Annotated in this window: 39 protein-coding genes and 3 pseudogenes; 24 read left to right on the forward strand and 18 right to left on the reverse strand. The window is 36.1% G+C overall.

The genetic code is table 11. From position 1 onward, the window contains the following. The first annotated feature begins 961 nt into the window (after window positions 1–961). The 6 genes from ACFIKD_RS06805 to ACFIKD_RS06830 all read left to right on the forward strand — a co-directional run bounded on the left by ACFIKD_RS06805 (window position 962) and on the right by ACFIKD_RS06830 (window position 5444). Window positions 962–1171 (forward strand): ATP-binding cassette domain-containing protein, encoded by a 210-nt coding sequence (locus ACFIKD_RS06805; RefSeq protein ID WP_375635853.1) that lies wholly within the window; start codon window positions 962–964, stop codon window positions 1169–1171. Continuing rightward, window positions 1134–1982, forward strand: coding sequence for an ATP-binding cassette domain-containing protein (locus ACFIKD_RS06810; protein WP_375635854.1), 849 nt, complete (start codon window positions 1134–1136; stop codon window positions 1980–1982). The genes ACFIKD_RS06805 and ACFIKD_RS06810 overlap by 38 nt, the downstream gene beginning before the upstream one ends. Beyond that, window positions 1957–2781, forward strand: a complete 825-nt coding sequence (locus ACFIKD_RS06815; RefSeq protein WP_375635855.1) for an ABC-2 family transporter protein — start codon at window positions 1957–1959, stop codon at window positions 2779–2781. The genes ACFIKD_RS06810 and ACFIKD_RS06815 overlap by 26 nt, the downstream gene beginning before the upstream one ends. Further along, window positions 2765–3553, forward strand: coding sequence for an ABC-2 family transporter protein (locus ACFIKD_RS06820; protein WP_375635856.1), 789 nt, complete (start codon window positions 2765–2767; stop codon window positions 3551–3553). Before ACFIKD_RS06815 ends, ACFIKD_RS06820 begins: the two co-directional genes overlap by 17 nt. A gap of 733 nt (window positions 3554–4286) precedes the next feature. Next, window positions 4287–4646, forward strand: coding sequence for a hypothetical protein (locus ACFIKD_RS06825; protein ID WP_375635927.1), 360 nt, complete (start codon window positions 4287–4289; stop codon window positions 4644–4646). 432 nt (window positions 4647–5078) lie between these two features. Next, complete coding sequence (locus ACFIKD_RS06830) at window positions 5079–5444, forward strand: response regulator (protein ID WP_015856546.1); 366 nt, start codon at window positions 5079–5081, stop codon at window positions 5442–5444. A 303-nt stretch (window positions 5445–5747) separates the two neighbouring features. Here the strand turns inward: ACFIKD_RS06830 and rpsI are convergent, their stop codons facing one another. Both rpsI and rplM read right to left on the reverse strand, forming a co-directional pair. Next, a complete protein-coding gene (rpsI, locus tag ACFIKD_RS06835) occupies window positions 5748–6233 on the reverse strand; it encodes a 30S ribosomal protein S9 (protein WP_015856545.1) in 486 nt (161 codons plus the stop codon). 2 nt (window positions 6234–6235) lie between these two features. After that, entirely contained in the window at window positions 6236–6700 is a 465-nt protein-coding gene (gene rplM / locus ACFIKD_RS06840; protein ID WP_375635857.1) for a 50S ribosomal protein L13, read from the reverse strand. Between the two features lie 296 nt (window positions 6701–6996). Between rplM and recJ the strand changes: the two genes are divergently transcribed. Beyond that, complete coding sequence (recJ, locus tag ACFIKD_RS06845) at window positions 6997–8781, forward strand: single-stranded-DNA-specific exonuclease RecJ (protein ID WP_375629549.1); 1785 nt, start codon at window positions 6997–6999, stop codon at window positions 8779–8781. Between the two features lie 17 nt (window positions 8782–8798). Here the strand turns inward: recJ and parE are convergent, their stop codons facing one another. The 4 genes from parE to ACFIKD_RS06865 form a co-directional block, all read right to left on the reverse strand. Then, window positions 8799–10865, reverse strand: a complete 2067-nt coding sequence (parE, locus tag ACFIKD_RS06850) for a DNA topoisomerase IV subunit B (protein WP_015856542.1) — start codon at window positions 10863–10865, stop codon at window positions 8799–8801. Between the two features lie 81 nt (window positions 10866–10946). Then, window positions 10947–11684: a lipoyl(octanoyl) transferase LipB gene (lipB, locus tag ACFIKD_RS06855; RefSeq protein ID WP_375647571.1), complete on the reverse strand. Its 738-nt coding sequence runs from the start codon at window positions 11682–11684 to the stop codon at window positions 10947–10949. 122 nt (window positions 11685–11806) lie between these two features. Continuing rightward, window positions 11807–12658 (reverse strand): TPM domain-containing protein, encoded by an 852-nt coding sequence (locus tag ACFIKD_RS06860; RefSeq protein WP_375647573.1) that lies wholly within the window; start codon window positions 12656–12658, stop codon window positions 11807–11809. Next, window positions 12658–13284, reverse strand: a complete 627-nt coding sequence (locus ACFIKD_RS06865) for a LemA family protein (protein WP_015856539.1) — start codon at window positions 13282–13284, stop codon at window positions 12658–12660. Before ACFIKD_RS06865 ends, ACFIKD_RS06860 begins: the two co-directional genes overlap by 1 nt. Before the next feature lie 385 nt (window positions 13285–13669). On the opposite strand from ACFIKD_RS06865, the gene ACFIKD_RS06870 reads away from it, so the two are divergent. From ACFIKD_RS06870 to ACFIKD_RS06910, 9 genes and pseudogenes are all read left to right on the forward strand, one after another. Beyond that, window positions 13670–14482 carry a class I SAM-dependent methyltransferase gene (locus ACFIKD_RS06870; RefSeq protein ID WP_375635862.1) on the forward strand — a complete coding sequence of 271 codons (813 nt, stop codon included), beginning with the start codon at window positions 13670–13672 and terminating at the stop codon, window positions 14480–14482. A gap of 910 nt (window positions 14483–15392) precedes the next feature. Continuing rightward, window positions 15393–16931: a histidine ammonia-lyase gene (hutH, locus tag ACFIKD_RS06875; protein WP_375647574.1), complete on the forward strand. Its 1539-nt coding sequence runs from the start codon at window positions 15393–15395 to the stop codon at window positions 16929–16931. A 317-nt stretch (window positions 16932–17248) separates the two neighbouring features. Next, on the forward strand, window positions 17249–17611 hold the full coding sequence (locus tag ACFIKD_RS06880; protein ID WP_375647576.1) for a hypothetical protein: 363 nt from the start codon (window positions 17249–17251) through the stop codon (window positions 17609–17611). Window positions 17612–18542: 931 nt separating this feature from the next. Beyond that, a complete protein-coding gene (locus tag ACFIKD_RS06885) occupies window positions 18543–19919 on the forward strand; it encodes an amino acid permease (protein ID WP_375647577.1) in 1377 nt (458 codons plus the stop codon). An 840-nt stretch (window positions 19920–20759) separates the two neighbouring features. Next, window positions 20760–21705, forward strand: a pseudogene (locus ACFIKD_RS06890) (hemagglutinin repeat-containing protein); the annotation flags it as partial. Between the two features lie 19 nt (window positions 21706–21724). Next, on the forward strand, window positions 21725–22048 hold the full coding sequence (locus ACFIKD_RS06895) for a hypothetical protein (RefSeq protein ID WP_375635866.1): 324 nt from the start codon (window positions 21725–21727) through the stop codon (window positions 22046–22048). Window positions 22049–22200: 152 nt separating this feature from the next. Then, window positions 22201–22569 (forward strand): annotated as a pseudogene (locus ACFIKD_RS06900) (hypothetical protein). A gap of 366 nt (window positions 22570–22935) precedes the next feature. Next, a complete protein-coding gene (locus ACFIKD_RS06905; protein WP_015856534.1) occupies window positions 22936–23337 on the forward strand; it encodes a hypothetical protein in 402 nt (133 codons plus the stop codon). A 1319-nt stretch (window positions 23338–24656) separates the two neighbouring features. Further along, a complete protein-coding gene (locus tag ACFIKD_RS06910) occupies window positions 24657–27410 on the forward strand; it encodes an autotransporter outer membrane beta-barrel domain-containing protein (RefSeq protein WP_375644749.1) in 2754 nt (917 codons plus the stop codon). A 970-nt stretch (window positions 27411–28380) separates the two neighbouring features. On the opposite strand, the gene ACFIKD_RS06915 is transcribed toward ACFIKD_RS06910, so the two are convergent. Genes ACFIKD_RS06915 through ACFIKD_RS06930 form a run of 4 tightly spaced genes read right to left on the reverse strand, consistent with a single transcriptional unit; the run spans window position 28381 to window position 32092 of the window. Next, window positions 28381–29646: an acetyl-CoA carboxylase biotin carboxylase subunit family protein gene (locus ACFIKD_RS06915; protein ID WP_375647578.1), complete on the reverse strand. Its 1266-nt coding sequence runs from the start codon at window positions 29644–29646 to the stop codon at window positions 28381–28383. A 19-nt stretch (window positions 29647–29665) separates the two neighbouring features. Then, on the reverse strand, window positions 29666–30592 hold the full coding sequence (locus ACFIKD_RS06920) for a DMT family transporter (RefSeq protein ID WP_375635869.1): 927 nt from the start codon (window positions 30590–30592) through the stop codon (window positions 29666–29668). After that, window positions 30589–31794 carry a DUF6421 family protein gene (locus ACFIKD_RS06925; RefSeq protein ID WP_375647580.1) on the reverse strand — a complete coding sequence of 402 codons (1206 nt, stop codon included), beginning with the start codon at window positions 31792–31794 and terminating at the stop codon, window positions 30589–30591. Before ACFIKD_RS06925 ends, ACFIKD_RS06920 begins: the two co-directional genes overlap by 4 nt. Continuing rightward, the gene (locus ACFIKD_RS06930; protein ID WP_375644746.1) at window positions 31781–32092 is read right to left on the reverse strand and encodes a prephenate dehydratase domain-containing protein; all 312 of its coding nucleotides are present in this window, start codon (window positions 32090–32092) and stop codon (window positions 31781–31783) included. The genes ACFIKD_RS06925 and ACFIKD_RS06930 overlap by 14 nt, the downstream gene beginning before the upstream one ends. Window positions 32093–33004: 912 nt before the next feature. Between ACFIKD_RS06930 and ACFIKD_RS06935 the strand changes: the two genes are divergently transcribed. Continuing rightward, window positions 33005–33793, forward strand: a complete 789-nt coding sequence (locus ACFIKD_RS06935; protein WP_375635872.1) for an ATP12 family chaperone protein — start codon at window positions 33005–33007, stop codon at window positions 33791–33793. Window positions 33794–33827: 34 nt separating this feature from the next. Here ACFIKD_RS06935 and ACFIKD_RS06940 read toward each other — a convergent pair whose 3' ends face one another. From ACFIKD_RS06940 to uvrA, 4 genes are all read right to left on the reverse strand, one after another. Further along, window positions 33828–34373: a hypothetical protein gene (locus ACFIKD_RS06940; protein ID WP_375647581.1), complete on the reverse strand. Its 546-nt coding sequence runs from the start codon at window positions 34371–34373 to the stop codon at window positions 33828–33830. A 155-nt stretch (window positions 34374–34528) separates the two neighbouring features. Next, on the reverse strand, window positions 34529–35938 hold the full coding sequence (glnA, locus tag ACFIKD_RS06945) for a type I glutamate--ammonia ligase (protein WP_375647582.1): 1410 nt from the start codon (window positions 35936–35938) through the stop codon (window positions 34529–34531). A gap of 59 nt (window positions 35939–35997) precedes the next feature. Further along, window positions 35998–36336 carry a P-II family nitrogen regulator gene (locus ACFIKD_RS06950; RefSeq protein ID WP_015856528.1) on the reverse strand — a complete coding sequence of 113 codons (339 nt, stop codon included), beginning with the start codon at window positions 36334–36336 and terminating at the stop codon, window positions 35998–36000. A 1028-nt stretch (window positions 36337–37364) separates the two neighbouring features. After that, window positions 37365–40280, reverse strand: coding sequence for an excinuclease ABC subunit UvrA (gene uvrA / locus ACFIKD_RS06955; protein ID WP_375635874.1), 2916 nt, complete (start codon window positions 40278–40280; stop codon window positions 37365–37367). 332 nt (window positions 40281–40612) lie between these two features. Here uvrA and ssb point away from each other — a divergent pair, with 332 nt between their 5' ends. From ssb to ACFIKD_RS06990, 7 genes and pseudogenes are all read left to right on the forward strand, one after another. Then, window positions 40613–41119 (forward strand): single-stranded DNA-binding protein, encoded by a 507-nt coding sequence (gene ssb / locus ACFIKD_RS06960; protein ID WP_375633841.1) that lies wholly within the window; start codon window positions 40613–40615, stop codon window positions 41117–41119. Between the two features lie 228 nt (window positions 41120–41347). Continuing rightward, window positions 41348–44131, forward strand: a complete 2784-nt coding sequence (gene gyrA / locus ACFIKD_RS06965) for a DNA gyrase subunit A (RefSeq protein WP_375635875.1) — start codon at window positions 41348–41350, stop codon at window positions 44129–44131. A 24-nt stretch (window positions 44132–44155) separates the two neighbouring features. Continuing rightward, window positions 44156–44675: pseudogene (gene coaD, locus ACFIKD_RS06970) on the forward strand (pantetheine-phosphate adenylyltransferase). Next, window positions 44665–45258: a peptidylprolyl isomerase gene (locus ACFIKD_RS06975; protein WP_375647584.1), complete on the forward strand. Its 594-nt coding sequence runs from the start codon at window positions 44665–44667 to the stop codon at window positions 45256–45258. Before coaD ends, ACFIKD_RS06975 begins: the two are co-directional and overlap by 11 nt. A gap of 18 nt (window positions 45259–45276) precedes the next feature. Next, window positions 45277–45789, forward strand: coding sequence for a peptidylprolyl isomerase (locus tag ACFIKD_RS06980; protein WP_015856522.1), 513 nt, complete (start codon window positions 45277–45279; stop codon window positions 45787–45789). A 1445-nt stretch (window positions 45790–47234) separates the two neighbouring features. Next, window positions 47235–48353, forward strand: a complete 1119-nt coding sequence (gene tgt / locus ACFIKD_RS06985; RefSeq protein WP_375635878.1) for a tRNA guanosine(34) transglycosylase Tgt — start codon at window positions 47235–47237, stop codon at window positions 48351–48353. 1297 nt (window positions 48354–49650) lie between these two features. Beyond that, entirely contained in the window at window positions 49651–50850 is a 1200-nt protein-coding gene (locus ACFIKD_RS06990) for an MFS transporter (RefSeq protein WP_375635879.1), read from the forward strand. 43 nt (window positions 50851–50893) lie between these two features. On the opposite strand, the gene ACFIKD_RS06995 is transcribed toward ACFIKD_RS06990, so the two are convergent. The 4 genes from ACFIKD_RS06995 to ACFIKD_RS07010 all read right to left on the reverse strand — a co-directional run bounded on the left by ACFIKD_RS06995 (window position 50894) and on the right by ACFIKD_RS07010 (window position 55850). Continuing rightward, complete coding sequence (locus ACFIKD_RS06995; RefSeq protein WP_375635880.1) at window positions 50894–52321, reverse strand: MFS transporter; 1428 nt, start codon at window positions 52319–52321, stop codon at window positions 50894–50896. Between the two features lie 121 nt (window positions 52322–52442). After that, window positions 52443–53657, reverse strand: a complete 1215-nt coding sequence (locus ACFIKD_RS07000; RefSeq protein WP_375635881.1) for an NADP-dependent isocitrate dehydrogenase — start codon at window positions 53655–53657, stop codon at window positions 52443–52445. A 928-nt stretch (window positions 53658–54585) separates the two neighbouring features. After that, a complete protein-coding gene (locus ACFIKD_RS07005; protein WP_208438613.1) occupies window positions 54586–55623 on the reverse strand; it encodes a tyrosine-type recombinase/integrase in 1038 nt (345 codons plus the stop codon). 8 nt (window positions 55624–55631) lie between these two features. After that, the gene (locus tag ACFIKD_RS07010; RefSeq protein ID WP_012755083.1) at window positions 55632–55850 is read right to left on the reverse strand and encodes a hypothetical protein; all 219 of its coding nucleotides are present in this window, start codon (window positions 55848–55850) and stop codon (window positions 55632–55634) included. Window positions 55851–55856 lie beyond the last annotated feature (6 nt).

A 55856-nucleotide genomic window follows, 5' to 3' on the forward strand; every position in this document is an offset into this window, starting at 1 on the left:
TCAAAGAAACATTAGAAACATTGTGCGAAGCGTGCTTTATAGAGAAATGTTAGAAAATCCTATTCCCTAACTTTTATTTACGCGTCCCTCACTGTAAAAAAGCTGTATAAATACAGTAAGTTATTAGACAAATAAGTAGTGTTGCAATGCTGAAACAGAGTAAAGAAACTTCATTTGTTCTTTTTGATTGATACAAATTTTGTCTATAAATTTGATAAGATGAATAGTGCATCATTTGGAGAAAGTTTTTGATAAGTAAATCGCTATAAGAAAATTGTGTTTTTGAGTGATGAAATTTTCGAATATTGTAAGTTTTCTTTCTACAGCTCTTTATCCATATTGATTGTATTGTTATTTTGGGATACGATGTATTGTTTAATAATCTGAGTTGATGAAGCTGCTCCTTTGAATTATCTATAGAGGTCATATATTGGGGAGGTTTGTCTGTTGAGGGAGATGGGTTAGATAGAGTCTGAAGGATATTTACTAAAATAGTGAGGGCAATTTTAATTTTTTTATGGGAGATAATTGAGGCATTTTATAGTAATGCTTAGGAAAAGCATCTTCTCAAAGAATTCCTGTGGTCAAGGAAGTTTGTTTTGTTATCAATGTGGTTTGATATGCTTATAGTATAGATTTATGCTTTGTATCTTTTCTTATACAATGAAGGCTTATTAGCAAAGTTCTCCTTTCAATGAGCAATCATTTTTCTACTTACTTAGTTTATCCAAAAGATTATCTTTCATAAAAGAAGAAATAAGTTTTTAGTATCTTAATGCTTCATTGAAGTGAACTCATCATATTGAAAAAATATCTAGACAAAAAATTGGAGATAAAACGTCAGGTGCGTTTTATTGCTCTAAGGAGGGCTTGAACACTTTTGTTTTGTCTAGTGAACAAAAACAGATATTTATTATGGGAACATTCAAAAGGGGGGATAAGTTGAAATTAGGAGTGACTGATGGGATCATTATTGATTGACGTTAATAACGTCTCAAAAATATATCGCAACATTGACAGAGGAATTGGTTTTAAAAACAAGGTGGTTTCTCTCTTCAAGCCGGTTTATACAAATCATCATGTGTTAAAAGATATGAGTTTTACCCTCTTTTCAGGGCAATCATTAGCAATTCTTGGCCCTAACGGAGCGGGTAAATCGACACTGGATTAAAATACTTTCTGGTATACAATATGCTGATGAGGGATGTATTAAAGTCCTTGGTGTTGATCCTTATAAAGCAAAAAAAGATCTGTTCAAGTCTTTGGGTGTGGTCTTTGGTCACAAGAATTGTTTGTGGTGGGATTTACCCTTACGCTACAGTCTGGATATGGTTCGACCATTATATGGTCTTGAACGCGCCTCTTTTACCCGTGATCTTAGAGAGATTACAGAGTTGCTGGGTCTTGAGCATATTATGGATAAGCCAGTGCGGATGCTTAGTCTGGGTGAGAGAGTGAAAAGTGAATTGGCATTTAATCTCTCCTTTAGACCTAAACTGTTGTTTCTCGATGAGCCAAGTATTGGTCTTGATATTACATCTAAGCATGAAATCAGGGAGCTTCTTAAAAAACTGAAAAGGGAGCGCGGCACAGGGTATATCATCACGAGTCATGATATGGGAGATATTGATGGATACGTTGATGATATTATTCTCTTGCATAAGGGAAAGAAACAGTTTCATGGCAATCTTCAAGCGCTTAAAAATGTCATTCCTTCTTTGGTGAGAATGACGCTTTTTTGTGAACACGTAGCTACATCTTCAACTGTTGTAGAAAAAATTGATGAGATTGCGTTGAAATCATCTACTTCTTTAAAGGATAAGCACTTTAACGCTGAAGAATGCTCGCTGGAGGTTTCGCTGCCCCGTGAGGATTTTGCGCGTTTTGTACGCGAAATTACAACCGAACTGAACTGTACGTTCTCTGTATCCACTCCCTCGCTTGAAGAGATGCTCCGTGTTAAATTTAAAGAATTTATCTAACCACTGCTTTGGTATGTTTCTTTTTGCCAAGAATGGATTACTCACTGTTCTAAGTGATAGAGTAATGTTTTTTACCGATATTATCATTGGGACACTTTCGCCATTTGTTATTCAACTTCTATTATGGAATGCACTTTTCTCTGATATGGGCAACACCATAAATGGCTTTAGCTTTCATGATATGATGTATTATTATGCTTTTGCTTTAGTCCTAGGACGCTTAAATAATGGTTATAATGTGATTAAGTTTTTCTCTCATCATGTTAAAGAAGGTCAATTAGAAGTATATCTTACAAAGCCCTTCAGTTATATGACACAAATGCTTTTTACTTTTTTAGGGGAGAGTGTATTATATAGCATCCCGTTATTGGCTCTTTTTGTTGTTAAGCTTGTTTCATCCTATGAAAATATTCTGGGATTGGTCATCGCTTTTCTATTCTTTTTTCTCATTGTTATTCTATCACAATTGCTTTGTTTTTTAATCTCTTTTGGAATTGCCTTATTAAGCTTTTTGGTGATTGAGTACAATATATTACTCTCTTTCAGTATTCTCAGTTCAGCGCTTCTTGGGGGTGTTCTTTTACCACCATCTTTTTGGCCGGTGTGGCTTATTCCGCTTATGCAATTTAATCCTTATCGTTTCATGATATCAGCTCCTGCCGAGTTTTTCGCGACGCAAAATTTAGCGTTGTTTCAGCAGTTTATTTTCGGAAGTTTTACTTATATTTTGTGTCTTTTATTCTTAATTTATATTGCTTGGAATAAAGGAATGAAAGCATATAATGGAGCGGGTGGTTGAGATGAAAATAATCCTTCATTTTATCAGCCTGAATATCCGCCGACAGATTGTTTATGGTAAGAATTTGGCTGGGGAGTTTATTCTTTCTCTATGCTATTATTTTATTCAATTCATATTTATTGATAGAATATCTTCTTTTTCAGGAAAGATCGGTAACTATAGCACAGATGAAATTCATTTTATCTTTGTTGTCTTTGTTTTACTTGGAATATTTTTGAATATTTTTACTAATTCTATTGAAACATTTTTTGAAAAAGTAGCGGATGGTAAAATTGAGCCATACTTGATAAAGCCTGTTTCAATCTGGTTGTTGATGTTGTTTGGTTGGTGTAAACCACTTAATCTGATCAAGCTCTTTGTTCTTTATGTTAGTGCCTATTTATTTGTATCATTACCGAATATATCCGATCTTAAGCTCAGATGGATCTCTTTTATTGTTGCAATATTTTGTGTTTTTATCGTCAATATTTGTTTTTTCATGATGTTTAATTTTATAACATTTATTATTAGCCGTAAGATGCCTGTCGAATATTTTCATGAAATGATTTACGAGCTGTCATTTGTACCAATAGGCATTTATCCTTTAAGCATCGTAAAATGGTTTTTGTTTATGCTTCCTATGGCTTTTTCTGCTTCTTTGCCCGTTTCACTGTTATTTGGTAAAGGCGAATGGAATATTGGATATCTTCTGTTGAGTACTTTTCTTTTTATTGCTATGACTTTCATAAGTTTAAAAAAAACAATTCGTAAATTTAATGGATTAGGGGGATGATATAAAAGTCAGAAAGTTATAATCGTGGAAGACAATGAACTTTATTAAAGAACTTTATTAAAATTATTCCGCGTTCTTGTAGAAACGAGAGGCTGTGAAATCGTCAAAATGTGTAATGTCCTTATGGCATTAGATTTGGCGCGTTCACTAAAAGTTATCTCTTATTGTATCTGATTTAGCTTTTTCAATCAAAGAGCTAAGCTGGAGTTTACGCTAATTTTTTTACTAGGACAGCTATTTCTTCCTAATTTATAATAATGCAAATAATTTTATCAGAATCTTTCAATAAAGTATTTTTTTGTTTTCTGTAAATTTTAAAAATATTTATCTTACTATATTATATAAAAAATAAAAAACAGTACGTGTAACTAAAAAACAACACGTTGGTATTTTTTGTACGGTAATACCATAATAATATTTATGATAATAAAACTAAAATTATAATAAAAACAATAAAATAATTCTAATTTAATACATTTTAGCATTAAATTGTATAATATAAAAACACAAATAAAATAATTGACAAACTTAAGATAAATATGTAACGGGTATATTGTAAATGTAATATAATATAAAAATAGCAATTAAAATAAAATTATTAATTAAAGTTTTGTATTATATTTTTTATTATAAGAAGATAAATATACGTTATCGATAGATGATGTAATGTTTTCTATTTAGAGGGGGTGGTAAAGAAAATTTATTTTATTAAACATTGTAATAGGTGGTTATGATGAAAATATTTAAGCATTGTATAGTATGTGTGGTTGCAGTCGCTATTTTCTTTTCACAGGTTTTAGGAGCCAATGCCGATTCTTTAAATGGTAGATTTCAAAATGCTGGTTTCATTTCTGTAATGACACAGGAAAATAGAGTTATTAAAGCTGTTGATATGATTATTAGCCAATTTGGAGGACAAGGGGCTGAGAAAAATGTCCAAAAAGTCGCAGGTTTAATGGGGATGGAGGCAGCGATTTTTGGTTTAATCGCATATCTTGTATATTTCTTTACTAGAAAGCCACCGAGTCCCGGAAGAACGACAGGTGGAAGAACATTCGATGCTTTTGCTTATAGTGCATGGGCTTTGAATTAAAAGATATTTTACTTGATGAACTTTGAATTATTCTGTTGTTGAATATTTTATATAAATAAACCGTGATATTTAATCACGGTTTATTTATATTTTACTCTTAATGATATTGATAAGTTTATCCTTAAGATATTGTTTGGGGGATGGCAGTATATGGCACATTAAATTTAACTAATCAGCTATTTTAAAGACTACTTAAATTTTTTCCTCTTTAAAATACGCATTTGAGCTAAGTTTGTGGCTGATATTTTTTTATGATGAAAACGCGAATGCATTAATTGAGATATCCATAAACTTTGCATATTAACTCAAAAAATATACGGTAATACAATCTTACAACTATTTGTGGTTTACAATTTTTTTTATCATTTTATCTTAAGCAAAGAGAATGTAGATTCATTCCTATTTTGTTTAAGAAGGGTGGAAGTTATACTAATGTCAAAAAAAGTCATGATCGTGGAAGATAATGAGCTTAATATGAAGCTATTCCGTGATCTCGTAGAAGCGAGTGGCTATGAAACCATTGAAACGCGGAATGGTCTTATGGCATTAGATTTGGCGCGTTCATCAATGCCATCCCTTATCCTTGTGGATATCCAGTTGCCAGAGGTCTCTGGAATAGATGTTATTAAACAATTAAAAGAAGATGAAGAACTAAGATCGATTCCCGTTGTTGCTGTAACAGCCTTTGCTATGAAAGGGGATGAAGAACGAATTCGTGCAAGTGGATGTGAAGAATATATGTCAAAACCTATTTCTGTTCCGCATTTTATCACAATGGTAAAGCATTTCTTGGATTGAAGCTTGTTAAGTAATGATAGAAAAAGACATTGGAAAGCTTATGAGATAACTAAAGTTATATTACAGATATTTTGTATTCTAGCACGTGGATATGTCTATTAAAAAAATACAAGTTTTTAAAAATTGAAACTGAGCTTTTGAATTTTTTGATCTATTTTTTAGCTCTTGTCTAAGGAGAATCGGTTGTTTTGCATTCTTGTTTTCTTCTAACCGGTGTAAATTTTTCTCTACTAAAAATCTGTTTTAGCAGTTAAAAAAGCCCCGTTTTTGTCCGAGGCTTTATGCATTGTACAAAAAATGAAATTAACGCTTTGAGAATTGGAAAGAACGACGTGCTTTTGCTTTACCGTATTTTTTACGTTCAACAACACGGCTATCACGGGTGAGAAAACCACCTTTTTTCAAGATTGAGCGAAGTTCTGGTTCGTAATAGGTTAAAGCTTTGGAAATGCCATGGCGCACTGCACCAGCTTGTCCGGAAAGACCACCACCTGCAACGGTTGCAATAATATCAAACTGGGTATCCCTGTTTGTTGCAACAATTGGTTGACGAAGAATCATTCTAAGAACAGGACGAGCAAAATATTTGTCAAATTCCTTATTGTTGATCGTGATTTTTCCAGAACCTGGTTTAATCCATACGCGTGCAACAGCGTCTTTACGCTTTCCTGTTGCATAAGCACGTCCTTGTGAATCAAGCTTTTGCACGTGGACAGGAACAACATTTTCATGTGTTTCTGTAATACTTGTTACTATGCTAAGCTCAGAAAGAGAATTAATTTCAGCCATAATCAAGCAATCCTTTTGTTTTTGCGGTTTAAAGCACCAACGTCAAGAGATTCAGGCTGTTGTGCTTCATGTGGATGTTGGCTTCCAGCGTAAACACGTAGATTCTTCAATTGACGGCGACCAAGGGGACCACGAGGAATCATGCGCTCTACCGCTTTTTCAATAACGCGTTCGGGAAAACGCCCCTCAAGAAGTTGACGTGCTGTACGTTGTTTGATTCCACCAATATAGCCGGTATGCCAATAATATTTTTTATCCGTATATTTTTTGCCAGTGAGAGCTATTTTATTTGCATTAATGACAATAACGTTGTCACCATCATCAACATGTGGAGTAAATGTAGCTTTATGTTTGCCACGTAAGCGGTTAGCAACAAATGTGGCAAGACGACCTAAAACAAGGTTTTCTGCGTCAATAATAACCCATTTTTTCACCACTTCAGTTGGCTTTTGTGAAAAAGTTGCCATAGAAGTATCCTTTATTAGAACCCTTTTAATATAAGGGAATTTTTACTGTTTTGCGTTGAAAATTGTTACCATAGCGAAATATTTAACGCATACACCTTGCTCTGATATAATGTCTTTTGATTGACGTCAAGAGAAAATAAAAACTTTATAAAACAATATGTTATGAGAATGGTATTATAATACCTCATTAAAAGAAGTTTGTGTACCATTTAAACTTAAAATGAATGTTGCAAAAGACTATTTTATCTTTACCGCATGATTGTATTTTATCTTTCTTCATTATAAAATAAGCAATAATGCAGTGGTCTCGTTATTTTCTCAATGTTGAATCTTCTGCTTGTGGTCAAGCTTGGTTAGATGCCCTTGATGTTCAAGGGATAAATAATGCGCGCGCTATTTCTCAAAAATTTGGTTTTCCAGATCAGTTAGCTCGCGTACTTTCAGCAAGAGATGTGGATGAAGCTGAGGCTGTTGCTTTTATTAATCCAACATTACGTACGCTTATGCCTGATCCAGAAAGTTTTAGGGATATGCAATGCGCTGCAGAGCGTATTGTTAAGGCTCTTCTCAATCAAGAACAGGTTGCTGTTTTTGGTGATTATGATGTTGATGGTGCTTGTTCTTCAGCACTCATAGCGCGTTTTTTTCGTTATTTTGGTATTGAAGTCAAAATTTATATTCCTGATCGTATTGTTGAAGGCTATGGTCCGAATGAACAAGCAATGAGGATGCTTGTGCAAGAAGGTGCTCGGTTAATTATCACTGTTGATTGTGGCGCAAACAGTCCAGATGCGGTAAAAGCAGCGAGGCTTGCTGGTGCTGATGTTGTAATTTTAGATCATCATCAAATGTCAGAGATTCATCAAGAAGCCGTTGCTCTTGTCAATCCTAATCGTCCTGATGATTTTTCTAAACAGGGGCATTTATGTGCAGCGGGCGTTGTTTTTGTTACGTTAGCTTGGGTTCATCATTTGCTGCGGAAAAAACAATTCCAAGGGCAGCTGCCTGATCTTTTAAGTATGCTTGATCTTGTTGCATTGGCAACCATATGTGATGTCGTTCCATTACAGGGGGTTAACCGTGCTTTTGTGATAAAAGGGCTTCAAGTTGCTCGTTCTATGCATAATCCAGGAATAACAGCTTTAACAAAGGTTGCACGAATAGGGGAGCCGCTTAATAGTTTTCATTTAGGTTTTTTGTTAGGTCCTAGAATTAATGCAGGAGGGCGCATTGGTGATCAAGCTTTGGGAGCACGTTTGCTTAGCTGTGAGAATAAAGATGAAGCGGACAGAATAGCAGAACAATTAGATCAGCTTAATCAAGAACGCCAAGAAATGGAGAACATTCAATTAGCACAAGCGGAATCTTACATTGCTTCTCTTTATCAAGATCAAGAAATACCCTTGTCACTTGTAATTTCTCATAAAGAATGGCATCCGGGAATTATTGGTATTCTTGCTTCCCGTCTCAAAGAGCGTTTTTTTTGTCCTGTTTTTGCTATTGCTTTAAAAGAAGATGGAAATGGCGTAGGGTCGGGACGTTCAATTAATGGTATAGATTTAGGAGCACTCGTTCGTGAAGCTGTTACATTAAATTTATTAGAAAAAGGAGGGGGACATAGTATGGCAGCAGGAATTACAATTCAATCGACAAAAATTGAAATCTTTCGAAAATGGCTAGAAGAAAAAGTTTCTTTAAGGGTTTCTGAGTTGCATGCTAAAAAGTCTCTTAGTATAGATGGTTCTCTTTCTGCTTCTGGTGTTAATGAAGCGCTGTTTGAGTTGCTTGAAAAAGCAGGGCCATTTGGGACAGGGAATGCAACACCTGTTTTTGTTCTTCCCTCTCATCGATTGGTGAATCTATCTGAAGTTGGTAAAGGACATCTTCGCCTCATTGTATCTAATGTTGAAGGAAAAAAACTGCAAGGAATAGCTTTTCGTGCTGTAGGGACATCGCTTGGTGATTTTCTTTTTGAAAATATTGGTGAGATGATTCATTTAGCTGGTCATCTTAGTTTGAATTATTGGAATGGAACGACCAATCCGCAACTGCGTGTGATTGACGCAGCCGCAGTGGTTTGAAAGGGATATTTTTTACATTAGATGTCTAGATTAGAAGCAAAAGTAGAATTTTCTTGTATGAAACGAAATCGTGCTTCTGGTTTTGTTCCCATGAGACTTTCTACAGTCTTTTTCGTTTCTTGCATTTCCACGGCATCAATAGAAACACGAAGCAATGTACGTTTTTGAGGATGCATAGTCGTTTCTTTAAGTTGTTCCGCGCGCATTTCACCCAGCCCTTTAAAACGCCCGATTTCGACTTTAGCTTTTCCAGTAAATTCAGTTTTGAGTAATTCATCCTTGTGAATGTCGTCACGAGCATAAGCAACTTTTCCTCCTTGCGATATTCTATAAAGGGGAGGGACGGCGAGATATAAATGTCCCTGATGAATAAGGTCAGGCATTTCTTGAAAGAAGAAGGTAATGAGCAGTGACGCAATATGAGCACCATCAACATCAGCATCTGTCATGATGATAATACGTTCATATCTGAGATCTTTTTCACGATACTTGGAGCGTGTTCCACATCCAAGAGCAAGGATAAGATCGCTAATTGTTTGGCTTGAGTTCATTTTTTCATGTGCAGCACTGGCGACATTTAAGATTTTACCACGAAGAGGTAAAATTGCTTGGTTTGCTCTATTTCTTGCTTGTTTAGCAGATCCTCCTGCAGAATCCCCTTCAACAATGAATAGTTCAGCACCCACAGCATGGTTCTGGCTACAATCTGCAAGTTTACCGGGCAGACGTAATTTACGGACAGCAGTTTTTCGACTTATTTCTCTATCTTGGCGTCGTTTAACACGTTCTTCAGCACGTTCAATAACCCAATCGAGAAGTTTTGTTGCTTCTTGCGGGGAATTTGCTAACCAATGATCAAAAGGATCGCGGATTGCATTCTCAACGATACGCTGTGCTTCAATGGTTGCTAATCGATCTTTTGTTTGTCCAACAAATTCAGGGTTACTGATAAAGACTGAAAGTATTGCGGCTGTTGAAATCATAATATCGTCAGACGTAATAATTGTTGCGCGCTTGTTTCCTATTAACTCAGCGTAGGATTTCAATCCACGCAAAAGAGCTTGACGTAATCCTATTTCGTGTGTTCCGCCTTCTCCTGTAGGAATCGTATTGCAGTAAGATTGCACACAAGAATCACCACCATGCCAAGCAATAGCCCATTCAACGGAGCCATGGCCATTATTTTGTTGTGTTTTGCCAGAAAAAATTTCTGATGTTACTCGATATTCATCTTTTAGTGACGAGAGTAAATAGTCTTTAAGCCCATTGGGGAAATGAAAAACAGCTTTTTCAGGAATATTTTTTGCGCCTTCAAGTATGACGGGATCACAAGTCCAGCGAATTTTTACGCCACCAAAAAGATAAGCTTTGGAGCATGCCATCTTATAGATTTTTTCTGGCTCAAAAGCTGCTTTTTCACCAAAAATTTCACGATCAGGATGAAAACGAACGCGCGTACCACGACGATTATAAACATCTCCTAGATCTTCCAATCCAGATTGAGGAATACCGCGTGAGAAACGTTGGCGGTAAAGTTTTCGTTCTCGTGCAACTTCAACTTCCATATCATCAGAAAGAGCATTGACAACAGAAATTCCTACTCCATGAAGCCCACCCGCAGTTTGATAAGCCTTTCCATCAAATTTTCCCCCTGAGTGGAGTTGTGTCATAATAACTTCAAGAGTAGATTTCTCAGGCATTTGAGGATGATTTTCGACAGGAATACCACGTCCATTATCTGTAACGGTTATATAACCATTCCTATCTAATGAGACCTCAATAAAATCTGCATAACCCGCAACAGCTTCATCCATCGCGTTATCAATAATTTCGGCAAATAAATGATGAAGCGCTTTACTGTCTGTTCCACCAATATACATTCCAGGGCGTAAACGTACGGGCTCTAAACCCTCAAGCACTCGAATAGAGAGGGCATTATAGTCATCTTCTTGCGTATCTTTTGCACTTTTTTTTGAAATCATCGCTTTTGATTTCATTGGAGACTGCAGAGTGTTTTCTTTTGTATTTACCCGAGATTGGGCTTTATTTAAAACACTAAAAAGATCCTTTTTGTTATCGCTCATAGCGTTTAACTATCTACCTCATAAAATAAAATATTTATTAAAGTAATTTTATGCCTGTTTTTTATTTAAAAATCAATGCACTTAGGAAACATCAATTGTTGGACCAAAAATTTGTTCAAAGGCGTGTTTGAGAGCAATATCAATATCATGCATTGTTACAGGGTAACCTAGATCCAGAAAGCTTGTTACACCGTGGTTTTTAATTCCACAAGGAACAATTCCTGAATAATGGGCTAAATTAGGATTAACATTGATAGAAACTCCATGAAAACTTATCCATTTGCGCACTCGAATGCCAATAGCTGCAATTTTATCTTCGGAAGAAAGATCATTTTGTTTTGATGGGCAATTAGACTGTTTAACCCAGACACCAACGCGATCTTCTCTGCGTTCGCCTTTAATATTAAAGTTTGCAAGCATCTGTATGATCCATTCTTCTAATGCACTAATGAAAGCACGAATGTCTTGTTTTCGGCGTTTAAGATCAAGCATGATATAAGCAATACGCTGTCCTGGACCGTGATATGTAAATTCACCTCCACGTCCTGCTTCATAAACAGGGAATAAATTAGGCGCCAAAAGATCTTTTTTATTTGCACTCGTCCCTGCTGTATAAAGGGAAGGGTGTTCAAGAAGCCAAACTTGTTCATGCGCGGTTTTTGCAAGAATTTTTTCTACACGTTCTTGCATATAACGCAGAGCTTCAGGATACTCAACTAGATGATTACTTATCTTCCATTCAACGGGTGGATTTCCTAGAATTGCATTAAAATGATGTGATAAGTGATTACGATCCGTATGTTTTAATTCAAATGTCATTGGTAATATTTATCTTGATGTTTGAGTTTGTATTGTAATCAGAAAAATAAAAAAAGAACAGGATTAAGAGATAGTTTATAAGAAGTGCAATGAATTTTATTAAAAAAATCATTATGCTCGTTTTACCATCTTCCTGTTGCACCGCCACCACCTGATGATCCACCACCACCTCTGAATCCTCCTCCCCCTGAAGGTCCGCCAAAGATTCTACCAGAACCTCTACCGCTCGCATTTAAGTTTAAAAAACAAGGTGTGAAGACAATACCCAGCCAAAGATACTTTCGTGGACCTATTTTTTTACCAAAAATCATAGCAAGAATGGGCAAACCAACGACTATAAAGAGAATGAGAAACGTGATTGTATTTATAATCATTTCTTCTTTTTCAGCTTGTTTGCGTTGTTCTTCAATAGCTTTAGCTTTTTGATTGATTCGAAAAGAAAAATCAGCATCACTTTGTGTGATCACTTTGATAATTGCGTGAACGGATTCGACAATTCCTTTTTGATAATTTCCTTCACGAAAATTAGGAATCATGAAGTTATTAATAATGACAGAGGAAATGGCATCTGTTAGTTCTCCTTCCAGACCGTAGCCTACCTCAATACGTGCTTTGCGTTCATTTGGTGCAATGACGATTAATATGCCGTTATTGATTTGTTTTTGACCTAATCTCCATGTACGAAAAAGAGAATTGCTGTATGTTTCTATATCATTGCCCGAAAGAGTAGGGAGCGTCACAAGAACGATTTGATCTCCTGTTTTCTCTTCGAGTGTAGCTAGCTTTTCCGTTAAATTTCTTTGTGTTGCATGATCAAGTAAATGAGCCATATCGTTGATATGGCCGGTTAAGGGAGGAAACTTAGTGTGTGCGTAAGTGACATTCCCCAATGCAATGATCAAATATAGAATACTCAAAGGAACCCATAAACGTAGAAAAGTACGACGTTGTATAGAGTGTTGAAATATTTTCATTAATTAAAATTAACCTTTGGTGTTTGTTGGCTATCAGTATCGATGGTAAAAGTAGGCATAGGTTTAGCATCACGAAACCATAGCTTTGCCCAAATCATCGTCGGCATTGTTTTGAGTGCAGTATTGTAGGCACGTACTGTTTCAATATAATCGCGGCGTGCAACGGAAATTCGGTTTTCTGTTCCTTCTAATTGTGATTGAAGAGCAAGAAAGTTCTGGTTTGCTTTAAGATCCGGATAGTTTTCGACAACAGCCATAAGCCGCGAAAGTGCACTTGATAAATTTGCTTGATTTTTGAGATATTGCTGCATAACTTCTGGATTATTCAACATATCTGCATTAATGTTGACTTGCGTTGCTTTTGCACGTGCTTCAATTACATTTGTGAAAACGCTTTGTTCATGAGCTGCGTAAGCTTTAACTGTTTCTACAAGATTGGGGATGAGATCTGTACGACGTTGATATTGATTGAGCACTTCACTCCATGCTGCGTGTGCTTTTTCTTCATTTGTTGGTATCGTATTAAATCCGCACCCACTTAAAAATGGGACTAACCATGCCAAAAAAATCACGATTGAAAATTGTTTTAATATTTTAAACATTGAAGAAGTTTGTACGTTTAACATAAAGATGCCTCCACAGATATTTTATGTAATATATAGGGTTTATCTTTTTGGTGGAAAGTATTTTAAATTTTATAAACAGGTATATTTATCAATAAACCGACATCTCTATGCATTTTAGGCACGCTTAAGTGATTTGTTGATATTAAAATAATAATGGTAATATAGAGATCATCTTATAAAAGATCAATGATATTCATATCAATTATTATTACAGAAAATTATATATTTTTGTAGTATTTTTTGTGTTTCACAACGTGCAGATAACAATTGAAAAAGGGAAAAATTTAAGCATCAATCTTATGGAAAGATAGAAGGTAGGGCAGTTCTTATTTTCCCTCCTTTAGAAGTTATGCTTAATACATCGGATAAAAAAGGGTTTTTAATTATGTATGGTAGTAATTGTGAAAGAGGGGAAAATCCTGTGATAGAAAGTGTTCAACGGCAAAGTGAAAAGTTTGATGGATTGGCTAATGATTATGATCGTTATCGTCCTCGCTATCCTCTCACTTTATTTAAAACCATGCTCCATCCTTTTAAGAACAAAAAGCATTTGTCCATTGTGGATGTGGGGGCTGGGACAGGTATCGCATTAGAGGGAATTGTTAAATTTTTAGGAAATGAGCACCAATATCATGCTATCGATGTATCGGCAGATATGATTAAGAAGGGGCGAAGAAAATTTCCTACGGTGCAGTGGTATCAGGGCCGTGCCGAAGACCTATTGCCTCAAATTGGTGAGGTCGATTTTGTCATTGCAGCGCAAGCGTTTCAGTGGACGGATCGTCCTAAGTTGCTTTGTTCTGTTTCAGATCAACTTCGAGTCAATGGTGTCATGGCTGTTATTCAAAATAATCGTGATTTCAAGCATAGTGAATTTCTAGAGGCTTATGAGACATTGTTAGAGAAAATGAGTCCGAACTATTCTCGGTATTATCGTAATTTTGATTTTTTACAGGAAATGAGTGATGGCTTTGGGGTAGATCCAGAAAAGATTTTTTTCCATACGCACAATTGGATGATGATGATCCCATCTGAAGCTTTTATTGGAATGAGCCGCTCTTCAACGCAAGCGCAACGCGCTATTGCTTGCTATGGGGAAGAATATTTGCGGCAATTGGTTGCATTGATAAAGAAATATGAAGTGCAAGGTAATTTGGAGCTTTTGTATCGAAGTGAGCTCTATATGTATGCAGGATAATCCGATATCGATGATTACTTTTGCTCTTTTAGCACATCAGAGTAGGCGGTATTCAGGAGATTAACGCATTATTAAGGCAGATTTTGAGGAGGGAGAGTTTTTTCTTCTTCAGCATTCAAATTGACATCTTATTACATCTTACATCTTATTTTTATTTTAAATAACGGGTTAGCTCGAGCCTTGTGTGGTTTTATTGAAGATGTGCTTTTCAGGTTTCAATATGGCGCTTTAAATACAATTTTAGAAGTGGCAAAGAAGTGGTAAATAAGCTTAATTTCTTCTATGTTGTGATGTGTAAATAAGTTTTTTAATTTTCTATAGAGTTTAATTTTTGCAATCATGATAGATTGTGGCAGCTATCTATCTAAGATTTTTATAAGTTTAGTAGGAATAGCTTAATGATATATCCATATGATAAATTCATTGAGTCCTCCCTTTACGCTTCATACACAAGAATAAGCCTGCACCATCACACACTTTATCATCTCCCAATGTTGCGACAGCCTTTGAGACGGTTCATAAGAGGAGTTTTTAGTTCTTTTTTGTACAGTCTTATCCATACGCCAATCTCGCTTATGACGTGCAAGCGAATGGTTTTGACTGATTCAACGTACACGGATTTAGAATGGGAGAATCTTAAGATGTTCGGCTTTCTCATTCAATATGAATAATGCTAGATTATGATTATAAATTAATGCGTTATCTATTTTTGAAATCCATGACCTTGGTTGTGCTTGTCAATATTTCATTTTCATTTATCGTCAACTATTCTACTTTTGGATAATGGCTCCATTGTAAGGAATGCCTTTAAGAAAGCATTCTTGTTTTAAAGAGTCGTTATAGTTTTTTTGTTTTATAGGAGGATCAATAATGCTAAACATTATACTTTGATTAAAAAAGAAAGTAAATTATGACTATTATACTAAAACCGAGCGAGGTGACGCTTAGTGAACTTGAAGCTATTTATTTTAATGGTGAAGTGAGTAAACTTCATAATGACACGCATTTAGCTATCGAGAAAGGGGCTCAGCGCATTGCTGAAATTGCTGCTGGAAGTGAGCCTGTGTACGGTATTAATACTGGTTTTGGGAAGTTGGCTTCTATTAAAATTGATGCGGACGATGTCGCTGTTTTACAGAGAAATCTTATTTTGTCCCATTGTTGTGGGGTAGGAGAGCCTTTAGCTGAAAATATTGTGCGTTTGATAATGAGCTTAAAGCTTATCTCTTTAGGAAGAGGGGCTTCAGGAGTTCGTCTAGAATTGGTAAATTTGCTGGAAAATATGCTTGCAAAGGGCGTCATTCCTGTCATTCCTGAAAAAGGGTCTGTTGGTGCTTCAGGTGATCTAGCTCCACTTGCTCACATGGCGGCTGTTATGATGGGAGAAGGAGAAGCATTTTTTCAAAATATTCGTATGAGTGGAGCGGTTGCATTAGAGAAAGCGGGATTGTCCCCTATTATTTTAGAGGCAAAAGAAGGTCTAGCTCTTATTAATGGGACGCAAACATCAACAGCTCTTGCACTTGCCGGTCTTTTTCGAGCTTATCGGGCATTGTGTGGTGGATTGCTGGCAGGAGCTTTGACGACAGATGCCATTATGGGATCAACGGCGCCATTTCATCCTGATATCCATATTTTACGAGGACATCATGGGCAGATTGCTGTATCGAAAACATTAGAAAAGCTTGTAGAGGATTCAGAAATTCGTGCAGCACATTTACGTGGTGATGAGCGTGTACAAGATCCTTATTGTATACGTTGCCAGCCACAGGTCATGGGGGCATGTTTTGATATTTTGCTAGCAGCAGCAAAAACACTGATTATTGAAGCAAATGCTGTTACAGATAATCCATTGATTTTAAGGAATGGTGAAGTTGTATCAGGTGGGAATTTTCATGCTGAGCCTGTAGCGTTTGCTGCTGATCAGATTGCTCTTGCTTTATGTGAAATAGGATCTATTTCTCAACGGCGTATTGCTTTGATGGTTGATCCAGCAGTTTCTTATGGACTTCCAGCTTTTTTAGCGTATAATGCAGGTCTTAATTCAGGTTTTATGATTGCTGAAGTAACAGCAGCAGCTTTAATGTCTGAAAATAAGCAAATGGCCCATCCTGCTTCCGTTGATTCAACACCAACTTCAGCTAATCAAGAAGATCATGTTTCAATGGCTTGCCATGGAGCTCGTCGGTTATTGGTAATGAGCGAAAATCTTTTTACACTTATTGGCATTGAAACGCTTGTTGCAGCACAGGGAATTGAATATCGTGCACCTTTAAAAACAAGTGCTTTTTTGCAATCTGTTATGGAATGTTTACGCAGAAATGTTGCTTCTCTTAAGGAAGATCGCTATCTGGCTCCAGATCTTCATCAAGCACATATACTTGTGCGTGAAGGGCACTTATTATCTATTTTACCAGAAACAATTTTTCCTTCACTAGAACCCAAATAATATTTATTTTTGAGTTCAAAAGAGAAGGAGAGACCTAATTATGAGATTTCTTTATACAAAAATTGGAGAGATGATGAATATATCTTTATAATAATTAATAAATATTTTTCCATTTATTGGCTGTTATGTATTGTGTTTATTCACAATTATCTCTTTAATGCGCTTATCTTTTGATATAAACTAGTTTAGATAAGTTTATGAATGAGTGTATTATATTTATTATTACTCACTAAAATTAATATTTCTATTGAGTATTTCTCTTTTTAAAAGATAGTTTGTAATTTTTGTACTTTTAAATCACGAGAAAGGGAAAATAAATGTCTAAAAATCGTCTATTATGTATTTTAATGGCAATCATTGTTTGTTTTTCGCAAATTGTGGAGGCTCACGCGAATTTTTGGAGAGGAAGATCTCAACAGGGTGGTTTTATTGCTATATGGGCACAGGAGAAAGATATTTTTGTTCAGGTAACAAGAGGAGCTATCATGAATGTTTCAGATCAAAGAAGTGGAAATAATAGTCGCTCTCTTGTTGGACCAAAGGTTGAAAAGATGATATTTGCCGCAGTTGCTCTTTTGCTTGGAAAGCTTGTATTTAAAGCGGCTGGAGTTTTTAAAAGATGGGCTGGGGCTAAAATTTCTCACGCCTTTGAGGAATGGCGAGATTCACTTTATCATTGATTAAGCTATATCAATTGGTTTTAAAGATGAGTGCACGTGGTGTTGAATGCAATTTATGATGATGTGACAAACTAAAAAGTATAGAAGGTTTATACGGTATTAATAGAAAGTTTAACGCATGTTTCTCTTGAATATGATGATATCAATTTAAGGTTTTTATTTATAGCCTTGAAAAACACATATGATGAATGGAAGCTTATGCCTCTCATGTAAAACAGTGTTGTTTTTTGCGTGCACGGGTTTGTTTTAAGAAAATATTTCCTCAATACTTAAGCTTACATGTCAGGGTTGCATCCGTGACTGGTATAATCTAAAAACTCTCGTGAAAAGTATAAGATTAATAGTGCATCATTATTTTTTATGTTACGAAGATACGAGTTGATACTATCAGATAATCTATTTTCCGAGTTGCGACAGCTTTTTGTACTTGAGACAGTTTATTAAAAGGCATTTTTATTTCTTTCTTTATGTGTTTTTTATTCACACGTCAATCTCGCTTAGAATGTGTAAACGAAAAGTTTTGATTGCTTTAATATGAACAGGTTTGGAAAAGAGAAAATCTTATGATATTGAGGAGCCAATTCAATATATAAAACAATAAATTATCCTTATGAATAAAAATGTTTACATTATCTTGCATTCAATCCCACATTTTCTGCAGAAAAATAGAAAATATAAAAATGAGTTAAATGACAATTATAAAAAATTTTATTATCACGTAATTTCAATAAAATGATACAAAACTTAGGCTATAAAAAGCTGAATCATTCGCAATAAAAGTATTTTTCATTGCCTAGGATAGAGCACCTGGAAGGCTATTGTTTAATGCTTTTAAAGTATATCTTCGAAAGAGAAACATGAGGCTTTATTTATCATAAAGCTGTTATTGTGGTGTGGATTTTCGTCAACATTTCAATAAAGAAGGAAAGTAATGGCACGAAATGAACTGAAACGAGGTATGAGTAAGCGCCAAGTTATTTTTTTAGCTCTTGGCTCTGCTATTGGAACAGGTCTTTTTTATGGGTCTGCACAGGCAATTAAGCTTGCGGGTCCAAGTGTTTTGATTGCCTATTGTATTGCTGGTTTAGCTATTTTTATGGTTATGCGGGCTTTAGGAGAGATGATTATTCATAATCCATTGCCTGGTTCTTTTGCACGTTATGCAGCAAATTACATATCGCCATTAGCAGGTTTTTTAACGGGATGGACATATGTATTTGAAATGATTCTTGTTGGTTTGGCTGATATTACAGCTTTTGCGACTTATATGGGTTTTTGGTATCCTGATGTTGCTCCTTGGGTATGGGCATTTAGTATTACGTTAATTATCACGGGTATTAATTTAGCTGCCGTAGAAGTATATGGTGAACTAGAGTTTTGGCTGTCTTCTATTAAAGTTATTGCTATCATTGCAATGATTATTTTAGGAATAGTAATTATTTTTTGTGGTTGGGGTGAAAGTGCAGTTTCTTCTACTGTTACTGTTCATAATTTATGGAAGAATGGTGGTATTTTTCCTAATGGTTGGTTTGGTTTTTTAGCTTGCTTTAGTGTTGTTGTCTTTGCTTTTGGTGGTATAGAAATCATTGGGATGGCAGTCATGGAAGTTCAAAACCCTCATCAAACAATTTCAAAGGCAATTAATTCTACTCCAGTTCGTATTTTGCTTTTTTATATCATGACGTTAGCTATTTTAATGTCACTTTATCCTTGGAATGAGATTGGTCTTATGGACAGCCCTTTTGTATCCATTTTTGAAAATCTTGGGATTTCATATGCGGCAAATATCTTAAATATTGTTGTTGTTACAGCGGCTATTTCTGCAATGAATAGTGGAATGTATGGTGCTTGTCGCATGATACATGGTTTATCGCAGGAAGGTTATGCTTTAAAGAAGTTTCAATATTTATCAAAAAATGGTATACCAATTTTTGTTATTTTGATGATCTTCGGTATTTTTCTTCTTGGTGCTGTCCTTAATTATTTTTACCATGAAAAGCTTTTTTTTCTTATTGCTGCAATGGCAACATTCGCGACAGTTTTTGTGTGGATGATGATTCTACTTTCACAAATTTTTATGCGAATTAAGATGCCTAAAGAAGCACAGAATGGTTTAAATTTTCCAATTCCATTTTGGCCAATAGGATCGATTTTTTCTATTTTATTTATGGTTTTTATTTTTATTCTCTTATGGTATTTTGATGAGACACGACCAGTTTTAATTATAGGTTTTAGTTGGATTGCTTGGCTTGTTATTTGTTTTTATGCACTTAAACTTTATAATTTTAAGCAAAAGAAACTGCAATAAAATGTGAATAGAGATTAAACTCAAAACAAATAGCTGATGTTATCAGGAGAAGAGTTGTTTGATTGTTATTCTCTAAAGATTAGTATAATCTAGATTGAAGAAAATCTGCTCGTTATTATTTTACTTTGGGAGTTTTTGTGAGCCATTGCTTATGGTAATGACCAAATCATATAAATATTAGGCGTTTTTTGATGGTGAGCTCTGCAATCAATATAAGTCTTTCATGTTAAAATGCCTAACAACGCAAATGGATTTTACTAGAGACAAGATTATAGGCAGATATCTTTTTTCAAACGCATTAATGGATTTCTGTTTTACAAGATAAGTTATTGTAAGAATTATTTTTATTGTTTTATAAGCTCTTTAAAAAATTGGTTGTTTAAATTTTGTTGTTTAAGGAACTACTATTGCTTTTAGAAGCGAAGATAAAGTTCTTGATGTATTCTCTTGAAAAAAAGGGTTGGAGTCTTCTGTGTCCTTTAAAAGGATATTTTGGTTGTTATGGGGTAAAGGGGAGAAGTTTTTTATTTCTATTATTTTTTTCTCAAAGAGGATTGGCGTTGGTAGAAAATAGTGGATAATAAAGTCATTGGAGGCATTGTATCATTGTGTTTGCAAAAACTTCAATAAAGAGCAGCAAGGTATCACAATAAAATTTCATAGAAGAGTAAATTAAAGAGAACAATGAACGTGTGATAGTTTTACGATTCTTGTTGTTATTGCGAGCAAAAGAGCAAGGATCAAACTTATTTTTTATAAAATTGATACGGGAGTAATTTTTATCACAAGTGGAGAAGGACAAAATGCACTCCGCAACTGTATTGTGGTGCAAAATTATTCAATATTATTATAAAAGGTGCTCAAGAACACTACGATCAGCAAAAAAATCATCGGAAAGTGGCTTTTTACACGAGAAATCTTCCAATAGCTCTGAAACGCATATCACAACGATTTCCTCTATCCTTGAGGCAACGGGCAAAATTGATACGGATTTACACGGAGATGCTATGATTATTGTTTCTCATCTGATTTCCGGTCAAGATATCAATGTAATGGGAGAAAGTGTGACGATTGTTGGCATGATAGACCATCATAGCAGCCATTTACAGACGCATGCAACAGGTTTTGATGTGGGTTCAGGCAAAAATTTTGTTTCGATATACGGGAGCGAAACAAAGACAAAAAATAAAGAGAGTTTTGAACATCAAGGCTCTTCTCTCAATGTTAACTGTAATATCAACATTACGCTCAAGAAAAAAGATGTGAGCGTAGTAGACTCTGATCTTGCAGGGGAGGGTATTAACCTTTCGGCAGCGCATGATGTCAATGTGTTTGTGGGTCACAATAATCATAGTTCGAGTACACAGGAAGAGCGCACAGGCTTTGGCTTTCAGTTTGAAAAGAGCAACGGTGCTTCTATTGGTGTTTGGGGTTACGAGTGTGAAAGACAATGGCGATCAATAGGAAAATACCTCCGTTCAATCCTATTTCAAAGTGCGCGGAGATGTGCGGATTACTGCTGATCATGATGTAAACATGAAAGCCGACAAATGTTTCGGCAGAGTGTGATGTCAACGTCGATGCTGGCAATAATATCACGCTTTCGGAAAACTATGATATCTCTAAGACACAAGAGATGCCTGAAAAGTCCTTTGCTGGTGTGACAGGATCTGTCAATGTGGGCATTCTTGGTACCATAAAAGATACAAGAGATGTAGCAAAACGTTTTGCTCATGGGGATGTGAAACACAAAATCGGCAATGGTTTGATTGGCGGACTAAATGGCAATAGAGCAGCGATTGTTCGTGCACATAGCTCCAGGTGCCATAACAGTAGGTAAAGGATTGCGTGACTTTAAAAAGCGTGGCATTCACAATATAGCAAAGAAAACAGATATCTATCTTTTTGGAACAGCTGATAAGGCTCTACCGATAGCGAATCCATTATATGTCGTAAATGATGGCGAAAAAGATCATGTCTACCTACAAAATCATTTACTTAACCCCATTGGTATAGGATTTGGTCACAATCCACCTACTTTTTATAAGGTACCCTCGGAGTTCCCTTATGTATTATTTCCACCAGCAATTCCCATGCGAAAGGAGGGGAGAGCGCTAGGCGGGCTATGATCCTAGAATTGTTATAGTCATGCGCCTTATACGTGTGCAAGGTAGTATGGAACGCTTCATATTATGCCAATTTATTCGATTTTAGATAATTTAGGTTTAGGTTATTTATGGAGAAAAAAATGAAATAAAACTTAAAATTATTAAGTGGTCTCATTCTGTTAAAGGTCGCTGGATATAACATCTACAAGCCCCACTAGGAGTTTTGAGTGCTTGGGAGAAGCTTGGAGCAGACTTTACTGAGGTAGGAAAAGCACTGTTAGAATGTGGCATGCCAACCTCGTATGATGTCTTTCCAGAAAATAAAAAGTTAAGCCTCAATGCAGAGGCTTCCATTGATGCTTGCATGATCCAAGCAAAATTCCACTACAAATGGGGAGGACTATATTGGTGTTATACTTAATAAAGATGAAAACCTCCCCATTTGTCGTCCTAGTGCTGTTATCCCGCAACGAAGTGTCAAGAAGCGTTTGAACAGCTCGTTTTGTAAAAAATATAAAACCGCACCTGAATGCCAGCCTTAATTTTTGCTGGTGATGATCAACAATCACTACCTTCATGTTTCTCATGCCTGTGCGGGGGGGGGGGACTTAATTCACCATTTCAATGCTATTTATTTATGGGTACTACAACTGTAGGCGCAATAATATAAAAATATCTATTTTTGTTGTAATCAAAATATTGATAATAATTATAGGTATGCTGTTGATAGAATATGATTTTAGTAATAATTTTACCGTATTTTTGATATAACAATAATGGTATAATCTTCGGAAAGGTAAAAATAATAAAGGTTGATAATATCCATCATTGTTTTGGAAATAAAAAAACAGCATGTAAAATAATTTATAGATTGTTTCGTAATATCAAAATTACTCAAGGATAGGAAAATGAAGCATATTTTAAAATTATTAAGCGGGATAACTTTATTTGTTATGGCTGGATGTTACGAAGAGCAGCCTTCTCGAACAGCCGTAGATGCATGGGAAAAGCCCGGCGCAGATCAGCTTGAGATCAAAAAAGCTCTGTTGGAATGCGGAGTGCAGCATTTTGATGGTCGTCTTGATACAGAAACAAGTATGGATGAGAAATTCAATGCTGAGGAGGCAGAGAATGCATGTATGATCCAAGCAGGTTTCCGAGATAAATTGGGAAGGGTGAAGTGGTGTGAGAAATATGAACATCTTCCAATTTGTCAGCCTGATGCAGTTATTCCTCAGCGAAGTGTAGAGAGGCGTTTGAATAGTCCTCATTGTAAAGAGCATAAAGAACAACCTGAATGTCAACCTTAGGTGTTGATGTTTCTGTAATCAATAATTCTCGTGTTCTTTTTCTCGCATGGGGGGGGCGAGGTTGCTTTTTTAATGTACTAGCCATATTGCATGCGAAAAAATACTAGCAAGCTTTTCAGCCTTTCTATCGTAAATATTGAAGGAGGGGAAATGAAAAATATTGAAATTATTGAGTGTTATAATTTTATTAAGCGCTGCTGGATGTGTTAGCAAATCTCCCCCAATCGATCTTGGCATTATGAGAAAAGTCCAATGTCAATAAATCTACGATCTCACAAGTACTGTTCAAATGTGGCAGGCAGCCGATCTACGCTTTTCCTGAAAATATGGATTCGTGTGCAAGTCAGTTTGTAGCAATTTATGAATGCATGACTAAAGCAGGTTATCGGTACAAATTACAAGATTCAAAGGGAATCTATTTTTCATCAACGCCGCGAAGTGATTCATTTTAAAGCAATAATTGAATAAAAATATTAAACGGGAGAAGAGAGAAATACGGCTCTTTTGTCTTCAATATAGTTATATTCATCAGCTACGAGATTAGCAATAGTGTTGTTGTCAGATGATGATAACGGAGGATAGAGAGTTTTTGTTTAGAAAAATTTATTCAATATAAATAATGGCAAATAATAGCTTTGCTAAAATATCTGCTTTAACGATAATAAGCAGATAGCTTTCATAAAACTTATTTTGATGAAATTTTATTTTGGTGTTTTTTAATTTTAAGATGGTGAGTGTTTTACTGTATTTTAGATTTTATCAAAAGATCTTTTTATTTTATGATAATTTTTTTGTTAGATACTAGCATTTTTAATACAGAAATTGTGTACATTAGGTTATAAATTAGTGTGCGATTTTTTATTTTTTTGTTGTAGTTGAAAAAATGATGCTGTTATAGCTTTCATATACTATATCTCATTATGTCGTGTTTTTATTAAAACGTTTTGATTGTTTAGATCTTAAAAATTATTCTCATTTTGTTATATTTTTATTTTTCGGTGGTGAGATAAATTGAATATTATATCTCTTAAAAATTTGCATTTTTTCGCGTTTTTTTGAGATTAGTTTTTTTGCATTTCGTATTGCAGTTCTCAGTGGTTCTTGGGATGTACTCTTTAAAAAGATTGTCATCCTAAATGGTATTTTTAAACTTTTTGTTCTTTCTTTACATAAAATACAAAACATATTATGAAACGCTATAATTTATCAGAAAAAAATAAAATAATTTTGTTTGTTTTATTCTTATTGTGCTTAATTCGTGGTTTTATTTTTTGCCAGCATTTTTTGTTTTGTTGAAAAAAAGAAAGTTTTGAAAAACAATGATAACCAAGGTATCTAACAATCACTTGTATTTGTGTGTTTTTACAGCAGCTATTTTTTCTTTTTTATTAAATATAAATATTGAGGCGCATTCTCATGCATTTGTATCACTGTTATGTGACGAAAACAAATTGCCTTATAAATGCAGTGATGGTGTAAAGCATACAATTAGTGATAAAGTATATAAGTTCACGGTACCTGTTAAAGAAAAGAATGGGGAGGGTAGTTCTCTCATGTTGCCTGCTGCTATAGTAGTGCAGGAGCCAAATACAGTTATTCAGGCAATGCGTGTAGAGGTTGAAGCTACTGCGGGTATAGAAGATATTTATGGTGTTTCTGTATCACAAGGGGGAAGAATTGTTTTGAGTGATTCAGCTTTTAAAAATGTGTCAATAGGTCTTAAAGCTGATAGTGGAATGATTGAGGTTAATCGTGGAACAATTGAGGCTTCTCAGATTGCAGCTTATGCAGAGAAGCGAGGAGCATCTGTTACGTTAACGAATACAAAAATTAAAGTGGAAGGTTTGGGTATCGGTCAAGAGAGTGCTCTTTTCGTTAGGGCTGATGCGGGTATTCAGATGAAAAGCGGATTTATTGATGTGAATGATGCTGCTGCGCTTTATGTGGGGAGAGGGGGGAGTGCGACTTTAGATGGTGTTACCATTACTTCAAAATATCAAAAAACAGAAGACAATGAAAATACAAATAAAAAGATTGCACATACAGTTTTCAATGTAAAACATCAGGGCTCTGTTTATTTAAAAAATACTAATATTATTTCTACGGATGTTCATGTTTTAACAGTTGGACAAGATTCTAATACACTGTCCAATAATGGCAGGGAAGGAAATATTTTAATTTCGCGGGTTAATATTGAAGATTCAACAATTAAAGCAATAGGTAACAAACATGGTATGTATTTTGAGAGGGATGGGGAAAATAATGCGTATGAACAGGGGTTTGTCTTTTTGAAAAGGACGATTTTTGAGGTTCCAGATGGGACAGCTGTTCATAGTAATAACAGTCGTAGTTATATTGGAGTAACAGAAGGTACAAAAATTTTTGGTGACTTATTATTAACAGTTGAAAAGGGGGGGGCTGTAGCGATTTTGGCTGATTCTTCTTCATTGATAGGAGGGACTCGTGTTGCCGATAATTCTATTGCTGAGCTTTATTTGACAGGGGGATCAAAATGGTTTTTGACAAAAAGAAGAGAGATAGATTCGCAAGTTGCAAACCGCACAAATTCATTTATTTCATTTGTAAAAATTTCTGATAGTTTTATTGCTTTTGAGACTCCAATGTTTCAGGAGTATCAGACACTTCATATTGGGAAGGGAGAAAAAGAAGTTTATAGTGCGCAAGATAGGGCAGATATTTATCTCAATACACATTTCAGTAGTGAGGGTTTGCTCGATAATAAAAAGACTGATCGGCTTTTGATACATGGCGATGTTTCTGGAAAAACGACAGTTTATGTGCAATTTGTTGCAGGAAATCAGGGGGAGATAGCAACCGGTGAAAATGCTCATAGTATTTCACTTATTCAGGTTTCTGGAAAAGCGGCAGAAGATTCTTTTCAGTTAAATCGTGCTTATATTGCATTAGAGGGGTTGCCTTATCAATATTATCTTCATGCTTATGGTCCAAATTCTACGCTTGGAAATGCACAAATTTCTCAAAGATTGGTTGAAGGAAATGGAGATTTTTGGGATTTTCGCCTTGAAAGTAAGTATATTCAGCCTTCTTTGGGAGTGTCTGTTATCCCTCATTCTGAGTTAAAGGTCAGAGAGGTTGTTCCACAAGTTCCAACCTATCTTTTGTTACCAAATGCTTTGTTTCATATTGGACTCATGGATATCAGTAATCAACAAAAGGAATTGCAAGTTACGCAGTCTATTCCTCGCAAATTATTAAAAGTTGAAGGGAATTTTGCTTTATCTGTCCACGGTTATGGTGGGAGTTATCGTTATGTCTCAGATCTTTCTACACTTAAATATGGGTACGATGGTAATGTTGATTATAACGCTATAAAAACAGACATTTTGCTCAAAACAATAGAGAGCGCATATAGTACGACATCTTTTGGGATTATGGGAACCTATGGAAAGCTTTCCTTACAACCTCGTAACGTGGAACAAAGCCAAAAGAGTACGTTTAATAAATGGTCATTTACGACATACGGTAGTGTGAAACACAACACTGGTTTTTATGTAGATGGTCTTTTATCTTATGGTTTGTTTAAAGGGGATGTGCTTACCCATGCTTGGGGTAAAACGGCGACATTAAAAGCAAATCCTTTGAACGTTTCGTTTTCTGCTGGTAAAGTGTTTATGACAGGATATGAAGATCTTATTTTTGATCCGCAACTCCAGCTTATTTATCAACATCTTCAATTTGATAAGTTTCGTGATATTGATGGATTTGATGTTGAGATGAAAAAAATAGGTCAATGGTTGGTGCGTATTGGGGGGCGTTTAAATAAAACATTTTCAGCATCTGAAAAGGATCGTACCATTTGTTTTTATGGTAATATTCATCTTTCTAATCGTTTTGGTAAAAAACAATTTGTTCATTTTAAAGATGTTTTCCAGTTGGGTTCTTTTGGTTCTTCTTTAGAAACAGGTTTGGGTATTAATGCGCAGTTTTCTTCTAAAGTTACACTTCACAGTGATCTTAGCTATCAGCATAGGTTAACCAAGGCTGGTTTTTCTGGAGTTCATTTTTCTGGTGGTTTGCGCTATCATTTTTAATAAATCGTTTTAAAAATAATAAATGTGATTTTTAAAGTTTTGTTTTATTGTCGGGATTAAAATCATTGATGGTGCAGAATTTTAGTCACTTCTTTTAATAATGGCATCATGTGTTTTAATAAGTATAAAAGGATCACGTTGATTTGTTTTTTATCTGGTTGATAGGGGTGCTTAAATGCTTCAAAAAAATTTACAATGAGACTGTAAATCTATTTGTGTTATTTGGGCTATAAATATTGGAGATGTATTCGTCATCAGCTTCTTAAAATATTATTATTATTATCCTATCATGCTGTAAAGTACTGTCATTTGAGGTAGCTGATATCAATCATGAAAGGCAGGGAGATATTGGTTGCTGATTAAGAGCTTTTGCTGTTAAGCAGAGGAGGGGATATGTAAAATATAGAGCTCTATCGTTTCGTGGATGATGCACATTTTTCTGCTTTAAAATTTTGTAAAAAGCGTTTTTGAAGCTGTTTGTATCAATCGCATTATTGTAGGTGGATAATGAGAAAAGTGGTAAAGCGTGAATACTTTTAAAATCAAATGCAACATCTTTAGTTCTTATAAGGATAAATCCTTAAAAAAAATGTTCTAATGACTGTATTGAATATATGAACAAGATCATGTCTTATTTGTGAAATAGATATGAAATATAACTTTTAAATTAGAGTGGAGGCGGTAAGATCTTTCTTTTCTTCTTTGAGATATGGGGAGAAGAAATTGGTCGTATCAAAAAAGTCGTTTATAAGTTTTCATTATTGTTTCAAATATAGAAATATTGAAGAGCTTTTATTAAAATGGGGTGTAAAAGTAGGTCATATCTTCCTCAATTCTTGGTTTTTGAAATATGCATCTTTAATGGGAAAATGTTTGCAAAGTTTTAGGCAATCGCATTCGCATTGTGACTTCATTTGTATCGATAAGATTTATATCAAAGTTGAGCGTCAGTAGAAATATCTTTATCGGACTATTGATAAACATGGTGTTTCCATATGATGCTTAAGGTGTCATCGAGCCATTTGTGGTAATTGCGTGCTTCTTCGTTTGAGTCATGAACAGAGAAAATAAAACCAGGATATCCACCGAATGCTGGTGGAGGTGGTGAAATATGATCGGTTTCAAAGAAAATGATAGTTCTAGCAGTTAGTGGATGCTGTGCAACCTTATCTAGACCTGAAAATCCGGAAAACCTTCCATGACCACGAAGAGGAATAATGTAATTTGCCGCCACTTTTTCAGCTGGGAGTATATCGGGAAGGTCTAAGTTTTGTTCAGCTAAAGCGGCATTCATACATAGTTTTGCAAATGAAATCCCTGTACCTTGCTCCACAATAAAATGGGAAACACCTGACCCACCTATACGAGCGCCGATCTCAATTACATAAGGTAAGTTATTAGCATCTAAGCGTAGCTCTACATGGGCAGCTCCCATGTTTATACCAAGAGCTTTAACTCCAGAGCATGCAGCCTCACATAAAGCAATAATTAAAGGATCATCTATATCATAGCGTTGACGATAAATTGTTTCTTCGAACCATGGTCCTTCAGGCTGTCCCTTGTCTCCAATAGCTAGAATATGCACACCTGCTGCATCGACAAAGCATTCCACAACAAATTCTTTTCCTGGTAAATACTGTTCTACTACTAAACCTAAAGATTTATTGTTATCGTTGAAACGTGCCATATCTTTATGCTGAACATTCCATACCGCTTTGATGAGATCAGGAAATTCTTCAGAATTTTTAGCTAACATTACGCCTATACTACCGGCTCCAGAAACGGGTTTAATGACTAGCGGCCAGCCTAAAGTATGAGCTTGTGATAGATCTTCTGGATTATCTATATAAAAAAATCTTGGTGTTCTCAGCCCTGCTTTAGCAAAAGCTTGACGCATTAGATATTTGTTTCGGGTTAATGCCGCTACTTCTGGCTCAATACTGGGAGTATTGATTTTTTTTGCAGCTAAAGCTGTCCATAGGATGGCTTTTTCGAAAAGGGTCATAACTCCACCAATATTGCGTTCTTTCACTCCGGCTGCAAAAGCGTCTAGGGCTAACTCTGGATTATCAAAAACAGGAAGTTGCCAAGTTGAGGTTACTGCCGCTGGTAGCTGAATAGGTGCACTTTCAGCAATATCATAAATCATTATTAATTCGATGTTAGCTGCTTTTGCAGCTTCAAATATAAAGGGTATTTTTGTATTACGCTGACATACTAACGCCAGTTTTTTCATTTTATTTTTTCCTTATAATTTAGAATTTTTGGAACGGTGTTTTAGTTGCTATCCAGATACTTTTGACGCGTCTATAAATTAAGAGTATTATCCCTATAACAACTACAATCATAGCAATTATTTTGAGAGCACTTAGAGAAGTGCTCGAACCGATTATCCGTTCACATGCTACGACTGCAAAAGGAGCTAATACGCCGATAGTATTGGTGTATAATACGTCTCTTTCGGCTAAAACTTTTTGGTACAATACGTAACCTAGTGATGATAAAAAAGCTCCTAAAATCAATATCCTAAGTATGTCTTCTAACTTAAGATATAAGAGTGGGGCAGGATCAAAAATAAATAATGGCATAAATGATGCTGCAGAAATTGTCGTGATCCAAGCCAGTGAGGTGAGCAAAGGTAGATTTTCAAGATAACGTTTAGACAATAAGCCATAAGCAGAGTAAGAAAGTGCTGCTGTTAAGGCAAGAGCTATTCCTATTAGGCTGTAATATCCACCCTCTGCACTGTTTATATTAAATGCTATAGCTGCTACACTGACAATTATCATACCGATAAGTTTTAACCATGAGAACGTAAGGCTATTCGTCAGTGCACCCAATATGTAGGTAATACCTGGAATAGTAGCGAGAGCCATAGTTAAATCACTGGCTTTGAGCGATTTTAATGCACCAAAGCTGCATACAAAATATAACGAGAATCCTAACACTGATAGAATTAAAAAAGAAGGTATCATGGAAAGCAATGGTAGGGATCTGAAAACAGCTTTCTCACGAAATACTGCAATCAGCCATAAGGTGGCAGCGGTGGCAAACAACCTAAGTCCAACCGCATGCATGACGGGTATATTGCTAACCAAATTCTTAGATAATAACCAACTTATGGAAAACAATGCTAGAATGGCAAAAGTAAATAATAGTAACCGTCCTTTTATAAAACTCAATGATTTAATCCCCTAATCACTCGCTGTGCATAATATGATGTTGAAAAATTAAATCGTGACTGTGAAGTTTGCGGCTTACCAAGATTATTTTGGATATAATCCTTAGCTCCTGCCAAATAAGCGTCATCATCTAATGTTTCAAGTGCTTCTATATCTGCTATCATCAATATTATTACTTTTTCAAGACGCTCCAAATCAAATTGAAGATAACCTTGATTTGTTTCAATCAATGCTTTGTTCCGCGTTAACATTTCAAAAAGCAAGATCCCTGTACCAGCATCGAATGTCATATGCTGATCAGAATCTTTTGGATAACGTAATATGCGTTCTAATAGGATAAATTCAGTTATTTCTTTCCAAAATTTTGGATGATTTTGTAGCATAATACGCACTGTAATTAAATCAACTTTAGTTTCTTCTAGAAGACCTGTGAACCAATTTAATTTTATATACAGATTTTTATCTAATGGCCGCGGTCCAGTATGATGTGCATAGTCATGGTAATAGCCCCACAAACAGCGAGCATCGTAAATGTCTTCTTTAGATAAGTTACGACTATGCAATTGACCGAACAGAAATTTACTATCTCGACCGAGTAAACGTTCAGCTTCCACAGTTGTTTGCTTGTTGTAAATATCAAAGAATTTACTGAAAAAAAACAAAGCAAATGCTTGCTTATCAATTTTCTTAGCAGTCGCTACAGATTCTGGGAATAGAACAATGCAATTGCCTTCTAAAAAACCTCTTGACGCTATTCCCATTTTTATACATTGAAATGGTGATACATAATTATTTGTATATTTTGAGGCGTCAGCAAGATAGTCCGTTTCATGACGATATCCTGTAACTAATTCCAGCCGGAATCCTTCTGGATCAGGTCCATTTGTTGCACGCATTGGAGCCAAGAAAAACAAGGGAGCATCTGGTAATGGGGCTTTGAAAGCAGCCAAAGTGTTATCAAATTTAGGAGGGGTCGTTAAACCGCTGATCATCCACTGATGAAGATCATCAGAAATGGTCGCTAAAAGTTTTGGAGATAATCCGTCAAGAATATTGGCATGGTGGTTCAGCAGAGTAATCAATTCATTGATCATATTACTATCTACCGAAGTTGGTTCCTTAATGCTCCCATCTCGTTCTTGGCGCATACGGAATTTGTCAACCAAGTTAACAATGGAAAGAAGCGCTTCAGATTTTTTCATGATTAGTTGACTTTAGTGAGTGGAGCAAAAAGGCCATTGGCACTTGTCCAAAATTTTCGACAATACTCAGCCTATAGCGATTTGCCGCAACCGATGTTGTGATACAAGCATCGGCTTTTTCAGCCTTACAAAGAACGGCTGCATCAGCATTGCTGTTGGCAAATACTTTGTCATATTGATGAGCTACCAGAGATTGCGGGGCAGGATGAGTCGCTACGGTTTTAATTTCATCAATGTTATTGCGTTTAGCTAAAACCATAGAGTGAGTAGGCATGATAAAGCTGTCAAATAATTGCATATTACTTAAACGGGTAAATATGAGTGTATGCAAATCAGGGTAAGCAGTACAGCTTAAGAGATATCCATCCTTTTTCTGAGCAAGTTCATTAAAGGCTCTTTTAAGAGTTGCGTATAAGATAATACGTGATTCTAAATCAGCGGAAGAAATATTTTTATTGTGATTGTCAAGCCACCACTGTGCTGCAGCTGCACAGATAGTATCTGTAGGGCCAAGTGTATAGATAAAAGTATTATTTTTGGATTTTATGACTTCTATACTTTAGAATTATAATAATAGATTTAAAATAGTGCAATATGTGAAGTATATCAATAAAAATAAGTTAAATAATTTAGTGATTTACAAAATATATGTATATGTGAAAGAAAATTGTGATATAATTTAGCCTTATCATTATCCTATTATGCCATAAAACATCGTCGTTTAGGATAGTAATTGAGCAGGAAAAATTCTATGCAGGGTATTTATTGGATATGTTAGAGAATTATTGGAATGGTTAAGCGAAGGTGAATGACACGTAAACCGTACTGCTCTATCATTTTTTTGATGATGAACTTTTTTGTTTTAATATTTTGCAAAAATTGTTTTTGAAGCTGTCCGTATCGATAACATTATTGTAGGTGGATAATAAGCAAAATGGTAAAGCATGATTACCTTCACCATCAAATTCAGTATATTCAGCTTTTTAATTAAGATAATATTTTAAAAATTATTCTATAGTCATGACTGTATTGAATATATGAAAAGATATTATCATTGTCTTGTTTGTAAAAGAAACATGAAATATAACTCTTAAATCAGATTGGGATTGGCAAGGTCTTTTTCCTTCTTTGAGGCATGGGAAGGTCGGATTAAATTTTATTAAAGTATATAAAACATTCGTTTTCTTGAAAAGATCAGAGGTAAACAAATATGCGTGAGATTTTGGATCATTTTGATATGCCATTGAATAAGAATAAAAAGAGTTCTGTTCAAAAGATTCAAAATCTTTCATGTCAGCCGCACCCAAAACGATTTTATAGACAAGTGAAGATTGCTTGTGAGGAAGGGAGTTTTACTATCTTATTAGATGAACGTCCCGTTAAAACGCCTGCAAGGCGTCGTTTTCATGTGCCAACAGAAGTGTTTGCTGAATACGTTGCTCAAGAATTTGAGAGCCAAAAGCACGTTGTTGATCCTGTAAAAATGCCGATGACGCGTTTGGTTAACACTGTTATTGATGGTATTGCTGATGATATGCAGGTTGTTTTTGAAGATTTATTGCGTTTCGTTGCGTGTGATATGATCTTTTATCGTGCACAGACACCTAAAGAGCTGGTGCAAAAACAATCTGAACAATGGGATCCTTTATTAGATTGGGCAGAAAAAAAACTGGGTTCAAGGTTTTATTTGACAGAAGGGCTGATGCATGTGGAACAATCACCAGAAGCACTTCAAGCTGTGAGTTATTATTTACGTAGCGTTGAGTCTCCTTATATGCTTGCTGCACTTCATATGATGACAACCTTAACGGGATCTGCTCTCATTGCTCTTGCTGTTGCTGCGGGAAATATTGATGCTGATCATGCTTGGTCTATTGCTCATTTAGATGAAGATTGGATGATGGAACAATGGGGAATAGATAAAGAAACAATGGTGCGTCGTGCTCATAAAAAAGTTGAATTTAAGGCTGCGGCTACAATTGTTACAACTTGCTTATAGGGGTAAATCTTTTATTTACGTGCATTCTTTTCGCTCAGAGTATTTTTGTGACTTTTTGAGGATTGATTTTTACTTTTTCAAGTCCAGGAAATAGTTCATTGGTTATGTTTAAGAGCGTTTCGTCATTACCGCGGATAAAATACCATTGGTTATCGTGAAGTAGGGCAATAATTTCAGTGTGAATAGAGCACTTTTTTCCAGCATTTGTTGTGGTTACAAGTTCCATGGGTATAACAAAATAAGGGGTGCCATTATCAAGTGTACCTTCACGTTTTTGTTTTTGGTCAATGTTGATCGTTTCAATCTTGTAACTTTCTGCCAACCGTTCTATTTGGCTTTTCATGATTTGTCGAAATTGTGATTGACTAAGATTTTTTTTGGCGGTTAAACGGTTGATGATTTGGGGAGGAATAGCATTTAAGATGGCATTTGCATCGGCATTTTTAAGTGCTTTACTATAAGCGGATGTCGCTTTTTCAAGGGCAGTGAGTTTTTGATTGGTTATTGTATATGCTTGAGTTGTTGATGTGATAAAGACAATGCATAAAAGAAGGGGAACGAGAAAACAAATTCGCGGCATTAGAAACCTTGTTAATTCATTTGAAGAGATTCAACACATTATAAAGGAAAAGCAGATGAGCAAAAAGCCTCTTGCGCTTTTGCATGAGAAGAATATCCACAAAAATGGAGGCTTTTGCCTCCATTTTAAAAATCAAAAGAATGCGTATTGATTGTTTAAACAGAATAGTACATGTCAAATTCAACAGGATGGGGTGTTGTTTCGTAGCGCAAGACTTCTTGCATCTTTACTTGAATGAAGGAATTAATCTGATCATCATCAAAAACGTCGCCAGCTTTAAGAAAGCCACGATCTTTGTCAAGTGCTTCAAGCGCTTCACGCAGACTTCCTGAAACAGTAGGGATTTCTTTGAGTTCTTTTAAGGGAAGATCATAAAGATCTTTATCCATAGCATGTCCGGGATGAATTTTGTTTTTGATGCCATCAAGACCAGCCATTAAAAGTGCTGCAAATGCCAAATAGGGATTTGCTGTTGGGTCTGGAAAACGAACTTCTACGCGTTTTGAATTTGGTGAGGAGCTCATTGGGATACGGCAAGATGCAGAACGATTACGTGCTGAATAGGCAAGAAGAACAGGGGCTTCATAACCAGGAACTAAACGTTTATAGGAGTTTGTGGATGGGTTGGTAAAAGCATTGATTGCTTTTGCGTGCTTAATAACACCACCGATAAAAAATAAACAGGTTTCTGATAGTCCGGCATATTCATTTCCTGCAAAAATGGGTTTGCCATCTTTCCAAATGGAGATGTGAACATGCATTCCAGAGCCGTTATCACCAAAAACTGGTTTTGGCATGAAGGTTGCTGTTTTCCCATAACTGTTTGCTATTTGATGTACAACATATTTAAAAATTTGCATCTTGTCAGCCTCGCGAACGAGTGTATCAAAACGAATACCCAATTCATGTTGGCCTGCTGCTACTTCGTGATGGTGTTTTTCGACCTGTACGCCCATATCTTTGAGTGCTGTGAGCATTTCAGAACGCATATCTTGGCAGGAATCAATCGGCGGAACAGGAAGGTAGCCCCCCTTTATTCGTGGGCGATGTCCTAGATTGCCTGTTTCATATTCCGTATCATCATTGGAGGGAAGTTCACTTGAATCGAGTTTAAACCCTGTATTGTAAGGCTCCGTTTTATAGCGCACATCATCAAAGATAAAAAACTCTGCTTCTGGACCTACATTGATTGTATCTCCAATGCCTAAAGATTTCATATAAACCTCAGCCCTTTTGGCAATAGAACGAGGATCTCTACGATAAAATTCACCAGAGACAGGATCAAGTACATTACAAAATATGACCAAAGTAGATTGAGCAAAAAAAGGATCAATATGTGCTGTTTCTGGATCTGGCATTAAAACCATGTCAGATTCATTAATTGTTTTCCAACCAGCAATTGAAGAACCATCAAACATGACACCATCACTAAAAGTATCTTCGCTGATCTCTGCGATATCCATTGTAATGTGATGCAATTTTCCTCGTGGATCAGTAAAACGTAAATCAACAAAACGGATTTCGTTGTCTGTAATCTGTTTGATAATATCTGATGCGGTTGTCATATTCAATTTCCTTAATATGGCGTTGAGATAGATAAAAAAGTGAATTTTCTCGTTATTTATTAAAGGGCATCGATACCGGTTTCGTCCGTGCCTATACGAATGGCATCATCAATGGAAAAGACAAATATCTTTCCATCTCCTATATGTTTTGTTTGAGCTGCTTTACGTATTGCATCAACAGTTTGTTCTAGTTTTTCATCGGACACAACAATTTCAATCTTTACTTTAGGTAGAAAGTCAACAACATATTTCGTGCCACGATAAAGTTCTGTATGTTCCCTTTGACGACCAAAACCTTTCGCTTCTGTTACTGTAATACCATGTAACCCAATTTTTTGAAGCGCTTCTTTCACTTCATCAAGTTTGAAAGGTTTTATAATGGCTTCAATTTTTTTCATGCTGAAATTATCTCCAACGTTATTTTGTCTTTTTAGACTGCATCACATTATATTGACAACTGTAAGATGTCCAACAGATACTTTGTGCACAAAAAGTCGAAAATAATGACACTCTATACTCTTTTAGGAGAGTTTCTTTTGTAGAATAAAGTCAAATACTGTTTTTTTGGAAAAAATCTTACAATTCTTGTACAAGAATTAAAATAATATAATAAAAAAGTTTTGTTTCTTTTTTGTTAGATAATACGTTGACTTATAATGATAATTCGACGTTTTCTACACTGAATGAGAAACTCTAATAGCGTAAGATTTTCTCATTTTAGATCTTTTTATCGTCAATCAATCAAAACGATGCCTTTGTATATCATGAATAGTACGAGTGTGTGGATAAAAATATTTGAAAAAAATAAAATGCTTTTTATGAAAGCTTTCGATAACTAAAGGTTTTACAATATTAGGGAGTAGGGGAAGACAAATATTGGAAAAGATGGTGGTGTACAATAATGGATTTCTCATTATAGCATTAGGTGCCGTCGTGAAATGGGCTTGAGAGCGTTGAGAAATATTTCTTTAAAACAGATGTGTGAATTGGCAACGCAAATATATTTTGTTTGGGGCGTTTTGTCTCTTCGTGAGGAATGTGATTCCATTAAGGAACGCGATAAACAAAAGCGTGAAGCAATGGGCACTCTTTATTATAAGATACTGCTGCGGATGCCTTTGAAAATCGTAAAGATAAATTAAAAGGAGATGTAAAGATAGGAACTTAATTTATCCCCTTAAAACTTCGTATTCTTTCCAAATTGGGCTGTTTGGCCGTTTCAGATATAAAAAAACAGAGAATAAATACGCAATTATGCGCGCGTTCCTATGGGCAATACGAAAACTGAAACAGCTTATAAAGCGCTAACTTGTTTCAGTCTTTGCTTTAAACATGTTGCACCACTGGAATTTAGGTGTTGGTGTTTACAGGTAACAATAAAAGTACAGGCTTTGTTCGTATGCTGTATTTACAATGGAAAGCGTTTTTAAGAATTGGAATTATAGAGAGAGGGGCGCAGTAAAACATCTTTTAGAAATTTTCCAGTATAGGAAGCGGGAACCTTAATGATGTCTTCAGGGCGTCCAATTGCAACAATTTCGCCACCACGATCTCCACCTTCTGGTCCTAAATCAATAATCCAGTCGGCTGTCTTTATAACATCAAGGTTATGTTCAATGACTATAACTGTGTTGCCTTGCTCGACTAGTTCATGCAGCACTTCAAGAAGTTTGGAAATATCGTGAAAATGTAAACCTGTTGTTGGTTCATCCAAAATATAGAGTGTACGTCCTGTTGTTTTACGTGAAAGTTCTTTCGCAAGTTTCACACGTTGTGCTTCCCCACCAGAAAGTGTGGTTGCTTGCTGTCCTACTTTTATGTAACCTAATCCTACTTTAATGAGAGTTTCCATTTTATTATGAATAGCGGGAATAGCTTGGAAAAATTCCTCTGCCTTTTCAATTGTCATATCCAAAATATCGGCTATAGACTGTCCTTTGAATTTTATTTCTAGTGTTTCTCGATTATAGCGTTTTCCTTTACAGACATCGCAAGTAACATAGACATCGGGTAAAAAGTGCATTTCAATTTTTATGACTCCATCACCTTGACATGCTTCGCAACGTCCTCCTTTAACATTAAATGAAAAACGCCCAGCTTTATAACCACGGGCTTTTGATTCTGGAAGATCGGCAAACCACTCACGAATCGGTGTAAAAGCGCCTGTATAGGTTGCGGGATTAGAACGTGGGGTGCGTCCAATGGGGGACTGGTTGATATCAATGACTTTATCAAGAAATTCTAATCCTTCAATTTTGTCATAGCTGGCAGGGCTGTGATGAGAGCCCATGATATGATGTGAAGCTGCTTTGAAAAGCGTTTCAATAAGAAATGTTGATTTTCCTCCTCCAGAAACACCGGTTACGCATGTGAAGGTTCCAAGAGGGATGTTCGCATTGATATTTTTGAGGTTATTTCCCTTGGCGCCGATGATTTTAAGTGTTTTCATTTTTGATATTTTGCGTCGCTCAGCGGGTATTTTAACAGCCATTTTTCCTGAAAGGTATTGCCCTGTGAGAGAGGCTGAATTTTCTATAATTTCCTGTGGTGTCCCTTGCGCTATGATTTCTCCACCATGAACGCCCGCGGCAGGGCCCATATCGACAACATAATCTGCTGTGAGAATAGCATCTTCATCATGTTCAACAACAATAACTGTATTGCCAAGATTGCGTAAATGACGCAGCATTTCCAAAAGGCGTTCATTATCGCGTTGGTGTAAACCGATAGATGGTTCATCTAAAATATAAAGAACGCCTGTAAGACCAGAACCAATTTGGGATGCTAACCGAATGCGTTGGCTTTCTCCACCTGAAAGCGTTCCTGAATTTCGAGACAAGGTAAGATATTCCAATCCTACATGATTTAAAAAAGCTAAGCGTTCGCGAATTTCTTTTAAAATACGTATGGCGATATTACGTTGTTTTTCTGTGAGATATTGATGAATATTGGCAAACCAATCATCTGCCTTTAGAATAGAAAGATCTGATATTTGCCCAATATGCATTCCGTGGATTTTTACAGCAAGTGCCTCTGGTTTTAAACGATAACCATGACAAGCTGGGCAAGGCGAAGAAGACATATAACGTTCGATTTCTTCTCGAGACCAAGCAGAATCGGTTTCTTTCCAGCGTCTCTCCATATTGGGGATGATTCCTTCAAAAGGTTGGGTCGTTTTATGCGAACCAGAATTATTTTTATAGATAAAAGAAATTTCATCTTTTTTTGTACCGTAGAGAATAGCCTGTTGTGCTTCATTAGAGAGTTCACACCATTGATCTGTGAGTTTGAAACCGTAAGCTTTTCCTAATGCTTCTAAGGTTTGTCTATAATAAAGTGAATCCGATTTAGCCCAAGGAGCAATAGCTCCATTCTTTAGGGTAAGATTTTTATTTGGCACAATTTTTAGTGGATCCACTGCCTTTTTGATACCCAATCCATCGCAGAGAGGACAGGCCCCAAAAGGATTATTGAACGAAAAAAGGCGAGGTTCAATTTCAGGAATAGAAAAACCAGATATAGGGCAGGAAAACTTTTCTGAGAAAATGAGCCGTTTGTGTGTATCATTTTTTGATTTATGAGCAGATTCTTTTGTCGTTTCTTTTTGTGTCAAAGGTTGGTCTGCCATTTCAGCTATGGCAAGTCCATTTGCTAGTTGTAAACAGGTTTCTATACTATCAGCCAAGCGAGAGGTGATATCCTTTTGTACAACAATGCGGTCTACCACGACATCTATGTCATGTTTATACTTTTTATCAAGAGGTGGAATGTCAGGGATTTCATAAAATTCGCCATCAACTTTAGCTCGTTGAAATCCTCTTTTTAAAAGTTCTATTAGCTCTTTTTTATATTCTCCCTTTCGTCCTCGCACCAAGGGTGCCATAATAAAAATTCGTGTTCCTTCTGGTAAGGACATAATTTGATCCACCATTTGGCTTACGGTCTGGCTTTCAATAGGAAGTCCTGTCGCTGGAGAATGAGGAATACCAATACGTGCAAAGAGAAGACGCATGTAGTCGTGGATTTCAGTAACGGTACCTACCGTTGAACGAGGATTGCGACTGGTTGTTTTTTGTTCAATGGAGATAGCTGGAGAGAGACCGTCTATGCGGTCTACGTCGGGTTTTTGCATGACTTCCAAAAATTGGCGTGCATAGGCTGAAAGGCTTTCGACATAGCGGCGTTGTCCTTCAGCGTAAATTGTATCAAAAGCTAAGGATGATTTTCCTGATCCGGAAAGTCCTGTTATAACAATAAGTTTGTCACGAGGCAGATCGAGATCAATATTTTTAAGGTTATGCTCACGTGCACCGCGAATGGAGATATATTTTTGATAAGTCATATTTTATCCTTGGCATATGTGACAAAAACTGAGCGCCTAAAATGGAATAAAACTGTTTTTTAGAATTACAATGTGTTTAACTGCTTTAATGTTAAAGGAAGGTATAAGTTTTGTGAAAAGAAAAATACAAATAAGCAGCTTTTTATTCTCTCGTGGTGGAATAAACTATGCGTCTTTATCATCTTTTGTTATAATTACACGGATACAATATTGGGAAAGGATAGCAATATCCATATTGAAGGTCAATTGCAGACATGTAAATTGAAGGTCGAGATGGTTATAACTGTTATAAAACAGAGTATTTTACGAATTAAAATTTTGGAGTTTATGCGATGGCTGGTAGCCTTAATAAAGTTATTTTGATTGGTAATCTTGGTGCGGATCCTGAAATCCGCCGTTTGAATTCTGGTGACCAAGTGGCAAATTTGCGTATTGCTACTTCAGAAAGTTGGCGTGATCGGAATACAAATGAGCGAAAAGAACGCACTGAGTGGCATAATATTGTTATTTTTAATGAAAACCTTGTCAAAGTTGCAGAGCAATATTTAAAAAAAGGCAGCAAAATTTACATTGAGGGGCAGTTACAGACACGAAAATGGCAAGATCAAAATGGAAATGACCGTTATACAACAGAGGTTGTTTTGCAAAAGTACCGTGGCGAATTACAAATGCTTGATGGGCGGGGAGCCGCGGGCGGGGAGCAAGGAGCAAGTCAAGGGGGGAGTTATAGTGGTGGCTTTGCCGATAGTAACTCAAATCAGAGAAATACGTTTGGTCAAAATAATAATCAATTGGGAGAAAATTTTTCACACAAATTAGATGATGACGTACCTTTTTAAGAGTCTTTATTTGTCGTATTATGATTACTTTATGATTTGTTTGTTTCAGATTTTTGAAGTTTAGCGAAGTGGAAATTGTTGATTATTATTGGTAATTTTAACATAAATTAATAACATATTGAAAAATATTGTTAAATTTCTTTTTTGTCATGGGGGAGAAATTAGCATTTTGGTGTATTTTTCGATATAAATAAAGTGAAATGATTCTTTTTTGAAAGTTTTAAAATTGTGACCGATCTTACTCCACACCCAGAACGTGATGTGCTAACCGGTATTGAACCAATCAGTATTATTGATGAAATGCAACGCTCCTATCTCGATTATGCGATGAGCGTGATTGTTTCACGTGCACTCCCTGATGTTCGTGATGGTCTTAAGCCTGTTCATCGACGTATCCTTCATGCTATGAATGAGATGGGGCTTTCTTTCAATAAGTCATATCGTAAATCTGCTGGTGTTGTTGGTGAGGTTATGGGGAAATTCCATCCCCATGGTGATGCTTCAATTTATGATGCTTTAGTGCGTATGGCGCAGGACTTTTCTTTAAGAAATCCATTGATTGATGGTCAAGGAAATTTTGGTTCCGTTGATGGTGATCCACCCGCGGCCATGCGCTATACTGAGTGTCGTTTAGAAAAAGTTTCAGAAGAACTTTTAGCTGATATCGATAAAGATACTGTTGATTTTCAGGATAATTACGATGGGCGTGAGCGTGAACCGGTTGTCTTACCAGCGCGTTTTCCCAATCTTTTGGTTAATGGGTCAGGGGGGATTGCTGTGGGAATGGCGACCAATATTCCTCCCCATAATCTTGGTGAAATCGTTGATGGTTGTATCGCTTTGATTGACAATCCCGATATCACACTCGATAAAATAATTGAAATTATTCCTGGTCCGGATTTTCCTACAGGAGGCATTATCCTCGGCCATTCTGGTGTTCGTGCAGCTTATGAAACAGGGCGTGGCTCAATCATTATGCGTGCTAAAGTTGAGATCGAAGAAATTCGCAGTGGTCGACAAGCAATTATTGTGAGTGAGATCCCTTATCAAGTTAATAAGGCAACGATGATTGAGAAAATGGCCGAATTGGTGCGCGATAAACGCATTGAGGGAATCTCTGATTTGCGTGACGAATCTGATCGTGATGGGTATCGGGTTGTTATTGAGCTAAAGAAAGATGTCGTTGCGGAAGTTGTTTTAAACCAATTATATCGGTATACGCCGCTACAAACTTCCTTTGGTTGTAATATGGTTGCTTTGAATGGGGGGAAACCCGAACAGATGACGTTGCTTGATATGCTTCGTGCATTTGTTTCATTTCGGGAAGAAGTTGTCAGTCGGCGAACAAAATATCTTTTGCGTAAAGCGCGTGAGCGAGCACATGTTTTGGTTGGTCTTGCCCTTGCTGTTGCCAATATTGATGAAATTATAGCACTTATTCGCAAAGCTCCTGATCCGCAGACAGCACGTGCACAGTTAATGGAGCGACGCTGGCCAGCAATGGATGTCGCGCCTTTGATTAAACTTATTGATGATCCTCGTCATATTATTCATGAGGATGGTACTTATAATCTCTCTGAAGAACAGGCGCGTGCTATTTTAGAATTGCGTTTGCAACGATTGACAGCCCTTGGGCGTGATGAAATCGCTGATGAATTGAATAAAATTGGCGTGGATATCGCTGACTATCTTGATATCTTGGCATCACGCGTACGCATTATGTGTATTGTTAAGAATGAGTTGAGTGCTCTTCGTGAGGAATTTGCAACGCCGCGACGTACCGTATTTGGTTTTGGTAGCGCTGAGATGGAGAGTGAAGATCTGATCGCACCAGAGGATATGGTGGTAACGGTGAGTCATAGTGGCTATATTAAACGTGTGCCTCTTAATACCTATCGTGCACAGCGACGTGGTGGTAAGGGGCGTTCTGGTATGTCCACGAAGGATGAGGATTTTGTAACGCGATTGTTTGTTGCCAATACGCATACTCCGGTTCTTTTCTTTTCATCACGTGGGATTGTTTATAAGGAAAAAGTTTGGCGATTGCCGCTGGGGACACCCCAATCGCGTGGGCGGGCTTTGATCAATATGCTTCCCTTACAACAAGGTGAGCGTATTACAACGATTATGCCTTTGCCTGAAGATGAAGCGAGCTGGAGTGCATTGGATGTTATGTTTGCGACGACACGTGGAACTGTGCGTCGTAATAAATTATCAGATTTCATTCAAGTTAATCGTAATGGTAAAATTGCAATGAAACTTGATGAAGAAGATGAAATTCTTTCTGTTGAAACCTGTACAGAACATGATGATGTTGTTCTAACAACAGCTAATGGACAATGTATCCGTTTTCCAGTTGTTGATGTTCGTGTCTTTGCTGGGCGTAATTCTGTGGGAGTTCGTGGTATCAATTTAGCTAAAGGCGATAAAGTCATTTCGATGACAATTTTGGAGCATGTCGAGGCGACGTCCATTGAGCGTTCTGCTTATATTAAACGTGTAATGAATGAACGGCGTGCTTCTGGTGCAGATGCTGATGTTGAAGATATTGTAACTCTTGATGAGGAAGATGGGGGTGCTGAAACAGAGTTAACAGATGAACGTTATACAGAACTTCATGCACGTGAACAAATGCTTTTGACGGTGAGTGAGTTTGGTTATGGTAAACGCTCTTCGTCCTATGAGTTCCGGATTTCCGGACGTGGCGGAAAAGGGATTCGTGCAACGGATCCATCTAAAACAGCTGAAATTGGTAAATTAGTAGCGGCTTTTCCGGTGAAGGCGCAAGATCAAATTATGTTGGTATCAGATGGAGGACAGCTTATTCGTGTTCCTGTTGAGGGAATTCGTACTGCTGGGCGCTCAACTAAGGGAGTCACAATTTTTAATACAGCCAAAGGTGAAAGAGTCGTATCGGTTGAACGTATTTCTGAACCTGAAGATGATACGAGTTCATTAGATGATGAAGGTGAGAAGCATTCTGATACAGTTGATATGAGCGAAGAAAAATAATTTTGAAGAGGATGGAGTAAAATCATGAAAATTGCTCTTTACGCAGGTTCTTTTGATCCTCTTACAAATGGTCATCTTGATGTTTTGAAAGGGTGTTTTGTGTTAGCTGATAAGGTGGTCGTCGCTATAGGGATACAGGCTGACAAAAAAACACTCTTTAGCTTTGAAGAGCGTGTTGATTTCATTACGCAGGTAGGGAAAGACTTTTTTGGTGCGGATTCTAATCGATTGCAGGTTCTTTCCTTTAGCAACCTTCTAATTGAGAAGGCGCGTGAAGTTGGTGCTTCATTTCTCATTCGTGGATTGCGTGATGGTACTGATCTTGATTATGAAATGCAAATGGCAGGGATGAATGGCGTTATGGCTCCTGAATTGCAAACTGTTTTTTTGCCGGCAAGCGTTTCTGGGCGTGCAATAACTTCTACATTGGTACGCCAAATTGCCTCTATGGGAGGTGATGTAACACCATTTGTACCGCCCAATATTGCACAAGCTTTGAGCTCGAAATTCCAATCTTTTAGGGGAGAATAATTGTGTCTCGTAGAATTTTTGCTGTTTTGTTATGTGTGTTTTGTTTTTTTTCATTGTCCGCTGTCGCCGGTAATTCTAGTCCAGCGAGTGATGCAAGCCTTCTTGTTTTATCTCTCAAAGATGGTGATGTCATTATTCGTCTGCGTCCTGATTTGGCGCCAAAACATGTTGTGCAAATTAAAAGATTAACAGAAGAGGGGGCCTATAATAATGTTGTATTTCATCGCGTTATTCCTAATTTCATGGCACAAACTGGTGATGTAAAGTTTGGAAAAAAAGGCAGTAGAGATTTTGATCTGAAACGCGTTGGTATGGGTGGCTCAAATTATCCCAATATACCGGCAGAGTTTTCAAAGCAGCCGTTTAAGCGTGGTACTGTTGGGATGGCACGGTCACAAGATCCGGATTCCGCGAATTCTCAATTCTTCATTTGTTTTGATGATGCTGCTTTTTTAAATGGTCAGTATACGGTTGTTGGAGAGGTTATAAAGGGGATGGCTGTTGTTGATAAAATAAAAAAAGGTACGACAAGCAATAATGGATCTGTAAAAAATCCTGATGTTATTAATGCGGCTACTTTACAAGTTGAGAAATGAATCAAAGGAGCTTTCCATATGGCTGAGAATAAAAATCCAGAGAATACTTTAATTCTTGAAACAACAAAGGGCAGAGTTGTTATTGAGCTTTTGGCTGATTTAGCGCCTTGTCATGTTGCACGTATTAAAGAACTGGTACGTGAAGGTGCTTATGATAATGTTATTTTCCATCGCGTTATTGATGGTTTTATGGCGCAAACTGGGGATGTGCAATTTGGAAAGAAGGATAGTGAAAAATTCAATTTATCACGTGCGGGTATGGGGGGGGCAGAAAAACCAAATTTAACAGCAGAGTTTTCAAATCTTTCTCATAAGCGTGGTACAGTTTCTATGGCACGTAGTCAGAATCCAAATTCTGCTAATTCTCAGTTTTTTATTTGTTTTGCAGATGCTCCGTGGCTTGATCGTCAATATTCCATATGGGGGCAGGTTGTTGAAGGTATGGAAAATGTTGATAAAATTAAACGTGGTGAACCTGTTGCAGATCCAGATTCAATTACCAAAGCCGTTATTGCTGCGGATGCAAAATAGTGTAAATTATACTGATTTCAATTGTAAGTTTCTAAGAAAAAATACTCTTTTCTGATCAATAAAGGCACACAAAACTTTTTTGTAGTATCACGCTTACCTTTTATAATTTCGAGCTAAGAATTGTCCATATATTTCCTTCAATCGGATCTTTCTGAAGAGTATAATGCAAAGGATTTGTACAAACACCTGTCAGAATAAGAAAACGCAAAGTCTGTTGTGTTATGGTTGTTGTTTGGAAAAGTGTTTTATAAAAAATTCGGCATTTCTCTTCAATTCATTGTCGGTCTATTAATGGTTTTATGATGTTACTTTCCTGAGAGAGCGTGTGCTTTTGTTGCTGCTTGTAAATCAACATCCAATCCTAATGTAGCAGCATGTTTGAAACACATATTAATACGGATAAGAGCCTTACTAGCTGCTCCAGTTTTCCTAGCAAGGTAGGAAAACAGCTTTTATATTATATATCATTGGTGTAATCTTTAAAACAAGAAAACAGTTTAATCTTAGAAGAATATAAAGGCGCAGAGGTGAAACAAATGGCTAGTCTTGCCATCTCCTTTTTAATTCAGCTTTACTTTTTTAAAAAGTATCTAAAGCAATATCATTTAAATAATGAAGGTTATGCATAGCCTTACGCTTTTATTTTTCTCGCTTTTTAATAGAGGAACGTTCCAAACGGAATATACTTATGTTGCATATTTACGTGTTTTTAAGAAGCATTTCTCAGTGCATATCAACATTCACTTCCACAATGACGTTTATGGCGTTTATAGTTTTAAAGCTATAATAGTATAAATCTATTATGCACTACCATCTTTAAAGCTTGTGAAGGAGCAAGAGCGGGTACCATCATACGCTTTTTCAGCCTCTAATGTTACGATAGAGTTTTTGGTATTTGAGAATCTTTACAAAAAGCATTTTTAGTTTTTTTAAGTGTTTTTATTACACGTTAATTTTTTTTGTGAATTATCTCAATATTGTGAGGGGATAAATGATTATGCTCATTTGCGCTTTTATTAAGCGTGAGGATCGCCGTGCCCAGTAGATGAAAAATTTTTATCTGTAAAAGTAAAGAATATTGTAAGCTGTACAATGCGTTCAGATTTTTCTTCTATGCGTACAAAGTTACTGCTTATGGAAGTATGTGAAGATGAGATTATTGTGATAATAATTTTGCAGTTCTATTAAGGATTTAGTGCGTTAAGCGTAGGTATTTTGAGGTATGATATTATAAAGATTTTACTATTTTTCTGGAGCTAGATTATCACTTTATTATGGTGATTTCTTAACAAGAAATGTTCTTTTATCTCGTTTAATTTTTTATGCTGGTTACAATATTGAGCGAATCAAAAATTAATTCATAAAGCTTATGACAATGCTCGTAAGGGGATACCTTTTTTCTTTCTATAGAGATATGCATTGATGGAATCAAAAAGACGAGAGTTATGATAAAGACATTTCATTATAGAAAAATTGCTCAAGATGGGTATGCACGTCGAGGCGAAATTATAACGGGGCGAGGATGTGTTCGTACACCCGCATTTATGCCTGTTGGAACGGCGGGAACCGTTAAGGCTATGTATATGGATCAGATACGTGATCTTGGTGCAGATATCATTTTAGGGAATACTTATCATTTAATGTTACGTCCAGGAGCTGAACGTGTTGCGCGTTTGGGAGGATTACATGAATTTTCACGCTGGAGTGGACCTATTTTAACCGATTCTGGTGGCTTTCAGGTTATGTCATTGGCGGGAATCCGTAAAATTACTGAACAAGGTGTGATTTTTCGCTCTTACATTAATGGAGCTTACTATGAAATGAGTCCAGAGCGTTCTATCGAAATTCAAGAACTTCTTGGTGCGGATATCCAGATGCAGTTAGATCAATGTATTGCATTACCTGCAACTGAAAAAGAAATGGAAGAAGCTATGGAACTTTCATTGCGGTGGGCGCAGCGTTGTAAAACAGCTTTTGGAGATCAGCCAGATAAAGCATTGTTTGGGATTGTTCAAGGTGGTGATAATATGAAACTGCGTGAACGTTCTGCTCAAGCATTAAAAGAAATGGATTTAAAAGGTTACGCTATTGGAGGGCTTGCTGTTGGTGAGCCGCAGAGTGTTATGACAGCAGTATTGGATACTACTTGTCCGATTTTACCAGAGGATAAACCACGCTATCTTATGGGAGTAGGAACACCTGATGATATTTTACAAAGTGTTGCTCGTGGTGTTGATATGTTTGATTGTGTTATGCCGACGCGTGCAGGACGTCATGGTTTAGCTTTTACCCGCTTTGGTAGAATTAATTTGCGTAATGCGCGTTATGCAGAAGATCCACATCCTCTTGATTCGCAGTCACTTTGTCCAGCAGCACATGATTATAGTTGTGCTTATTTGCATCATTTGATCAAATCTGGTGAATCTCTTGGGGGTATGTTGTTGACTTGGAATAATCTTTTTTATTATCAACAACTGATGCAGGGAATTCGTGATGCCATTGAAGAAGGCTGTTATGCTGATTTTTGCGCTGAAACTCGTGCGCTATGGGCACAAGGACGCTAAAATATTAATCGTAATATAACGTTTCATTTTTTTATTGAATTTATTCTTGCACTTACAAATTTAGCTAAAAATATGAAATTAGAAACACCTTCCAAAATTATAAATTCCACTATCCTAAGATATAGCAGTGCGGTTTTATAGGGCATATATTCTTTTTCTAATTACTATATAAAACAGAAACTGTTACTCCGGTACGCGCTACCTGATCCGGAGAAAAACAGTTTATTTCTGTTTCTGATGACTGTTTAAAGCAACAATGTTAATGAGGCGTTAGCGAACTCTTAAAGAAGTATGAAAATTGTATTTTTATGAGCTAATTTGTGTTTTTTATTACTAAAGGTAAAGAATGGGTTATATACAACCGTATAGATAAATTTTAGAAAATTAAAAGAAAACTAAGCTAAGATTATAACATTTTAAATATTATAATTGTATATTTTAAGTTTTCATTATTTTAATATCTTAATATAAGTATTACTTACAATAGATTTATATAATATTATTAATATATAAAATAAAAAAATTGTTATGTCATAAAAATTTAAACATTAATCACGATAATTACCATATTTATAAAATATCGATAAATATATTAAAATAAAACTTATTATATTTGTTTTCTGCTCTGTTTATAGAATTTATCTGAAAATAAGCATATATATTTACGTGAATATTTTAATTTAAAGATAATGAGTTAGATATCTGATGCGATTCCTCTGTTAGAGGAGGGAGGGGTAAAGCTGCCTAAAAGAGGATATTTAATAAATCTAGAAACCAAGCACTATTATCATGAGAGTTTTTAAAGGATTCTATAATAATTTATAAGAATGGCGTAAAGTTGAAATTATAGCTTATCAATTTGGATGATTTGCATTTAGATAACAAAAATAATGCAACAATAATTTTGTGAGAAGTTTTATTTTTGTATCAAGATAATGATGAGATGTGGTTCACTTGTTTGAAGTGCATTATTCGACAAATTTTAGAATTATTTATAGGGTATAGGATATCGTTGCAAAATAAAGGTTTTACTGTAAAATCGGAACTGCTGAAAAGAGGAGACAAATTTTATTATCTGGCAGATTCGATAAAAATAGGTGAATACATCTATAACTTTGAGGTTTTCAAAGATTTTCCGTTAAAGAACTTACTTAAAACTCCATAAAATGCTTTATATATCAAAATATTTCTAAAACTTTATTGGGGACTATTGGGCATGCGTATAACAATGTTTTGAATTTTTGTTTGTGTATATTACAGATATCTACAGTTAAAACTCTTATCCAGAAGTGATGATATGAGGGATTCTTATAAACAAAAAGTTCTTGCATTGGGAATTGATTCGAGAATACGGCGTTTAATAATTTTAGCTCTTGCCGTGGGGAGTTTTGCTATTGGTACTGCAGAGTTTGTTGCAATGGGGCTACTGCCAGAGATGGCACGAAGTTCATATGTTGATATTCCTACCGCTGGTCAATATATTTCTGCTTATGCATTAGGGGTTGTGATTGGAGCACCTCTTTTAGCTGTGGCAACAGCTCAGGTATCACGCAAAACTGTTTTGATAGGATTGATGCTTTTTTATGCTTTAGCAAATATTGCTAGTGCCTTTGTTTCTGATTTTAGCATATTAGTAGTATTACGCTTTCTCAGTGGACTTCCCCATGGAATCTATTTTGGACTTGCGGCTATGGTTGCCTCTTCAATGGTAGAAATGAAAGAACGTTCTAAAGCTGTTGGATATGTTATGCTTGGCTTAACAATTGCAACCGTTTTGGGAGCACCCAGTGCTACTTGGATTGGTCAACTTATTGGTTGGCAGATTGCTTTTGTCCTTGTTGGTATGATTGCTTTATTATGTTGTTTGCTTATTTGGAATTTTTTGCCTTGTGATTTAAGTTTTCCAAAAACGAATCCTTTGCACGAAATGGGTGCATTAAAGCAAAAGCAGGTATGGCTTCTTTTGTTTATGGTTTCGGTGGGAGCGTCAGGATTATTTTCTGTTTTCACTTATATCAAGTCAACATTAATGCATATTTCTGGTGTTTCACTTGAGTGGGTACCATTTATCATGCCGCTAGTTGGATTGGGAATGGTGGTAGGAAATCTCTTGGGGCCTAAATTAGCTGTTAAAATTGGTATTTCGCCGATGATATTTTTTTCTATGCTTTGGAGCGTATTTGTTTTTTTTCTTTTTTTCTTTTTATCCTATGCTCCGTTAACAGCGGCAGTAGGATGCTTTTTTGTTGGGACTTCTTTTGCTGCTATGCCTTCTATACAAACAAAAATTATGGATGTTGCACTACAGGGACAGATTTTGGCAGGAGCATTAATGCAGTCTGCTTTTAATATTGCCAACGCTCTTGGTGCAGAATCTGGAGCATTAGTTTTAAAATTGGGCTATAGTTATGAATATACAGCTATTTTAGGAAGTGTTCTGACTTTGTGTGGATTAATGATTTTTTGCGTCTCATGGTATATGGAGAAGCATACTTAACATTTCTTTTAACTATTAAGAGAAAAAATATTTTTTTATTTATTTAGTTATTTGATTGTCCTGTTGGGTTTTTTAATATGCGATAGGAAACGCGTAGAGCAAATGGAATACCAAGACAAAATAAAAGACCGATGAGTACGACAAGAAGAGTCTTGGCGGCTGAAATCATTCCTACTATTCCTCCAGGATTAAAGAGACCAGCAAAATTGGTGATTGTTCCTGCAAGTGTTGCACTTAACGCGGCTGAAAATAGCTGTACAGAGGTAAGGGATTCGCTAGCACGTAGAGTATCTTCATTGTTTGCACATTGTAAGATCCGTGTTAACAAATGCGGCCACGCTATGCCTGCGCTAATCCCGATAGAAAACAATGCTAAGCAAATGATAAAAATATGTTCAGATGTAGAATCTTTTATTGGAATGAGCCATAAAAGACTGCTTATACCGAAAAGGCTTAATATGGGGGAATACACAATAATGCTGCGAACTTTTTTTGCGGATATACCAGCACTTGATAGAGAACCGCATGTCCAGCCTAAGCTCATGAGTGACGCTATATAACCAGCAATAAGTGGGGCTTGTCCATGAAGCTCTTGAAGAAAAAGTGGAAAATAAAGCTCTACGCTATACACGACTGTCGTCATAACGAGTATCAATGCATAAATAGAAAAAAACTCAGAAGAGAAGGAAAAGGATTTATGCGGTAACATGGGATGAAGTGTGGATGATTCGATCTTTGCTAGAACAAAGAAAAGGGTTAATCCAATAACTAATCCGCAAATTTGCGCAATTGTGGTATTTATAGCACTACCAGCAGAAATAATAAAAATTAATAAGATGAGTATGGAGAGTTGTAGGAGAGGAAAAGGGGATGTTGGAATCTCTCTTTCATTTTCTTTTGGTAAAACTTTAAGAGCTATGAGCAAGAAGATTATCGCTAATATGCCGATAACCCAAAAGGATGCTCTCCATACGCCATAATGTACAGAAATGCCACCGATAGCTGGTCCTAACAAGGTTGATATTCCCCACATTCCAGAGATGATACTCAATGCATGTGACCATACAGATGGACTAAAAACAAGACGCACCATAGAATAGGATAGGGATAGTAAAGAGCCGCTTCCAAATCCTTGAATAAAGCGCCCTATTAAAAATAATGGCATAGCCGAAGCTGTAGCACATATGAAGGTACCAAAAGTAAAAATAAAACCAGAGATCACATAAGCTTTGCGAGGACCTGTTTTCTCTAATATTTTTGTTGCAAGCGAAGTCCCAAGGAGCGACGCTGTAATAAAAACAGTTGCCACCCAAGAATAATACAGTCCATCGCCAAGATCACTCATAAGAGAGGGTAAAATAGTAATAACTACATAAACGTTAGTAGCGTGCAACACTACACCGCCTATAAACGTTAAAAAGCGAATACCATTTTTACCTAATAAAAGTGCAGACCAGCTTTTTTTTTTCACTGTTTTTGCTATTCAGTAAAGAGTTGACCTTTTTTATTTATAAGGCAGTTATCTGAATTTGCCAAGAAAAGATTCAAAGCCCTCCTTTCGTAGAGCTTTGGAATTTAAATGAAGTGATAACTTAATTGTTCACAGCTTTTTTAAGATTTTCATCAATTTTATCAAGAAAACCTGTTGTAGAAAGCCATTTTTGTTTAGGTCCAATCAAAAGCGCGAGATCTTTGGTCATAAAACCTTCTTCAACGGTCTTAATACAAACTTCTTCTAATGTTTTGGCGAAGTTTTTTAATTTCTCGTTGTTATCTAGTTTAGCACGGTGCGCCAGTCCACGTGTCCATGCGAAAATAGATGCGATAGAATTTGTTGATGTTTCTTCGCCTCTTTGATGCTGACGGTAATGGCGTGTTACTGTGCCGTGTGCTGCTTCTGCTTCAACAATTTTACCATCTGGTGTCATAAGAACAGAGGTCATGAGACCAAGGGAACCAAAGCCTTGAGCAACAATATCAGATTGAACATCACCATCATAGTTTTTACATGCCCATACATAGCCCCCTGACCATTTAAGTGCAGAAGCAACCATATCATCAATGAGGCGGTGTTCGTAATATAATTTACGGTTTTCAAATTCAGTTTTAAATTCCGTATCAAATATTTCTTGAAAGATATCTTTAAAACGACCATCGTAAGTTTTTAGAATGGTATTTTTTGTTGAAAGATAAACTGGAACATTCCGTTGTAGTCCATAATTAAAGGATGCGCGGGCAAAATCACGAATTGACTCGTCAAGGTTATACATAGCCATAGCAACCCCTGCGCTTGGGGCATCAAAAACATCATGTTCAATAACTTGATTGTCATCACCTACAAATTTAATACTTAATTTCCCTTTTCCTGGAAATTTAAAATCTGTTGCCTTGTACTGATCACCAAAAGCGTGACGTCCGATAATAATTGGCTTTGTCCAGTTAGGAACAAGGCGAGGGACGTTTTTACAGATAATGGGTTCGCGAAAAATGACTCCTCCTAAAATATTGCGAATTGTGCCATTAGGTGATTTCCACATTTTTTTTAGGTTAAATTCTTTAACGCGTGCCTCATCAGGTGTGATGGTTGCACATTTTATACCAACCCCATATTTTTTGATAGCATTGGCAGAATCGATTGTTACCTGATCATTGGTTGCATCACGATTTTCGACGGAAAGATCATAATATTTGAGATCAATGTCGAGATAGGGATGGATTAATTTATCTTTGATATATTTCCAGATGATACGGGTCATTTCATCCCCATCAAGTTCAACAACGGGGTTTTCTATTTTGATCTTTGCCATTAGAAGTCCTTTTTTTTTAAGCGATACTACTTTATAGCACTTTCAAGTTTATAATGAAAAGTAAAAACAAGGGAAAAAAGCATTCAAATATGAGCTTTTAGAATATATTATCAATTTTTAGAATATATTATCAATAGAGTGTAAATTTTGTTGGAGGGTTTAATTTTTGAATAGAAGTTTTTTGAAAAGAAGTGATGTGTTTGCAAATCTATAATTATTCTATGATTGATGAAGAATCTGTTTAATAGATAAGGTAGTTAGATCACTGGGGGCAGGGATTATGCATTTTTATTATCAGAGTTTCCATTTAATAAGTTGATCGTATTCTAAATTATAGTTTCTTGATTTGTTGTGTTAGGTGAATAAGAATCTATTTTTATATCGCATTTCAATTCTAAGATTACGGTCTGCTTGTTTATAGAAAAGTTTAATGTGATGCACAGGCACTGTAATTAGAAATGCTTCATATAAAATGCGTTTTGGGGTAAATTTCAGTTTTGAAGGTTGGAAGAAACGTATAAATGATGTGGCTGGTTTTAATTTAAAAATTAACGGTATACGCAAGAATATGGCTTATAAACTCACCGGATCACGAGCTAGAACCCTCTAATTTTTATATTTTATCGATTTTTATTGTTATTAACTGTGCGCAGTAAAACACTATCCTCGAAATGCAACAAAGAAATCAGTTATCTAATGATTCTTGTATCTTTTTTACGAAGAGATCCCTTTAAAAATCTTATTCCCTCGTTTTTATTTATGCATTCCTCATTTTTAAAAATACGAATAAAATGAATGTATTACACATAGAAAAAAAGATGATGGTACGCCCAAGGGGCGGGTATAGAGTAAATAAAATCAAAAAATTATATAGAATATAAGGGAATTAATGAATTTTGATTCTATTACGTTTTTTTTGTCTCTATCCCTAACTTTTTTGGAGCTTTTTTATAGCTTCAAGAGCTAGTCTTTTACGATCTGCGCTCTTTGTATAAAGAGATGCCATTTGATCTTCTGTCCAGCCAAAAATTGCTTTGAGTTGTGATACTGTTGCACCAGAGTTAGCTGCGCGTGTTGCTGCTAATTTTCTTAATCCATGGGCTGATTTTTTAATTCCAGCCGCATTACAAGCGTCTCTAAATGCATTCCCAAAGCCTTCTTTGGTGAATTTTTGATTCATTTTACTACAGATGAATGTTTTTTCTCCAATAGGACCAATTTCAAGTGTTTTTGCTAGTTCCGGTAAAATAGGAAGAAAAACATCTGTTTGGAATTTACTTTTTTCTGTTTTGAGGTGAATGATATTATCTTTGACATCTTTCCAACCAATTCGTACGGCATCACCACGACGCAAGCCCGTATATAAAAGAACATCAATCCAGACACGTTCATGGGTACCATGATGCCATCTTTGATAATATTTTTCGACATCTTCTTCTGTCCAAACAGGAAATCCCTCTTTGTTTTTGAGGGGTGGTCTTTTTATTCCTAAAGCTGGATTATTTTCCAAAAGACCTTGATCAATTGCCCAATTAAAAAGTCCATTAAGGGCTTTCAGGAAGTTTCTAGCCATTGCTGGTGTTTCTTTACGCCGTTCAACACCGGCTATGATATGTTTCTTTTCAATTGCTTGGTATGGAATATTTCCTATGGTATCACATACCTTCATAAGGATGAGTTCTTTTTGTTTTTGGGTGACTTTAGAAAGGCTATGCCAATTGGAGCTGTTAAAGTATTGTTTAAGCAGCCATGCAAATGACCCTTCAACAAGTTTACCGGTTTTGGATTTAGGAAGTATAAGTCCTTGTAACTCGGCAAGTGCGCTTTTGTAGTTGTCAACAAACTCTTGCGTTCCATAGGTACCGCGTATTCTAATACGTGGTCCATGACCAATACGTACATACCATATAATTTTACCATGGCGTGTGACTTCTTTGACAAGATGAGGGGGGCGTGGTTTTGGCATAAGCAATTTTACATCTTAGAGAGCGCGGTTTCGTAATATTCATTCTTTGACAAATCTAAAAGTTTGTCTGGGTGGTTAACTGAATTTGGTATTGGGATATCGGATTTAAGATAGATAAGCAGTTCACCGGTAGGTTTGATTTCTACGAGTTCACATCCTTGTTTTTTAGCTTCTCTTAAAGCGCGTGCAATGGCTGGTTGCGTTATAGCAGCTGGACGAGGCGCCATATCTTT

The organism is Bartonella sp. CR84HXZ (assembly GCF_042194535.1).
GTDB classification, from domain to species: Bacteria; Pseudomonadota; Alphaproteobacteria; order Rhizobiales; family Rhizobiaceae; genus Bartonella; species Bartonella grahamii.

Bases quoted from the DNA above. Each gene is read 5' to 3' on its own strand.
- ACFIKD_RS06805 (WP_375635853.1), top strand. From the start codon at position 962: ATGGGATCATTATTGATTGACGTTAATAACGTCTCAAAAATATATCGC.
- ACFIKD_RS06820 (WP_375635856.1), top strand. From the start codon at position 2,765: ATGGAGCGGGTGGTTGAGATGAAAATAATCCTTCATTTTATCAGCCTG.
- ACFIKD_RS06825 (WP_375635927.1), top strand. From the start codon at position 4,287: ATGAAAATATTTAAGCATTGTATAGTATGTGTGGTTGCAGTCGCTATT.
- ACFIKD_RS06830 (WP_015856546.1), top strand. From the start codon at position 5,079: ATGTCAAAAAAAGTCATGATCGTGGAAGATAATGAGCTTAATATGAAG.
- rpsI (WP_015856545.1), bottom strand. From the start codon at position 6,233: ATGGCTGAAATTAATTCTCTTTCTGAGCTTAGCATAGTAACAAGTATT.
- rplM (WP_375635857.1), bottom strand. From the start codon at position 6,700: ATGGCAACTTTTTCACAAAAGCCAACTGAAGTGGTGAAAAAATGGGTT.
- recJ (WP_375629549.1), top strand. From the start codon at position 6,997: ATGCAGTGGTCTCGTTATTTTCTCAATGTTGAATCTTCTGCTTGTGGT.
- parE (WP_015856542.1), bottom strand. From the start codon at position 10,865: ATGAGCGATAACAAAAAGGATCTTTTTAGTGTTTTAAATAAAGCCCAA.
- lipB (WP_375647571.1), bottom strand. From the start codon at position 11,684: ATGACATTTGAATTAAAACATACGGATCGTAATCACTTATCACATCAT.
- ACFIKD_RS06860 (WP_375647573.1), bottom strand. From the start codon at position 12,658: ATGAAAATATTTCAACACTCTATACAACGTCGTACTTTTCTACGTTTA.
- ACFIKD_RS06865 (WP_015856539.1), bottom strand. From the start codon at position 13,284: ATGTTAAACGTACAAACTTCTTCAATGTTTAAAATATTAAAACAATTT.
- ACFIKD_RS06870 (WP_375635862.1), top strand. From the start codon at position 13,670: ATGTATGGTAGTAATTGTGAAAGAGGGGAAAATCCTGTGATAGAAAGT.
- hutH (WP_375647574.1), top strand. From the start codon at position 15,393: ATGACTATTATACTAAAACCGAGCGAGGTGACGCTTAGTGAACTTGAA.
- ACFIKD_RS06880 (WP_375647576.1), top strand. From the start codon at position 17,249: ATGTCTAAAAATCGTCTATTATGTATTTTAATGGCAATCATTGTTTGT.
- ACFIKD_RS06885 (WP_375647577.1), top strand. From the start codon at position 18,543: ATGGCACGAAATGAACTGAAACGAGGTATGAGTAAGCGCCAAGTTATT.
- ACFIKD_RS06905 (WP_015856534.1), top strand. From the start codon at position 22,936: ATGAAGCATATTTTAAAATTATTAAGCGGGATAACTTTATTTGTTATG.
- ACFIKD_RS06910 (WP_375644749.1), top strand. From the start codon at position 24,657: ATGATAACCAAGGTATCTAACAATCACTTGTATTTGTGTGTTTTTACA.
- ACFIKD_RS06915 (WP_375647578.1), bottom strand. From the start codon at position 29,646: ATGAAAAAACTGGCGTTAGTATGTCAGCGTAATACAAAAATACCCTTT.
- ACFIKD_RS06925 (WP_375647580.1), bottom strand. From the start codon at position 31,794: ATGAAAAAATCTGAAGCGCTTCTTTCCATTGTTAACTTGGTTGACAAA.
- ACFIKD_RS06930 (WP_375644746.1), bottom strand. From the start codon at position 32,092: ATGCAATTATTTGACAGCTTTATCATGCCTACTCACTCTATGGTTTTA.
- ACFIKD_RS06935 (WP_375635872.1), top strand. From the start codon at position 33,005: ATGCGTGAGATTTTGGATCATTTTGATATGCCATTGAATAAGAATAAA.
- ACFIKD_RS06940 (WP_375647581.1), bottom strand. From the start codon at position 34,373: ATGCCGCGAATTTGTTTTCTCGTTCCCCTTCTTTTATGCATTGTCTTT.
- glnA (WP_375647582.1), bottom strand. From the start codon at position 35,938: ATGACAACCGCATCAGATATTATCAAACAGATTACAGACAACGAAATC.
- ACFIKD_RS06950 (WP_015856528.1), bottom strand. From the start codon at position 36,336: ATGAAAAAAATTGAAGCCATTATAAAACCTTTCAAACTTGATGAAGTG.
- uvrA (WP_375635874.1), bottom strand. From the start codon at position 40,280: ATGACTTATCAAAAATATATCTCCATTCGCGGTGCACGTGAGCATAAC.
- ssb (WP_375633841.1), top strand. From the start codon at position 40,613: ATGGCTGGTAGCCTTAATAAAGTTATTTTGATTGGTAATCTTGGTGCG.
- ACFIKD_RS06980 (WP_015856522.1), top strand. From the start codon at position 45,277: ATGGCTGAGAATAAAAATCCAGAGAATACTTTAATTCTTGAAACAACA.
- tgt (WP_375635878.1), top strand. From the start codon at position 47,235: ATGATAAAGACATTTCATTATAGAAAAATTGCTCAAGATGGGTATGCA.
- ACFIKD_RS06990 (WP_375635879.1), top strand. From the start codon at position 49,651: ATGAGGGATTCTTATAAACAAAAAGTTCTTGCATTGGGAATTGATTCG.
- ACFIKD_RS07000 (WP_375635881.1), bottom strand. From the start codon at position 53,657: ATGGCAAAGATCAAAATAGAAAACCCCGTTGTTGAACTTGATGGGGAT.
- ACFIKD_RS07005 (WP_208438613.1), bottom strand. From the start codon at position 55,623: ATGCCAAAACCACGCCCCCCTCATCTTGTCAAAGAAGTCACACGCCAT.
- ACFIKD_RS07010 (WP_012755083.1), bottom strand. From the start codon at position 55,850: ATGGCGCCTCGTCCAGCTGCTATAACGCAACCAGCCATTGCACGCGCT.